The sequence below is a fragment of the Sporosarcina jiandibaonis genome, assembly GCF_013184495.1.
GTDB lineage: Bacteria > Bacillota > Bacilli > Bacillales_A > Planococcaceae > Sporosarcina > Sporosarcina jiandibaonis.
This window is the reverse complement of sequence record NZ_JAAOIY010000001.1, coordinates 230,685-288,355: the sequence shown is the minus strand read 5'-3', so window position 1 is coordinate 288,355 and position 57,671 is coordinate 230,685. Positions and strand designations below refer to the sequence as shown.

Sequence of the window (57,671 nt, the reverse complement as noted above, 5' to 3'; positions counted from 1 at the left end):
TTAGCTGTGGTGATTTTAAGATTTGATCCATCATCCAAGTCTTGTGGTGATTGAACAGTTCCTTTGCCAAATGTAGTGACTCCCACAAGCGGAATACCTGCAGACTCGCTTAATGCACCCGCAAGAATTTCAGAAGCAGATGCACTGCCGTCGTCAATCAGAACTGTAACGGGAACTTTAACTTTACGTCCGTTGGTCGCCTGATAAACCTCGGCAATTTCACCTTTTTCTTTCGATTGCAATAAATTCTTTCCTTTTTCAACAAATAAATCAGAAATTTCCAATGCGCCATTAAGTATGCCGCCTGGATTTTGACGAACATCGACGACTAAACCAGCCATACCGTCTTTTTCCATGCTGTCTAGAGCTGTCAATAATTCTTTATACGTCCCCATTGAAAAGCTTGTGATACGTACATATCCTATTTTATTGGCATCCATTTCGTAATAAACCGTTTCAATCGGGATGACATCGCGAATAATTTTAACATCAATTGGTTCATCTGTTCCCGCTCTCATGATCGTGAGCGTAACCGGAGTCCCTTTTTCACCTCGTATGAGAAGCACTGCTTCTGAGGAAGACATACCTTGAATGCTTTTACCATCAACTGCAGTAATCTTATCTTTAGGTAATAATCCAGCCCGTTCTGCCGGCGAATTTTTTATTGGAGAAACAACAGCTATAAATCCGTCCTGTTCCTGGATTTCAGCCCCAATCCCTTCAAAACTTGATGAAATGCTCTCATTCAATTGACGCGCTTCATCTTCATTCAAATAATCCGAGTAGGGATCACCCAACGCGTCGATCATCCCGTTAATCGCGCCATCAATTATCGCCGCATCATCTATATCCTGAAAGTAATTATTTTTCAAGTTGTCGTAGGCTTCATATAATTTGTTGAATTCTTGTCTATCGACGGCTTGTTGCGGCGGTTTTACAACCTCGACAACCTTATCTTCACCCGCAGTCAAAATGAAAAAGGTGATACCAGCAGTCATAAGAATCAGGCCGAAAATTAGCATAACGAAGGAAAATGGTTTTAATTGAATCGAACGAGTTCCCGGCTTGTCAGGAACAGGTGTAAAATCGGAACCATTTTCATCTTCAATATGGTTTTCATACTCTCTCTTTTTATCGTCCATCCTATTCCCCACTTTCCCTAAAAGTGAAATACATATAAGTGAAAAAGACCGCAATATGTCTAGCCTCAGCAGCCAAACTCTTGGGTCATAAGCTGAATCAGCAGGGAAGGATGGCATTATATCCTTCCTGGACAGAGGTCGTCACTGCACTGCTCCATCTTTTGCCTGTCGAGTCTTGACGGCTGCTTCGGCATTTCACTTATAGCGGCCTTTTTTCTACTTATTTTTGTATAGCAGCTTCTAATGCAACAACGATCATATCATTAAATGTTAGTTGACGTTCTTCAGCAGTAGTAACTTCACCCGTCAAAATATGATCACTCACTGTAAGAATCGTAAGCGCTTTTCGTCCGAATTTAGCAGCTAGCGTATATAGTGCTGATGCTTCCATTTCTACAGCCAGAACTCCATATTGTGCTAGTTGTTCGTGATTAGAAAACTCGTTATAAAAAAGATCTTCCGTGAATACATTACCGACACGTAAATTCAATCCTTTTTCAACACCCGCATTGTAAGCTTTCGTTAAAAGGCCAAAGTCGGCAATCGGAGCGAATTTAATCTTATCGAAAATAATATCATTCATGTTAGAGTTCGATGTAGCTCCTTGTGCAATGATGACATCACGGAGTTTCACATCTTTTTGAATGGCTCCGCAAGTCCCGACACGTATGAGGTTTTGCACATTGTATTCTTGCATGAGTTCTGTCACATAAATGGAGATGGAAGGTACACCCATTCCAGTTCCCTGAACAGAAATTCGTTCACCTTTATAGGTTCCCGTGTAGCCGAACATATTACGAACATCATTATATTGTGTTACATCTTCCAAAAACGTCTCCGCGATGTATTTGGCACGAAGGGGATCTCCAGGTAATAATACAGTTTCGGCAATTGCGCCTTTTTCAGCATTGATATGTATACTCATTAATTTTTCCCTCTCTTTCAAAATCTCTTGTTTAATCATACATTTATTGGGCGCTAGATGCAAAGAAGAATTGTTATTCATTCTTCCTTGCTAGCTTGCACTTAATTTGAAGGATTAACCCGCTCTGAGTAAATGTTGTATAACTCATCAAAGACGACTGGACGCATTTCTTCATCGGCTTTTTCTTCTATATAACGTGATAATGGATCGTACTTGGTTTCTTCTTTAGGAAAGCTGAGGTCATTAAACATGCCTTCAGCAAAAACAGCTTTTTCATCATTTTTCCCGCCGCCGCGATACGATAATACAAACTGATAAAAGGTTCGATTCATGTCTTTAACTCCTTAGAATTAAGGTCGGAAAAGTTTTTTATACTCTCCGTAACCTTCTTTATCAAAATCAGTTACTGGAACGAAACGCAGTGCTGCAGAATTAATACAATAACGTAGTCCGTCCGGTCCCGGTCCATCAGGAAAAACATGTCCTAAATGGGAATCAGCCGTTTTGCTTCTTACCTCAGTACGTCGCATTCCATGACTATCGTCAAAGTGCTCGGTCACTTCTTGCTCTTCTATCGGTTTTGTAAAGCTTGGCCATCCACAACCCGCATCATATTTATCTTTTGAGCTGAACAAGGGTTTTCCGGATACAATGTCAACATAAATTCCTTCTTCAAAATGACTATCGTAAACGTTCTGAAAAGGAGGTTCTGTCCCATTTTCTTGTGTGACATGATATTGAATATCAGTTAATTTTTTCTTTAAATCCTCGCTCATTTATCTTCACTCCAATGATCACTTTTGAATTGCTCTCTACCTGATCCAATTGAATACCTTCTATAATGTTCCGGATTTTTCAAATAGTAATTCTGGTGGCCTTCCTCAGCAGGATAGAAAGTCTTAGCCGGCAATATTTTTGTAGCAATCGGCTTGTCAAACTTACCTGATGCTTCAAGTTTCTTTTTAGATTCCTCAGCAAGAAGCCTTTGTTCTTCGGAATGAGTGAAAATCACTGTCTCATATGATTCGCCACGATCGAAAAATTGTCCACCAGAATCAGTCGGATCGATTTGGCGCCAAAAAATAGCTAGTAATTCTTCATAAGATATAATATCATCATCGAACGTAATTTGGACGGCTTCCCGATGACCGGTTGTATTTGTACAAACGAGTTCATAGGATGGGTTCTCCACATCCCCGCCTGTATAGCCGGAAATTACTGATTCGACTCCTTCATAACGGTCAAAAGGTTTAACCATGCACCAAAAACAGCCGCCGGCAAATGTAGCAAGAGATTTGGACATACAATTACCTCCCCTTATTTTGGAATCGTTATTTCTAGAATAATTTCATCATTGTCTAAATTGAATTCTTTCGCTCGTACCTGTAGGTCACCTGAAATAGGTATGGCTCTTAAATCGATAAATACTTCTTCTTCTTTCGGACGAACAATCATCCACGGCGGCAAATCGACGGAGTCTTTTAAAATTTTCAATACCGTTGCAGGTTGTATCTTTAACTTCCCGATTTCAAGCTTAGACTGTTTCAGTGTTAAATTACCGTCCTCGCGAACAACCGGATCAAAATGCATAATGACAGGAAGCGTGTAGGAGAAAACAGTAAGCTCCGATAGCAGTATGATATCATCCTCAACCATCATCGTTACCGGAAGAGGTTCCTTATTTATCGCTTTTCGTATATACGTATTAGCAATACCCTCAAAGTCTTTCTTCGAAGCCCTTACCGTTAAGTAATTCGCTGCTTGAATTGTATCATCCGCCTTTGGAATAGGCGCGGATTCATCCTGGTGCCCAAGTAGTATAAATAAATATACAATTGCAGCAGCGACAATACCTGCGAGTCCAAAAAATGCGATTTTCCAAAGATTCATTATATCAGCCCCCTACATGTCCAATTCCCCATCCGATAGTTGGAATAACCCGCATTCAGCGATTTTTTCGAGATAACGATTTGCCATTTCCTCGTATCCTTTTGCATTCGGATGGAAGAAATCGGTATGGTAAACCATATTCGAATTAGAATTGAACAAATCAGTTACAGGGACAAAGCATGATTTTTCATCCAACTCAGTCTGAACTTCAATTGCATCGTTCCAATCGCTCAGTATTTCCTCAAACCCTGTTTCTTCGTCCGTCACTAATGTAAATGGATTATACAACCCGCCTACAATAATAATTGCATCCGAATTCAACGTTCTAATAATCGTGAATATTTCATTTAAACGACTGGTAAACTGTTCGAGTTCATCGTAGAAAGCTTGCTTTTTTAAATTGAATAAATCTCTTTTCACAACTTTCATTATGTCATTGCCGCCAATTGTAAATATCACAAAATCCGCATTTTTTATATAGTTTCGCGTTTTTGCCTCTTCAAGTTGCTGTAAAAGCCGATCGCTTCTTCGGCCGCTTACCGCCAAATTTGTTACTTCCACTTCTTCTACGCCTTGCCATTCGGTCATTGCATTTGTTAATCGTGTAAAATAACCGCCTCTTTTGAATTCATCTCCAAGACCTACTGTCAGAGAATCTCCCAGTCCTACAATATAAATGTCTTTTAGTATGAATGTACCGGGAATGTTCCATTCGTCAAACTCGGTATCCATTCTTCCAGCGAGGGGTTCGGTCGAGTTGAACAACGGCGATTTACAACCGGATAGAAATAATGAGAAGACCAATGACAGTATAATAATCCTTCTCATGCGTATAGTTCCCCATTTCTTATATAAAGAGTCACTTCTTAATCATAATAATACATAAACCCGATTGTGCCTTCACCAGTATGTGTGCTGATGACTGGAGTTGTAAATGTTAGCCTCACGTCTTTAATTCCAGTATCTTCAATCAGTTTTTTCAAAGGTTCTGCCATTACCAAACCGTTGGCATGTGAAATTCCGACACTCCGAATTATTTTACCCGCTGTTTCTTCTCTAAATACTTTAAACAAATGCGAAATCACTTGACGATGACTTCGTACTTGCGCAACAGGCGTATACACGCCATTTTGCAAGGTCGCGATTGGTTTGATTTTTAATAACGAACCAATTAAACCTTTGCCTCGGCCTATGCGACCGCCTTTTACTAAATTGTCTAATTTATCTACAACGACAAAGAGCGTTGTTTGTTTTCGAATCTGGTCGATCCTCTTCCCGATTTCCTGAACACTTTTCCCTTCAGCAGCCATTTTTGCGGCTTCTAATACTTGAAATGACAAGGCGTGTGAAATGTACATTGAGTCAATGACAGTGACTTTAGATGCTGACATTTCAGCGGCTGCTTCCGCTGATCTTACCGTCCCGCTCATGCCGCCTGTCATGTGAATGGATATTATTTCGCTCCCATCTTCCCCGAGATGGTCGTAGAGCTCTTTAAAAACTCCAGCGGCTGGTTGTGAACTCTTTGGGAGCTCTTTTGCGCTTTCCATCAATTCCATAAACTCCTCAGGTTTTAAATCGACTCCATCAATATATGATTCATTATCAATTTGTATCGATAACGGTACGACATGGATTCCATAGTTAATAATCTCATCTTCTGTTAAATCAGCGGTAGAGTCCGTCACAATATGAATTTTCTTCAATATAAGGCCTCTTTCTCAATAGTAATAGTTTGATTAAGTCACAGTGTCATTTTTGATGCATGTCAACTGTTATAAAACAATGACATATGAATATTATTTATTTCTTATGTTTACGTGCTTTTCTTGTTTATTTTTTATCGTAAATTTGGTAAACAAATGACGTTCCGTTCTTTGATATGATTTCTTCGGAAGTGGATTTTAATACCCACTCATCTTCATAAGCCGGAAAAAAGGTATCGCCTTCAAATTCCGATTGAATCAAAGTGATATAAAGTCGGTCTGCAATATCCATTACCAAATTAAATATTTCGGCTCCGCCAATAATCATGACTTCCGGGGCATATTCTTTAGCCTTTTCAATTCCTTCATCCAAACTATTGACTATGACAACGCCTTCAGCTGAATAGTCCGGATCTCTTGTAACAACGATGCTTAATCTTCCTGGTAACGGTCTTCCAATGGACTCGTAAGTTTTTCTGCCCATAACCATCGCTTTACCCATCGTCATCCTTTTAAAATACGCCAAGTCTTCCGGTAAATGCCAAGGCAATTCATTATTTTTTCCAATCACCCGGTTTGGATCATGCGCTACGATTAACGAAATCATATTAATTTCTCCTCCCTTAAACTGCAATTGGAGCTTTTATTCTCGGATGCGGGTCATAATTCTCAATTTCAATATCTGCTGTTTCCAGTTCGAATATCGATTTATCTTTTGCATTTAATTTTAAAGTTGGAAGTTCTTTCGGCTCGCGTGTTAGTTGTTCCTTAACTTGTTCAACATGATTGGAATAGATATGAGCATCGCCAAGCGTGTGTATAAATTCGCCAACACCAAGGCCGCATTCTTTCGCAATTAAATGAACGAGCAATGCATAGGAAGCAATATTGAATGGCACACCTAAGAAGATATCCGCACTGCGTTGATATAGCTGGCACGAAAGTTTCCCATCAGAAACATAAAATTGGAAAAGTGCATGACATGGCGGCAAAGCCATATCTTCTACTTCAGATGGGTTCCAAGCAGTCACTATGTGGCGACGGGAATCCGGATTGTTTTTCAACCCTTCAATTAGATTCGCGATTTGGTCGATAGAACCCTTTCCTGTAGACCAAGAACGCCATTGTTTCCCGTAAACCGGCCCAAGATCGCCGTATTTTGTCGCGAATTCAACATCTTCTGCTACACGTTTTTTAAATGCATTCATTTCTTCTTTATAAACTTCTGCAAACTCGGAATCATTTGTTGCCCTAAGTCCGAAATTTGTCATATCCGGTCCTGCATACTCTTCACTTTTCACCCATTGTTCAAACGCCCACTCGTCCCAAATAGGATTCTTTTCATTAATAAGCGTCCGTACATTCGTATCGCCTTTTAAAAACCATAATAATTCCGAAGTGATTAATCGGAACGCGGTTCTTTTGGTCGTCAAAAGCGGAAATCCTTCGTTCAAATCAAACCTCATTTGATAGCCAAAAGTGCTATAAGTACCTGTTCCTGTGCGATCTTCTTTTTTAGTTCCATTTGATAATACATATTCACAAAGCTCTAAATATTGTTTCATATTGCATCCTCCTAACAGTCAAACCTAGTATACCAATAACGACAGTTACACACCAAAAAAACACACCGCCTTAACGGTTTATGATAACCATTTTCGGTGTGGCTTTTGACCATCCTAAAATACCGCCTTGCTGCTGGTTTTGAACAGCCGTCATATTATCAAGATTAATTGACATACCTAACAACCCTTTCTAGTTTTGTATTTTAGATAAATAAAAAACGCATTTATACCTAGCAATTGCTAAGTAAATGCGTTTTAAAATATCTCGATTTGTTCTAGTTTAAAAGAGATAATCTTTCCTAATATATTTATGTAATTCATCGTTTCCCTTTATTATGTTGCAACAGGACCGATTGGCGCAGCCAAGGACACCCCTAAAAGATATAGGTAGCGATTGAATTCATGAAATTGCCCCCCTTAAAATGATGTCTATGAATCCTATTCAAAGGGAGTGACCCTTACAACTATAGTAGGGAGATATTCTACTTAAAAAATGGCTTTGCTCATATTCTCCTCCTGATTTAAAAAAGGTATTTCAAGAATCAAAATAATTCTTGCATGCGTTGCATATATTAGGTATGAATACGATCAGGGGATGTGGTTACCTTCATAGAAAGGGCACTGATTTTTATCATTATGTTAAGAGTAATTTCAGGAAGTATAGAAATAACAGCTGCCGCATTAATGTTTAAGTTCAACGATTTAGAAAAAGCCTTTTATATTAATTCGCTACTTGCCTTAGTAGGTCCCTTTATTTTAATTGTTACGACTGGAATAGCCTTACATGGTCTGACTGAAAAAATCTCATTAACGAGAATGATTTGTCTTTTTGCTGGAATTTCCCTTATTCTTTTTAGTTTGAAATCAAATTAAAGGCTTCATTATTTACATATCTGCATTATGAAAAGGACCCAACAGCTCACAATTGCTGTTAGGTCCTTATTTTTTATCCCGCAGTAACGGGCAGTAAAATCTTCACTGATTGAAGGTTCTCTTTATGTTTCTTCATTCGATTCAATTTCATCGACATTAATGAATTTAAAAACAATGAACGTTACGATAGCTCCCAGTACACCTGCGATAATATAACTGCCTTTGAGAAAATCTTTCATGGCTAGTGACATAATAGGGGGACCTGCTGCAACACCGATAAATCTTGCTGAGCTATAAAAGGAGGTAACTGTACCTCTTAATTCCTTTTTTATATTTTCTGTAATAATTGCGTCAAGCGCAGGCAATAGAGCGCCAATTGCGATGCCCACTGCACTAGTTACGACTAACAGAAGAATCAGTTTTTTGCTTGTAAATCCAACGAAGATGATGCTAGCGGACATTGCGGTTAAGCAAACAATCATTACTTTTTTGATGGTCGTTAGATTCCCCTTAATTTTTCGACCGGAAACAAAAGAAGCAATACAAAAAAACAAAAGCGGAATTGCCAGGACGAAACCTTTCTTAATCCCCTTTATATCATGGACTTTTTCAAGATTTTCCGATAAGAAAAATAACATACTGAATAAAATCAGCATCACAAGAACCCCATTAAGAAATACGGTATACAACCATTTACCTTCTGTTTTAAATATTTTTTTTGTGTTATCTAAAAACTTCTTAAACTTTACCCGCTCATCTTTTTCTTTTGGGACTTTAACAAAGAAAAAGATGAGTACAATTGAAATTAAACTGAGTGCTGAAATAGAGAAGAACGGCAGGAACCATAATATAGCGGCAAATACTGAACCTAAGATGGGGGCTAACACTTTTCCAAACGCGTTCGACGTTTCAATAATGCCTAAAACAGAACTCATTTTTTCACCATCGTCTTTAAAGAGATCTCCTACGAGTGGCAATACAATTGGCATGGCTCCAGCAACCCCTGCACCCTGTAAAACCCGGCCAATAATAATAACCGTGTAAGGGTCTTCCATCTTCCATGAAGCAAAACCAGCTACCAGACCTCCGATTAAAGCAAGGACTAAACTAGGTAATATCACCATTTTTCGCCCAAAGCGATCTGATAAATAACCCGCTATTGGTATAAGGAAAATAGCCGCAACTGAATAGCTCGTAATGATCATACTCGATTGAAATGATGTAATTCCAACCTTGTCTTCCAATATAGGAAGCACGGGAATCAGCATGGAATTTCCTAGCGTCATGATGAGAGGAATTGAAGCCAAACTTACAATGTACCACACACTCACTTTATCAACACTTTTTTCCAATACCACACCTCGTCCAATCCTAATTTTACTGATTAAAGGTATGGTTTCCTTACGTGTTCATTTTATGCGCACCTCTAAAGCAGAAAATGCAACCCCAAACATCATTAGAATTACCTCTTTAAATATTCCTATAAGTCATTGCCTTTGAAAATTGCAAGGACAACATTTTTATGGGGGGTATTTTATGAATTCAATATTTATATACCTCATCCTAGGCGCATCTTTAATCCCTTCCCCAAATCAAATCAATAATCACTCTTTTTCTCGGCACGCGTACATTGTATAACCATCTAACAATTGTCGTGGATACCCATTGGCAAATCAATGCTTGAATAATGATTTCCCATACAATAACGTAACCAGTTATAACAAAGATGACGCCATTGATCCAAAATAGTGACTTTCCTGGATTGATTTTCTTATACTTGGCAATGATCAACGCGATGACTCCTACGCCACCGTTTGATACGCCCTGTCTAAGAAGAACAGCAATTCCAATGCCCAAAAAAATAGATCCGAATAATATGTCGAGCGAAACAGTTGAGAATGGGGAATCCAAAGACACTTCAAATAGATTAACGGAGATTGAGGTGACGGTAATCCCAAAGAGGGTGCCAATTGTACTTTTGCCGCCGAGATAATGCAAGGCAAATAATAACATGGAAGCGTTCATGATCCAAAGAGCCAGACTTAACGGAATTCCGAACCAATAGTTCAGCAATACAGTAAGGCCGCCTGCTCCACCTGAAGGGATATAGTTTGGAAATAAAAACACACCCATGGCAAAGCCTTGGATAATGGCCCCTATTGTCACAAGTATGTATTTTCTTAAGAAGCTGCGCATATTTTTTGCGGATTGTCTACGCTCTCTTCTTTTCACTCAGCATCATCCTAATTAGATATAGCACATTGGATTGTGCTGCTCTAAGTCTATGCTTTGAAAAAAGTAGGCATTCCATTATTTTGCCGGGGTGTTCGTCTATCGAATGCCCCGGCAACTTCTTATAAAACCGCTTTAGGTATTGGATTGAGCTGATAACCAATCTCTTCCGACTTGTCTGGTACGCTTTGATTCGGCTCATCAAGAATCTGCTTCAAGATTTGTTTCACAGTAGAAGTGAAGATGGCGTGATCTCGTTGTCTCGGCCTCGGAAGCGGAATCGCTAAATCCTGTGCAATCGTTCCGTCTTGGAGCAGGATGACTCGGTCTGCCACAGCAACCGCTTCTTCCACATCATGTGTAACAAGTAACGCCGTAAACCCGTGTTTCTGCCATATGTTTTCGATTAGGCTCTGCATCTCCAGACGGGTGAACGCATCGAGTGCTCCGAGCGGTTCATCGAGCAGCAACAGACTCGGCTTATGGATGAGTGCCCTCGCTAATGCAACCCGCTGTTTTTGACCTCCAGATAGTTTAGCAGGCCATTCTTGGATTCGATGTTCGAGACCGACTTGTTTCAATACTGTCATAGCCTCTTTCCGGAGAGATCCTTTCAATCCTAACTCAACATTCTCCAAAACCCTCTTCCAAGGCAGTAGGCGTCCATCTTGGAACATCATGCATGATTGTCGATTGATGGACATCAATTGTTCTTGTTCAATCAAGATCTGTCCGTCCGAGGGTTTCTCCAAACCGGAGAGTAGCCGAAGCAACGTGCTTTTCCCGCAGCCGCTCTTTCCAACAATCGCGACAAATTCCCCTTTACGTATGTTCAGGGATAATTGATCAAGTACTTTCGTGCCATTATATGATTTCTTCAAACTCTTCAGCTGTATGTGAAATTGTTCTTCTTCTTTCATGCTTTTCCCCCATCCCTAAGGTTGTTTCGCATAGCTTGGATGCCATTTTAGCCATCTTTGTTCGAGGAAGCGTGCAATTATGTCAGATAGTTTTCCGAGGAAGGCATAAAGTAAGATACTCAGGATAATGACATCCATTTGCATGAATTCCCGTGCATTCATCGCCATATAGCCGATTCCGGCTGTGGAGGAGATGGTTTCAGCTACAATTAGGGTAATCCACATCATTCCGAGAGAAAAGCGGATTCCGACTAAGATGGAGGAGAGGGCTCCCGGGAAAATCACATTGAAAAATAGGGAGACTTTATTCAAGCCATAAATCTTTCCCATCTCGATTAGCCCTGAGTCGACAGATTTAATGCCGTGGTACGTATTAATGTAGATTGGGAAGAGTACCCCTAATGCAACGAGGAAGATTTTTGCTTCTTCCCCGATCCCGAACCAAAGAATGACGAGTGGAATTAGCGCCAGATGTGGAATGTTCCGTAGCATCTGTACTGATGTATCAATTAACATTTCAGATGTACGGAATAATCCGTTCACTATTCCTAAAATGAACCCGATACTACCTCCGATCATGAAGCCGTTTACAGCCCTCCCAAGGCTCACCCAAACGTGATGGAACAGCTCGCCGGATTGCGTCAGCTCAACTGCTGCAATGAGGACATCCGATGGTGCAGGCAGGGTTTGGGCTGACAGGATTCCCATCTTACTTGTTAGTTGCCAAATGAAGAGAAGCAGGAAGGGTACGACCCAAGGGAGTATTTCGTAAAGGGTCTTCGTAATGGTGGGTCTCATTTTCCTCCTTCCTTTTCAAATGAAAATACCCGTTCCTTTACGTTGATTTTTGTCGGGATGATTCCTAATTCATAGAAAGTGTCTGCGATGGACTGCTGTTCAGTTATGATTTCTTCGGAAATCTCTTTCTCTACTCCATGTACCCGTCTATCTACTGCTAACTTCATGGAAGCTTCATCGATCCCTAAAATATCTGAGAGCATCTTCGTAAGTTCTTCAGGATTTTCATTGGCCCAGTTACTTGAGTTCTGGATTTCTTCGATTACTTCTTTTATGATGTCGCTATGTTCAGCGGCAAAGTCTGACGATGAGAGAAAGAAATCACGGTCCGTAGTTAACCCTTCACCGTTTACTAAAAGTCGTGCACCTGTTGATACTTCTGTGTCGGCCGTATATGGATCCCATACCACCCAAGCATCGATGTCCCCTTGTTCGAACGCAACGCGAGCATCTCCCGGCGATAAAAATGCCGGTGTAATATCCTCATACTTCAGGCTTGCTTTCTCCAAAGCTTTCACGAGTAAAAAGTGGGAGCTTGAACCCTTAGCAAAACCGATTGTTTTTCCTTTTAAATCCTCAAGTTTTTGGATAGGTGAGTCATTCTTCACCAAAATCCCTGAACCTTTGAACTTCGAGAATGCCGCAGCTATATATTGCAGTGAAGAACCCGAGGCCTGTGCAAAGACCGGAGGAGAATTACCCGTTCTTCCGAAATCGACACTTCCCGCATTTAAAGCTTCAAGAAGAGCTGGACCTGCTTGAAATTCATGCCACTCAACTTTATATCCGAGCGGTTCTAACCGTTTCTCTAACGTTCCCAAGTTCTTTAATATGAACAAAGGTCCATTTTTCTGATAACCGATCCGAATTTTTTGGTCTGTAGTGTTTTCTGGTTTTGCATCTTCAGCGGTGTCACAAGCACTCAAGACCAATCCCACAACTAAAAGCAGGCTTCCCAATAATGCTAACGGACGGTTGAATCTCTTTGATATCAACAGTGGTATACATCCCTTCCATATTTCAGCCATTTGATGGTAGTTGGGCAAATAGCTGGTTCAATACAAAGTATGCATCGAGGTCAATAAGGGCTTAGGCGGGATCTTAGTGAAAGTGACCGGATAGTAAATAATCATACCGAACATTTTTCATGATGAGAACAAGTATTCGCCCGGCTTCTTTTTGCATGGACAGCCCGCAAGTTCGATTGTACGCGTGGGCTGTAGGGCTCTCATTCCAGCTTTCATCTAGCTCCTTTAGTTCAATTAACCATTCATTCTTTTTAATTGGAAGGATGGAAATATAAATTGGGAAATGAAGAAATGAAGGAAACAAGCGATATTTTAGAATCGACATTTGGTTAATGGAGTGGTCCACACACGCTTTATCATAATATCACTTTTACAAGTAGGCTTTGGATTGTTGAACTGATTCCTGTTCAATTACGATTTAGATGCCTTGCAATTTCTGATACTGTCATAAATTGTCCAGTTCCTCTATCGGTAATTCTATTCGAATTCAACTGCACCAACGGCATAAATGAAAAAAGAAAACCTAACTCTGCATTCGTCCGGAACTCTTTCCTGATAAGCACATCGAGGTTTTCTTAAATTGTTTGAACAAACAATGCCTTGTTTTTATCTTTCAATTTGTAAAGGGCGTAACCTTGCTCATTTGCTTTCTGTTCTTCGATTGCTACAGCAGCTACATCAACTAACTTTTCAACAACATCGAATTAATAAAATAAAAATCACCTTTTATCGCTATCGATAAGAAGTGATTTAACTTGATTAACCCTATGAGCATTACTTATGATTTGGTTTTCCTGTGCTTGTTTAAATACTTTTGTAAGAGCCACAGTTGGTATTCTTGACTAATCATATCACTTAAAACGTTCCCTGGGCTATCCGATGGCAATTGATCCGTGTCTCCTGCAAAAATCGACATTTCGTCAACAACTAACAAATCACATAAACCTTCCTAAAGAAAAAACACTCGTTATTTCAACGAGTATTTTAACAATTTCAAGACAACCATTTTGGCGGTGTGTCTTTTGACCAGTAAATATCTCCAATTGTGTGATGCGTATTGAAACCATCTTCAACAACGTGATAATGAAAGTTAAAGAAATAACCATCTTGCGGACGCTTGTCTGTTCTTACATGAAAACGGATAAGATCTTTTTGACTATCTTTGTCGTAGACGTTAAAAATTTTTTCGGAGTAGTTACCTCCAGGCCTTTCGCTAATGGACAGTCTTCGATATTCATTTTCCGTATCATTGTTTAATGTCATTCGAATCGCTTCATCAATTTTCGGAAAAATCACTTGATCAAATTCATCCGAGATGACTGGGCCGATTTTTGTGCCAAACTTTTCATAAGCTAATGTCTTAGCGGAATCGATAAAAGTATCTTCAATCGATTCAACAACTTCAATATGCGGGTCTGCCAAGCCGATTTGATAATCAGATTCATTGGAAGATCCTTCTTCATGTTTTGAATCACTTTTCTCTTGAAAGTTACTCCAAATATCATGAGCTGGCGTGATTACACCGAATGTTAGGAGAGCAACAGCGATAATAAGTGATTTTTGCAACCATTTCATCAACGTCTTCACCTACAATTGTGTCTGTTTTTTTAAATCTTCTTCCATAACACTAGACGAAACTTTAATGTAAAGGTTTCTTCTTTCTCTCTTTCATTGTACAATAGAACCAGAGAAATGTAAGCCCTTTTTTTGAAGGAGGTTTTTACTGATGAATGTTGAGCTACTTATGGGAATCGGAATGCTCGGGTTAGTGCTTTACCTAAGCTCCCTGAACTTCACACACTAATAAAAAGGTCCCGCTATGCAAAGTCAATCGCATAGCGGGACCTTTTTTAATCTTTTTGCAGGAAACCAAAATGGAACTTCGTATTTAATCGAATTTGTCGATTCAATTTAAACCGCTCAAATACTTCCGACTTAAAATGATCCTTTACGACAACTCGCCGTTTACAAACCCGTTTCGCTTGATCCATCCATTCCTCGGTTAGACTACTTTGCCAACCGACTTGACGTAATGGTGTAAAATTAGACGATTCATTAATCGGCGTGCTAAACATGGGGTCAATATAGACGACATCCCAACTTCTATCGGGTTGGTTACGTAAAAAAGTAATTGCATCTTGCGAAATGACATGAATGCGCTTCATAGCCGTTGTTAATTGTTCAGATTCAGATGCATATGTCCTTAAACCTTCCGATGTAATAAAAGCAATATCAGAATCCCCTTCAACTCCGAGAACTTTGCCGGCATCTTTTGTGATGTGAGATGCAATAATGCTATCTGAAGCCAAACCGAGCGTGCAGTCAAGAAAAGTATCGCCAGGATGCAAGTCTGCGGCCCCTAGAAAGGGGTCCATTTCACCTTTTAACAAACGTTTAAGTCGAAATGCAGCTGTATTCGGATGAAAGAAAAACGGTTTGTCCATTCCGATCCGATATAATTCATATCGATTGGCACTGGCGACTAGCACAGCGCTGCCATGCTCTTCTTGCAGGCGACCTATTGAACGTTTGCCTCTTTCCACAAATTCATAGCCTAATCGATTCACCGCATAAGAAGCATTCGCAAATGATTTTTCATTCGGTCTTCCATTTGTCGTTATGATGGTTTTCATTGCGCGATGAATTGTTCAAGCACTTCGGTTAGATGAGTTTTAATCGTCTCCATTTGTGAAATCTCAATTTGCTCCCGTGGAATGAAGTACGCGAGTGCACCATCTTTCCAAAGCGCGATTGAAGGTGAACTTGGTGGTACTTCCGGAAAATATTCTCTCATCTTTTCGGTAGCTTCTTTATCTTGTCCAGCGAATACCGTGAATAAGTGATCAGGTTTGAACTGTACTTCGTTCAATGCTTCCTTGACCGCTGGACGAGCTTGTCCCGCTGCACAACCGCAGACTGAGTTTATGACAATAAGAGCTGTCCCTTCGAGTTTATCCATCGTTTCTGTAACATCTTCTGAAGTCGTTAATTCTTTAAAACCAACTTGTACCAGGTCTTCTCGCATCTGCCTATAAATACTTTGCATATGTTGATCGTAAGCGTTCATGTTGATGTCCCCCTTTGTTTTTCTAATTTGGTAAATAAAATCTATATTTCATTCTACCTTGTAATAAGATTTTTTTCATTTATATGCGTTTTCAGGCGTACACTTTTTGAACTTCAATCTTTTTCTCGCCGTTGTTTACTGCTTTTTCAATTTCAGCAGTGATATTAACAGTGTTTCGATAAGTCCCAATCTGTTTTCCATTTATGATAATTCGATAAAGCGCATCTTTACCTCCAAGATATTCCAGCATTTTAGATTGTGTTGATGGACCGACATGACCATCTATTGCCAGTCCGTGCTTTTTTTGAAAGTCTTTAACTGCTGCTAATACGGCCGGTCCGAAACTATTATCGACAATGAGCTTGTACCCGAGCCTGTTAAAGTCTTTCTGTAAGGTTCCTATTGCAGAACCGATATCTCCATATTTATAAACTTTCTGATGAGGTGAACCGCCTTTTTTTGGTCTCAAGTTAAAATAGTCAGCGAGTCCTTGCGCGATGGCTGCACCTTGTTTTTTTAATTTCTGTTTATCGAGTAGTACGTTAATGTCAGTTATCGAATCCATGAAGCCACCTTCTACCAGAATCGCAGGCATTTTAGATTCGCGAAGCATGTGCAAATTCAACGTTTTATTCCCCCGATCCCGTAACCCCATTGCTTTTACCACGAGTGGGTGAACAAGAGCCGCAATATCGCGGGATTGTTTACTTGCTCCGGGCAAGGTGTATGTTTCAATTCCTCCGTGGGGGCCCCATTTACCCAAATAAGCATTATGATGGATTGATATAAGAACATCTGCTTTCCACGCATTAGCTCGGTCTGTTCTCGTCTTTAGCGGAACATCGGTCATTCCGGTTGGGTCATCTAATCGAAGGAGTTGAACATTTTGATATGCATTAAGTTTGGCGATTGAAGAAAGTGCGACTTCATTATTAAATGACCATTCACGTTCTCCCGAAGGAGCGCGCTTTCCGGGGGTATTGAATCCATGACCTGCATCAATTGCAATTTTTATCAAATTCCTCATCTCCTATATTATTTGGAGTACCTTTTTCAAGTACTCTTTACAATATATATAGAATGCCACCACTGAATAGTGGACTAGATGTTATGTTCAGGCACAAAAAACGGTTAACTGCTTAACCATCGATGGAGGACTACATACAATAAACCAATTGCATCAGAATCAGCAAGACTGCCATCTTGAATATTTTTCAGCCATTTTTCCGGGATGATCCCTTTCCTATCTGATTCAAGATGTCGCAAAATAGTTGTGGCTGCTGAAACAAATTCTCTAGATGTCAATTTTTGCGAATCAACTTTACTTTTCATATGGCTTGGCAGCAGATTTATATATGCGGCAAGTCCTTCAGCGATCGCCTCCCCTTCCGATCTCAAATAATTTTGGTTACATATTTTTATTATGTCAACTACTGAATTCGAAAATCCCGCACCTGTAAAAATTGCAGGAAACTTAGTGTCACGCAACACATGAAAACTTGTTTGTTTTAAGCCCCCCTCCCTATCCCCCATAGCTTTCACAATTCTGGGTGTAAAAGCGGCGGTAATATCTTTCGTTTTCAAATTTGCACCATGATGAATCGATACATATACGTCAGCATTCCATTCATTTGCCATCCTGGCGCGTTCCTTCAAGGAAACTATAGACTTACCGGATGGATCATCGACACGTAATACTTCAACACCTTTATAAGTTTTTAATTTTTTGATCGCTGTTCGAACGACCATATCATTACAATTCCAATCATCATCAGTTTCCGATGTGCTTTTCAAGCCAAGGCCTGCGTCGATCACAATTTTAACCATAAAAAAACCCCTTTTTCGCGAATGAAAACATACATGCCTTCGATCACTTTTATATCTATGTTATTCAAAGTTTTCATCGCGATAAAGGCACTTGCCAGTTTTCACTGGAATAATGATTAGAAAATAGAAAAGAACCGTTATTTGAAATGAAGTTTCATCATCAAATAACGGTTCGCATATTCTGTAGTATTTTTATTCAGAACCTAAGCGAGCTTCTGTCATTTGTCTCCAAACAGAGCCTTGTGCTTCTTCTCCTTCGGCAATTCGCGCAATTGCCATCCGAATTTGAAGTTTCACTTCGAATTCAGGGTCGTTCTCCGCCTCTTTCAATGCCGGGAGCGCCTTATCAGTACCCGTTTCATAGAGGAACATAGCAGCACGCCAACGGACAAGTTTATTGCGATCTTTGAGAAGCCGAATCGCAGCATCTTCAAAGCCTTCAAACCCAAGATCGCTCATGCAGTCCCCCGCAGTTCGTCTTACCGCCCAGCTTTTATCTCTTAATGCTTTTTCGACATATGGAATGACAGCTGTATCTTCAATCATTCCCAGGTAAACTGTAGCAAGTCTGCGAATGGACATTTTTTCATCATCAAGTGCAAAGTTGAGCAGCGGTGCGTCAGACATATCCGGGTCCGGCATTTGATCAAGCAACTGGAAACGTTTTTCCCATTCATCAACATTAAATTCCTCAAGGGTGACTTTTCTGCCGCGTTGGATAACGTCTTCTTGTCCTTCTTTAGATTGACGGATAATTTCTTCTAAACGTTCGTCTGGATAAGCAGCCTCGACTTCTTGCAAAACATTTTCCCCTATTTCAGACTTTTCACCGTAACGAATGCCGTAGTCTGCCCATTTTCTCAGTAAAATGTAATTCTCTACTTCAGCACCATGCACTTCATCCATCGCTTTAAGGAAACGTTCGCTTAATCCGAAACGCTCTTCAGATTCGCTATCGAAAACTTTCACTTGGAGAGGTATATCTTTATACGTTTGCACGTGAACATACACTTCGCCGTAGCTGTCATCCGCTTTTTCTTCTACCGATGTTTCATTTTCGTTAGATTCTTCATTGATAACCTTTTGAATATCAGAAAGAATAGCTTCCCACGCAACGTTTCCTGCACGTTCTACCGCCATAAAGTTCATCACATGGTATATGCCGCGAACTCCGTTAATAGCTAGCAAAGCGGACATTGGATAGGGTGCTGTTTTTGCATCTCTTTTTTTATAATCGAAGCTAGTGCCTGCAGGTAATTCCGTATTTAGCACTATTTTCATTGAATTAGGACTGGGTGTCGGTTCAACCGTAACAATCTTCAATTTTCTGGCCTCCTTATTTTTTCGGAATGATCGCTTCAACCTCGGCAAGAATCGCTTCCCATTCGATACTAGGGTCTTTTTCGATTGCCATGAAGTTCATAACGTGGTAAATCCCGTTGATCCCGTCCACTTTTAATAATGAAGCTACAGGTTCGGACGCTGTCTCCGCATCGCTTTTTCTATAATTATGACTAGTCCCGTCAGGTAGTTGAGTGTCGAAAACCACTCTCATCGAGTTTGGATTTGGTGTTCTATCGATTGAAATAATGTTCATTGTAATTGCCCCCTACTTATTGTTATATTTCCTGTAATTCTTGCAAATATGACCATCGCTCGAATAATTTTTCATATTTCGCATTCAATTCCTCGAGTATTTCGGTCAGCTCTTTTAGTTTATCGTAATCGGATCCTGCAGACTCCATTTCAGTTTCTGTAGCTTCGATATCTGATTCGATTTTTTCAATATCATCTTCAATTGTTTCCCAATCTTTTCTTTCAGCATAAGACATTCGCTTCTTTTTCTCGCGTGGTTCTCTTTTCGGCGTTTCAATTGCCGGCTTTTCTTTCACTTCTTCTACAGCAACATGCGATTCAAGATAATCAGAATAAATGCCTAGCCAGGTATCCACTTTCCCGCTGCCGTCCAACACCCATAGTTTTTTGGACGTTCGGTCCAAGAAAAAGCGATCATGGGAAATTGTTATGACGACTCCTGGAAATGTTTCTATAAAATCTTCTAAAATCGCTAACGTTTCAAGATCTAAATCATTCGTCGGTTCGTCTAAAAGAAGAATATTCGGTTGTTCCATCAGTAGTTTTAATAGATGAAGTCTTTTACGTTCACCGCCCGACAATTTACCGATGAGCGTTCCGTGAGCGCGAGTCGGGAATAAAAACCGTTCAAGCATTTGGGAAGCTGATATGCGATTGCCGTCTGCATCTTCAATATCATTTGAAGTTTCACGGATGTACTCGATAATTCGTTTATTGTCATCCATCGCCGGTATATGTTGATGGAAATGCGCGATTTTCACCGTAGACCCTTTTTCGATTACACCGGCATCCGGCATGATCTCCTCTGAAAACAAATTAAGCAATGTCGTTTTTCCGACCCCGTTCGGTCCGACAACCGCGATTCGATCTCCAGACTGAAGCAGACATGAAAAGTCCTCAATAACCGTTTTGTTTCCAAATGATTTAGAAACGCCGATTGCTTCGATTACTTTTCTCCCTAAGCGTGTCGTTTTTAATCCGACTTCCATTTCATCGCTTGTATTGTCTTTCTTGACTTGTTCTGCAAGTTCTTCAAAACGGCCGATTCGAGCTTTTTGTTTCGTCGATCTAGCTCTTGCGCCCCGTTTTATCCACTTAAGTTCAGAACGGTATCGATTGCGCAGCTTATCATCTGTGGCAGCTTGCATTTCATCGCGCAATGCTTTCGATTCTAAATAGTCGCCGTAACTCCCTGTATGCGAATATAGTTGGGCATCGGCGAGCTCGTAAATGTGCGTGGAAACCGCGTCTAGAAAATAGCGGTCGTGCGTAACGAAAATAACTGCGCCTTGTTCATTTATCAAATAATCCTGCAGCCATGTAATCGAGTTGACATCTAAATGGTTTGTCGGCTCGTCAAGCAAAAGTAAATCTGCTGGCTCAATAAGTACTTTTGCGAGTGCTACCCGTTTTTGTTGCCCGCCTGAAAGTTCACCCATTTTTTTATCGAATGTCTCAATGCCGAGTCTAGTTAGAATCGTTCTCGCCTTGGCGTTTAAATCCCATCCGGACATTGCATCCATTTCGTTTTGAATTTCAGCAAATCGTTCTTGATTTTCTGCGGATTCAGGATTTGTAGTCAAGGCATTCAGTGCGTGTTCATATTCCAAGTTCATGCGGATAATTGGCGCATCACTCATAAACACCGTTTCCATCACCGAAATATCCGGATTGACTTCAGGCTCTTGCGGCAAATAAGCAATTCGGTAATTATTCGGATGGTCCATGGTAATCGAGTCAGCATCGCCGACCCCAGCAATAATCGATAGAAGCGTAGATTTCCCTGTTCCATTTATGCCAATGAGGCCCACTTTTTCTCCGCTAGATATCGTAAATGCAATATTATCAAATAGCGTTTTTGCTCCCACTGTATTCGTTAAGTTCTCAACGATTAACTGGCTCATTTATTCACTTCCGTTTCTAAAACTGTACATATCTCTATCATAGCTGATTTTCAATGGTTTTTGAAACACTTCGGATTAATAATGTCGATAGTCTCGTCTATTAACAGCATTTTTCTGCAAAAGCAACTTAGCTATGAAAAAATGCAACTTACTATAAGTGCTATTGTCTGTAATTACAGCGAGTGGTACGATTCAGATAACTTGATTCGGTACTACTATTTCTTTAAAGGATGTGATGAACATCGATATCAAAATTGACCAATGCGAGGATTATAAGAAAATCGAAATTTTAATCAAATGTCCAAAACTTGACGACAGGCTTTTACGCTTGATCGAAAAAATCAAAGAAAATAAAATCGTTATAACCGGCAAAAAAGATGGTCGAACGTACTCTCTGATTGCCGAAGATTTGTATTATATAGAATCTGTCGACAATAAATCATTTCTTTATGACAAAAAAGAAATTTATGAAAGTGATTTGAAGCTATACGAGTTTGAAAGATTAGTAGAGGGAACAAATTTCATCCGAATCAGCAAAAATCTAATAGCTAATACGACTTATATTGAAAGTGTTCGCGCTCTATTCAACGGCAGATTCGAAGCTACATTAATGAACAAAGAAAAAGTAATCGTCAATCGGCATTATGTCAAATCTTTCAAAGAAAAATTTCTAACATGAGGAGGGTCAAACATGAAAGAGCTAATGCGGTACATCGCTGCAAGTTGCATTTCATTCACGTTTAGCACGATTTTTTATCTATTCTTTAGTTTTCACAATGTTTTCCCTTCACTGACTGAACAAATAGTTGTCAATATGTTGGTTATTTCAATCGCGATTATAGTTTTGATTTATCTGGTGCACTTATCGCCTCTTGATAATTTATACCTTTTACGTCTATTGGAGCTTACTTCAGTTCTCTTTGTCCTAGTTTTTGCCGGAAGGTTTTTCACTATATATCCTTTCACCCCCTATTACACTTTCTTCGTCGTTGTCATTGGAATACTGACATATATCGTTGTAATTATTGTGATTTTCATAGGGGAACAAGCGAGTGCCAGCCGAATTAATAAGGTTATACAAAAACGTAAAATGGAGGGGGTTAATGAATAAAATAATCGAAGTGACCGGCTTGTCAAAGTCATTTGGGAAAGTGCATGCAGTGAAAGATATCAGTTTCTACGTGAAAGAGGGATCGCTATTCTCATTTTTAGGAACAAACGGGGCTGGAAAATCAACGACCATTTCGATATTATTAACCCTTTTGAAACAAAATAAAGGCGAAGTAAAAGTGAAAGGATACACGATCGGAAAACAAGACGAAAAAATTCGTCGAGAAATCGGAGTCGTTTTCCAAGACAGCATACTAGATCCTTTACTGACGGTCGAGGAAAACTTGAAAATTCGAGGATCGTTTTATGGCATGACGAAAATTGATAAAAATAATGCAATCGAGCGAGTAACAGCTTTGACTGACTTAAAGTCTTTCCTGAAACGTCCTTATGGAAAGTTGTCAGGCGGCGAAAGGAGAAGAACAGATATCGCTCGTGCACTCATTCATGGCCCATCGATATTAATAATGGATGAACCGACAACCGGACTTGATGCCCAAAGTAGAAAAAACATTTGGAATACGGTCTTGCAACTTCAAAAGGAAACAAAAATGACCGTTTTTCTTACGACGCATTATATTGAAGAGGCGGCTAACTCTGATTACGTAGTTGTGATGAAAAACGGAGAAATCGTAGCAAAAGGAACCCCTGATGACTTAAAAAATAATTACGCATCTGATAGTTTACTACTGACACCAAGTGATGACGTAGTGATGAGGAAAGTTCTTGCTTCAGAAAAAATTGAATTTAAAGAAGAGAAATCCATCTTTTATCTTCCACTTAAAGAAACAAAGTCTGCAATCCCGTTATTAGCGAAATATGCTGAATCCATTTCTTCTTTCGAAGTGAGAAAATCCAGTTTGGATGATGTATTCATTGCCATAAACGGAAAGGATGCGGAAAATGATGATTGCCTTCACTAAAAGAAATATTATATTGTATTTCCGTGATAAATCGGCTGTTTTCTTCTCCCTCCTTGCGGTATTCATTCTTATCGCTTTATACGTTCTGTTTCTAGGAGATTTAACAGCGAAAGGACTTCCTGATTTCTCTTCAAAAAAGCCGTTGATTACATCATGGTTTATCGCTGGGGTTTTGGCTGTTACCTCAATGACCACCACTTTAGCTTCTCTCGGAATTTTAGTCGAGGATCGAGCAAATAATCGAGTTCTGGATTTTTATGCCTCTCCTATTTCACGGGTCAAGTTAGTTGGAGGCTATATATCAAGCGCATTATTTATTGGTTTTACCATGTGCACGTTTACATTCATTGTTGCGGAGATTTATCTATTATTGTCCGGTGAGGCTCTGCTTTCGTTCGATAAAACAATAATGATTGGAGGTGTAATTCTATTATCAGTCGTTTCAAGCGGTTCAATGGTTCTTCTAGCCGTCTCCTTCATTAAAACATCAAATGCGTTTGCTGCAGCGAGTACCATTATAGGTACGCTTCTCGGATTTTTAGCGGGAATTTATATTCCGATTGGCACGTTGCCTGACTATCTGCAAACTATCGTGAAGTTTTTTCCGGTCTCCCATTCGGCCGCCTTGTTTCGGCAAATCTTAATGGAGATTTCAATTATGGATGCATTTTCGAATGCACCTATTGCACTGAAAGAAACATTCCTTTTCGACATGGGCGTTAATTATAAAATTAATGGTGTAAAAGCGACTAAACTATTTAGTGTTTTTTATCTGATCGGCACGACGATTCTATTTTTCACACTTTCACTTCTAGTACTGAGCCGAAAAAGATAATAGTAAAGCAGGTGCCTGACGATTCGGGTCCCTGCTTCTTTCTGACGAATAAATGAGTCCGCTTCTGAATAGATAGGACAAACTTTAATTTCACTCATATTAGACTATTTAATTATTTCAAAATACTATTTTCCTTTTATTCAAAAACACAGAAATTAACTCAAAACCTTTAATAATCAGTATTGATAGACATTGATTAAAGGTGAAATTTAATTTTGACATTTGAAAACTATTAGATGTATTATTAATAAATAATAATATGAGGAGGTTTATCGTGTCTAAGTTAACGAAACAAGAAATTGTCGACAGTGTCCCCCAAAAAGGATTTTTTGGACACCCGAAAGGTTTATTTACATTATTCTTTACTGAGTTCTGGGAGCGCTTCTCTTATTACGGGATGAGGGCTATCCTCGTTTTCTACATGTACTATGAAGTCTCTAATGGCGGACTTGGATTAGATAAAACGGTTGCTTTGTCAATCATGTCTATATACGGTTCACTCGTTTACATGTCCGGAATTATCGGAGGTTGGCTTGCTGACCGGATATTTGGTACATCGAAAGCTGTATTCTACGGCGGTATTTTTATTATGTTCGGCCATTTAGTACTTGCAATTCCCGGTAATCTTACGATGTTTTTCATCTCGATGATACTGATCGTAATTGGAACAGGTCTATTAAAACCGAACGTCTCTAGTGTTGTCGGAGACATCTATTCTGAAACTGACAACCGCCGCGATGCAGGATTCAGCATTTTTTATATGGGTATCAATATGGGTGGTTTCCTAGCACCACTTATCGTCGGTAGTTTAATGAAAACGAGTTTCCACCTCGGTTTCGGTGTTGCAGCATTAGGTATGTTTTTGGGTCTAATTATGTTTGTCATGACTAAGAAAAAGAATCTAGGATTAGCTGGAACACAAGTTGCAAATCCTTTGGCGCCGGATGAGAAGAAAAAAGTATATACCACATTTGCTATTTCAGCAATTATTCTTGCGGCTCTAATTGCAATATCAATCCCCCTAGGTTGGTTAACTTTCAACTCCTTCATAGGAATTGTCGGAATTCTCGGATTTTTAATACCAACAGCTTATTTTGTTGTTATGTATAGAAGTCCTAAAACGAATGACGTTGAACGTTCTAGAATAATCGCATTCATTCCGCTCTTCATGGCATCTGTCATGTTTTGGGCAATTGCGGAGCAAGGTTCTACAATTCTTGCGCTTTATGCTGACACACGAACGAACCTTAACTTCTTGGGATTCAAAATGTCCCCTGCTTGGTTCCAATCGTTTAACCCGCTATTCATTATTACGCTAGCGCCATTTTTTGCATGGTTATGGGTAAGACTTGGTGATAGACAACCTTCAATTCCGCAGAAGTTCTCGTTAGGTCTTCTGTTTGCTGGTTTATCATTTATCGTAATCTTGCTGCCTGGTTATTTAGGTGGATCTGAAGCACTCGTTAGTCCAATCTGGCTCATTCTAAGCATCTTCATGGTTGTGTTAGGTGAATTATGCTTGTCACCTGTCGGATTGTCTGCAACAACGAAACTTGCACCGGCTGCTTTCTCTGCCCAGACTATGAGTCTATGGTTTTTATCAAACGCTGCTGCGCAAGGTTTAAACGCGCAACTTGTAAAATTCTATTCGCCAGAAACTGAAATGTTATATTTTGGGATTATCGGCGGAATTGCAATCGCACTAAGTGTGTTGTTATTCTTTATTTCGCCATTGATCCAGCGTTACATGAAAGGCGTGCGTTAAATTCAAAAACAGCTATTCCATTATGGATAGCTGTTTTTTTGTATGGAAATGAACAAAAAAAACCTACTTGAATAGACTAAAAAGAATGTAAAAAACCGAAAGGGGAATTGTATGACGAACAATTACTGGAATCAGCCATACAATCGTTATAGCAGAATTTCTATTGAGGATGCCATGAGTATCGCTAGGTCACAAATACTTGGCGAAATCACGAAAATAGAATTGGATACTGAAAATGGCCGACTCGTATATGATGTAGAAATTACTACCCGACAAGGTATCGAGTACGAAATGGAAATTGACGCTCAGACAGGTCGAATCACTAAATTAAGACGGGATTAATAAATGCAAACAGGTCAGTTTTTCATGGGAAAATTGCCTCCTGACTGACCTCTTATATTATTTCACAAAGAATATCTTTGAAGTTATTCCTCTTTTTCCATTACCGCTTTTCCGCCTGAATACATTCCGCTTGCGGACAAGCCCATGAGCACTCCAATCAGAATGCCCTCTTTGACATCATGCGGATGAACATAAATCACACCGGCTAACACGCCGAATAGCAACGATGCAAGCGGTAAAAACCACTTTTTCCTAAAACCAAAATACTTCAGCACCTGAACTAATCCGATAATTAGCGGAATAAGAGCGACATCGTAAATTTGCACAAGACCTTCCCTTCCTGTTTTATATAAAAAATTCAATCTTTTCGTCAATTAATGTAATTTATTCATTGGAACTGCTGCCATGAATCTCTCTTCCCTCGTTTCAATCGAAGATAATATCCCTCGTATTATTATATTCAAGTTGACAAGTTTCGCCCGTTTTCCATATCCATAATTCATGTTTAATTATCGGCATTGAGTGGAACTTTATAGATATGATGGAAATGTGTATACTTGAATTATCATGGAGGTGTGCTTAATGGATTTTTTATTGTACGCAAGTGCTCTTATCGCGGCTCTTTCTCTATTATTAATCGCAATTTTTGTTGTTATTACTTTGAAAAGCGCTAAGAAAACGATGGGTGAAGTTTCTGAAACATTAAAACGAGTAGAAAATAAAATTGGCGGAATTACTAAACAGTCAGAACAACTACTCGAAAAGACCAACCATATCGCACAAGATGCAGAACTCAAAATGCAAAACTTTGATAGCTTATCGAAGTCGGCAAAAGATTTTAGTAAAACCGCAAATCATATGGACCAATCGTTTAAACAAATTTCGGACAAGGTTGCAAATCCTCCAAAAAAGTATTCAGAACTAATGCAACAAACGACTGCAATAACGGAAGTAGCAGCACGCATGTATTATGGATTTAAACGCGAAAAAGAAAAGAGGCGATAACGATGGTCTTGTTGGAAATTGGTGTACTTCTTATTGGTATAGCATTCGCGTTCCTTGTGCTATTTCTCATAAAACCGATCAAAAAACTGACCGATGTACTGGAAAATTTGAAATTGACGACAGAAAAGTTACCAGAGTCTTTCGTTAAGATAACCGAACAAACTACAACCGTTCTGCAAGAAGGAAACAAAACAATTGAAAATGTTAATGATCAAGTTAAAGAATTAAGACCAATCTTTGAAATTGTTGGAGATGTCGGTGAAGCTTCACAAAAGTTCACAGACAGCACTCTACAAAAAGCAATTGCATTAAAACAAAGAACATCCGAGGCTGTTGAATTTTCCAATAGCAAACAATATGAAGGTTTATTCGGATTACTATCAATGATTTATTATTTGTCACAAAAAAGAAAATCTTAAAAGAAACAATTACAAAAACATAAAAATAACGTGTAGAGGATGGTGATCCTACTACACGTTATTTTTTGTGTTCTCTAATCTGGATTGAACTTTTATTTGTTCGATTTCCAATGCTTTTCTTTCACCTGCATCATATAATTTCCGCAGGGATTTTGGAGCAATCTCCCGCTTTAAATCATTTCTTCTTTGAAACAGATAATAACCAAGAGCAGCAGTGCCGTATACCCCGCCTAATCGTTTGTTTTGGGTCGCTGGATCTATCTTGTCCATTTTCCTTTTCGCTGATTTCGTGGCATCTACGATTGACGAGGACAATGTGCGCGTTGATTCGCCTACATCTCCTACAATCTGAAAATAAGGTGTTAGCGTTTCTAGCTTCTCGTTAACGTCAGCTAATGTTTCGTTGCTATTCTGAAGTAAATTACCGCTTTCGTTAAATATTTTGTCAAGTTGATTTGGAAGTTGTTCAACTGTCTTATCGACACCGTTAATAACACTGGCCAGATTATTCAATATGCGTACAAAGTAGATGGCTAATATTAAAAAAGAAATTCCGATCAATAATACACCGATTCCAACTAAATCCATTCAAATCCCTCATTTCAAGTTTGTCGTTATAATGATGCTTGCTTCCCTTTTTTCCAAGAGCGAACGAGTTCAAAACTAAACTCTCCAAATTGAATTGCGCGAATGAACGGCCTAGTGCCGGCTAAGGATTCATCTGTTACATACTGGTCAGTCCAAGATTCCGATACCCCGCTAACAGTCGAAGTTGTATCCCCGATATCTTTTATCGCCATAAACAATCCATTCGTTGAAGCAAGTTTATGTTCAACATCTATTGCCGTCGAATTCATTTCGACAATTGTTGCTTCCATTTCGGTAATCATTTTATCTAATTTTCCTTCAACATCTGAGACTGTTGAACCGAGTGTTGAAATAATCGCAGATGTTCGGAGCAGAAGTTTTGCAACATAAATTGCAACGAGGAGAAATGCAATTGCAATCAGAAACACGCCTATATTAACAAGCATAATATACAACATCCTTTCAGATAACCCTTATATTCCAATGTAATCATTGTAAAGTTATCCTTGTAATTGAGCAAATATATAGGTGTTAGTATTACAATTGCCTTCTCATGCAAAAATGAAACGTATCAAACGTTATTTTCATCTTACATTTATATACGATATAATAAATCAGAGGTGATAATAATGGACAGTGAACTGTATTTAAAAAGATTTCATGCGCATTCCTTTAAAGAAGTCTCACTTCAAAATTTAGAACAACTTCAAAATCTACATTTAGAGCATATTCCATTCGAAAATCTAGACGTGATTCGAAATATACCAATCTATTTAAATCTGAAAACGATTTACGAAAAAATTGTGATGCAACATCGCGGCGGGTTTTGTTATGAAGTGAACGGTTTATTCCACGCATTATTATGCGAATTGGGATATGATGCGCATCTCGTTTCCGCTACTGTTTTACGGCAAACAGGAAAATGGGCAAAACCCGATACCCATGCAGCCATTCTCGTTCATCTTGATGAAGCTTATTTAGTTGATGTTGGATTCGGCGCAGCCTGTCCCCGACTGCCAGTCCCACTTAACGGTGATAAAAAAATGGATGTTAGCGCAATGTATTCAATTACCAAGTTTAATGATCGATTATTTGATTTGGTCTATGATACGCGCAACGAGAAGAGAACATTATATAGATTTAACACTGAACCTAAAAATCTGCTTGACTTCCATGAGGGGTGCGTATTTAACCAAGTCTCAAAAGATTCTTCTTTTACTCACCATGACATCGTTACAATAGCGACGACAAACGGAAGAGTTACATTGACAGATCAAACTTTAACGATAATCGAAAATGATCTACGGAACAAAGTGAATCTGACGGAATCTGAAAAACTGCAAACCTTAAAAGAATCATTTGCAATCCAATTATAATTACGATAAACGCTAGAATATGCTGTCTAGCGTTTTTTTACGTTTTATTCACTTTTAAAACTTCAAAATGTTCTACTAAGAATGAATTTTTTCTGGTAAACTATAGGTGAATCGTAATTGAGGGGGAAAAGTAATGTGGGTTTGGCTCACTGTTGTTCTATGTGGGGGGTATTTACTAGGATGTTTGCATGGAGCCCGCATTGCGCAGATTATTTCTGGAGTTAATCTAAAAACAGAAGGCGTTAAAAATTTCGGCGCATCGAATGCAACAATTGTACTCGGAAAAAAGTTTGGCGCACTAGTAGCGGCAGTTGATATTGGAAAAGGCGTACTAGCAGTCGTTCTCGCTAGTATGTTTGCAGTTCAAACAAACCTATCGGATGAAAATAGTGCACTTATTATCTTTGCCGCGGGAGCTGCGGTCGTTATTGGTCATACATTCCCCTTCTATATGAAATTTACTGGAGGAAAAGGAACTGCGACTGTAATTGGAATCTTATTCGGGATTGATTGGCTATTTGGATTACTCGCTTTTATAGTATTCGTTGTCGTCGCTCTAGTAACAGATTATCTCGTATTCGGTGTACTAATGCTTTATATTTCATTATTTATTTTTGCGATAGGGTTTTCATCTGGAATATGGTCCCCTGTTATCACCTTCGTTTTATTCGTAATTGCAATTCTTAAACATTTTGAGAATATACAACGAATGAAGAAAGGCGATGAAAGTCGAATCTCGGCTGTTTTTAAAAAAAGGCAGAAATAATAACTAGGAGAATCATGACAATGTGTTTGATTAACTTCCATCTCCAAGATCATCCAAACTACAAATTGATTGTCACGGCCAATCGCGATGAATTTTATGAGCGTCCTACTCGTCCTGCACATTTTTGGGAAGACGAACCCAATCTGTTAGCGGGTCGCGATTTAATACAAATGGGTACATGGTTAGGCATTACAAAGAGCGGTCGAGTTGCAGCTTTAACAAATTATCGCGATCCCGCTCAATTTGGCGTAGTTAAAGAGTCGCGCGGCGAGATTATTAAGAACTTTTTAGTCAAGGATACTTCCCCGTTAGACTTCATTAATGAGCTAAACGAAAAAAAGGATTATTATAATGGATTCAACATTATGATTGGAAACGCTGAGCAACTGTATTATTACAATAATATCAACGAACAAATAATTGAAATACCAAAAGGTACGCATGGTATAAGTAACCACTTTCTCAATACTCCTTGGCCCAAAGTAATAAAAGGAAAAATGATGTTACATGAATATGTCATGAACAATAGAGTACTAGATACAGATGAACTCTTTTATATTTTAATGAATGCGGAACTGGCTGAAGATGCAGTCTTACCAAAAACGGGCATCGACTTAGAACTGGAACGACAATTGTCCCCTATCTTCATTCGAACACCCAATTACGGCACTCGCTGCTCTACGGTCTTACTAATCGATAATGATAATAACGTAACTTTCATTGAACGAACTTATGAATTAGGGCTTTTTAAGTTCGAAAACAACTACTCTTTTCAAATCACGCAACAAAATATTTAAAGAATACAGATAATATTGATATTTTCCAATCTTTTTATTGGTACAGTCCTTTCTTATTTGTTATCTTTATTATGTAAGTAACATTATAATCTAGGGAGTGAGACTGAATGAGTAATAAAGAAAATCAGAAAAAATTCACTACGGCTGCCGGTGCTCCGGTTGTTGACAACCAGAACTCAATGACTGCGGGTCCAAGAGGGCCTATGCTGCTCCAAGATGTATGGTTTCTAGAAAAGATGGCTCATTTTGATCGAGAGGTTATCCCAGAGCGCCGTATGCACGCGAAAGGTTCTGGTGCTCATGGAACGTTCACAGTCACCCACGATATCACTAAATATACTAGCGCAAAAATTTTTTCGGAAGTAGGCAAGAAAACAGATATCTTCGCTCGTTTCTCGACAGTTGCCGGCGAACGCGGCGCGGCTGACGCTGAACGTGATATTCGCGGATTTTCACTTAGATTTTATACAGAACAAGGCAACTGGGATGTTGTAGGAAATAATACTCCTGTATTCTTTTTCCGGGATCCTCTACAATTCCCTGACTTAAACCATGCTGTTAAACGTGATCCGCGCACAAATATGAGAAGTGCGAATAATAACTGGGATTTCTGGACTTCATTACCTGAAGCACTTCACCAAGTAACAATTGTAATGAGTGATCGCGGCATTCCAAAATCATATCGACATATGCATGGATTCGGAAGTCATACATTCAGTATGATTAACGCAGAAAACGAACGTGTTTGGGTTAAATTTCACTTCCGTACGCAACAAGGAATCGAAAATCTAACTGACAAAGATGCTGTCGAGCTTATCGGCATCGACCGTGAAAGTCATCAACGCGACCTTTATGAATCTATCGAAAACGGTGATTTCCCAAAATGGAAAATGTACATCCAAGTGATGACGGAAGAAGAAGCAGCCAACATGCCCTACAATCCATTTGATTTAACAAAAGTATGGTATAAAAAAGATTTCCCGCTTATTGAAGTAGGCGAATTTGAACTGAATCGAAACCCTGATAACTATTTTGCGGAAGTAGAACAACTTGCAGTTACGCCGGCAAACGTTGTTCCGGGAATTAGCTTCTCCCCAGACAAAATGTTGCAAGGTCGCCTATTCTCATACGGCGATGCGCAGCGTTATCGTTTGGGCGTTAATCATCATCAAATCCCGATTAACCAACCTAGATGCCCGGTGCATAGCTTCCACCGCGACGGTGCGATGAGAGTTGACGGAAACTTGGGAAGTACTTTGCATTATGAACCGAACAGCTACGGCGAATGGCAAGAGCAACCGCAATATAAAGAGCCTGCTCTTGATATTCATGGAGCTGCGGATCGTTGGGACTTCAGAGAAGATGATGATAACTACTTTGAACAACCAGGTAAATTATTTAACTTGATGAACGATGAGCAAAAACAAGAACTATTTTTAAACACGGCGGCTAATATGAGCGGTGTCGATAAACATATACAGCTCCGACACATTTCACACTGCTATAAAGCGGATCCTGCATATGGTGAAGGCGTAGCAGAGGCACTTGGCATTCCATGGAATGAAGTCGAAGCTGCAGCAGCTGCATCATTCGAACCAAAATAATGAATAAAAAGAGTAGCGATTTTGATCGCTACTCTTTTTCATATATATCAAATTAATTTCGTTGTTAAAACCGCTTTTCCATCTGCCACATTAAGCTCGGCAAAAGCACCATTGACAAATGTCATTTGCGGTGGAACATGTCCAATATCTGCGTCATAAATGACAGGTACATCTGCTATTTTTGAAATTCTTTCTAAGGCTTCGATATAAGTAAAGTCCTCTTTTGCATCTCCCGCATCAGTTCGACCAAATACAATTCCTGAAGCATGATCAAACCATCCGGCGTGATAAAATTGTAAAAGTGAACGATAAAAATCAGGAGCATCCATGTCACAATTTTCGAGTACCCAAATGACTTTCTCGTTCGGTATGAAATTATCTCGAAAAGAATGAATATCTCCGAAAGGCGTTCCAATAAGGTGTCGAATCGTATCGATGCAACCGGACAAAATTCTGCCTTCTACTTGAATAGGATTATCCCCGATCGTTTTCCATTTAGTTGGTGCGTCTAATTTAAAAACGTATGGCTCGGGAGGAGCAAAATGTTGCCACTCAGTTTGGTACTTTTCAGATGAATATTGCGTAATAGTATCCCCTTTTGCGGCGGATAAGAAATCTATAAATTTGGCAGTGACTGGGTCCCATTCATCGCTTCTCAAGTCGACGAAATTTGTCCCATGAACAGTAGCAATGCCGGTTAATAAGGTAATTGGCAAAAGAAGCGTGCTAGTATCTGAGTAACCAACGATCCACTTCGGTTGTAGTTCTTCAAATTCGAGAAGTGGAAGTGTTTCGGAAAGTAATTCGCCGCCCCAAGGTGGAATTATTGCACCTACTTCATCATCCATCATCATTTCGGTAAATTCTAAAACTCGAATTTCTGGTGATGCAGATGTAAGTTTTTCATTCGACCAAGCGGTGTCTCCCAGTTCCACGGAATATCCTCTTTGTTCAAATTGATGTGCCGCTTTCCTTAAAAGATGATGAAGTTCACTGTCAACACCAGATGACATAGCGGTAACGCCTATTGTCTGCCCTTTTACTAAAGGACTTGGATATTGAATCATGCACACACTTCCCTTCTACTATCAATTTTACATTCATCTAAATCTTACCATACTAGGAAACTAATTCCCCCAAAAAGAAAATGGAAAACAGTTTATTGGCGCATTACTCATCTGTTTTCCATTATAAAATGTATCAAGGTAAAAATAATAGTGTCGAAGAGATGGCATCAATATGGTTTTTATCTGCCCACAAAATAATATAATTATACAAATTACCATCGAGTTCTATTGGTTCTGGATACTTTACAATATAAGCCGCCTGCTCATTCATTTCTCTTGGTTGATCGGAGGATGGTAATATCGTGCAAGCTTCGATGTATTGATTTTCGGATGGTATGATTTTAGGAGTCGATCCATATGGCTTTAGCTTTTGGAAGGCTTCATCATGGCATATTTCATCAATATTCTCAGAACCATAAATCGCTGATATTTGAAAGAAACCGTCGTCTCCGACATATCTTACATCATTCACTTTTTCCCAATCTGCAGGATATTGAAAATTAACATCAAATGCCTCATTTGTATAATCTTTTTTAGCTAAATCTAAAACCGGTTTCGGAGACCAATTCAATGACGTTATTGTAAACCCGTCAAGGAGCTTAATTGGCGCAGGATGTGTCAAGTCAATCATCCACATCTCTTTTGCGAATTCTGTTTCAGAACAACCCGATAAATAAGCCAATTTTGATCCGTCCGGTGACCAGGTAACCGGAGTCGAGAAGCAATTTGAGATGGCCCAAATTTGATCGTTGGATCCTTTTCGATTTACGGTTCTTATTTGCGAGAAATATGAATTATTCGCGAAGTCAGTTGCACTATAGGCAATATTTAAAGAATCCGGCGACCAGTCGGGATAATAGTTTTTTGACTGCGGCCCTCCTTTTATTTCATACACTTGCCCAGTCGCCAAGTCAATCGTGTGTATTATAGAAATACTTGCGCCTGGCGTGGTGTATAAAACGAAAGAACCATCCGGTGATAATTGAACATTTTGCAATAGACCATTTTCGTTATGCGTAATTTGTTCTTTTGCAGTTCCGATTAGTCCAGACTTGTATAGTTGACTTACTCCCGAAGCATCCAACGCTTGAAACAATAATTCCTCCCCACTTGGAAACCAGCTAACTTCTGATGCGCCTGGTTGTTCAACTATCGTCCCTTCATGCAATGTCGTATTATACACTTGAATGTTTCCTCGAGCAACATAAGCTAAATGGACACTATCTGGTGACCAATCTAAACCGAAATCCTCGCCATCGGTTAACTGATCAATGGCACCAATTGAACCGGATGTTACATAAATAACATAAATTATTCTATTCTTCCCTACAAATGCTATTCTGCTACTATCCGGGGACCAAATCGGGATTGAAAATAAATCGCCCAGACCACTCGTCAATTGGTTATTTTCCCCATTCCGAAGATTATATGTCCAAATATCAAATTGCCCCCCGCGGTTAGAAGTATAAGCAATAAAACCTGAATTACCAGGTGGAACGTATGGAATGTTCAATTTCATGCCCGGAGAAATTGTAGTGTTCTGCAACTTATTCAGTTTTTGAATAGCATCAATATCACTTCTTTTTCCCGTTAAAACATTATAACGTCGAGCGATTTTATCCAATGAATCCCCTTCTTCGACCACATAAAAAGGTACACCCGGCGGAATCTTAAGTACTTGGTTTTCATATAGCAGGTACGGTGGGGTTAACTTGTTGGCTTCGACTATTATAGAAATCGGCAACCCATATAATTGCGCGATACGGTAAACAGAATCGCCGGTTCGCACATGGTATTCTTTAACACCGGCGGGAATGGATAATTGCTCACCAACAGATATTGTATGGGGGGCCTTTAAGTTATTTGAGGCTATTATAGAAGTGACGGGCACTTGCCATCGTTTTGCGATGTCTTTCAATGTCTCCTTGTGACGGACGGTATGAAAATACTGCAAAAAAACACTTCCCTTCTATTTATGAACAGTATTCTACCCATAGCTAGGTTATTCGTCCATGGGCAAAAAAGTTCGATACTAAATAGAAATGAAGTGTGAGCTAGTTCTAGTTTAAACAGTTTGCAAGAGATATTCTTGTGCATCTAGATATAGACTTGCCATTCCACCGTATAGACAGTGAAAAAAAGCATCTGGCGCATTTAATGAAAAGGAGTTATAATTTTTCGGATCGATTTCCAGCATCGTTTCAAATAACTTGGCACTGTTATCAAAGGCATAGAAACAGTAATAGATATAATTGAATTTTGGCATCTGCTCATAAATTATAATGATTTCTCTTGCATATTTTTCAATGTTTTTAGTAGCTTTTTGGACCATAGATACCGCATCTTCTAGAGTCAACTCGATATTCACAGTTTTTTTTCATCGATTATGTTGACTTTCGCCATTGTCAACACCCCTTCTTTATTTCAGTTTTGTGATTTTCACTTGAAATGTAGTCGGTCCTCGCTCAATATAGTCCCAATCGTATTTTCCTTCATGCATTGATTCTAATTGGAACCTGAGCGGAATCGGATCATGATCATTAACGATTAACATTGATTCGGTCGGTTGTAGATTTTCGTATGTTTCGAAGATAGTTTTGTGCTTTAGATGCGGCGGATACTCTGTCACCTTAATTACTGAAGTATAGTTTGTCATCGTTTTTTCCTCCTTTTATTGTTCTTACCTAATTCAAAGTATAAGCTTGATTCGTAATTAATGCTGTGATTCTAGTCACATTATAGTAATTCTAATATAAAAACCCGCATTTACAAATGTTGCTGTAAATGCGGGGTGAAATTCTGACCTTTTTATAGATGAAAGTATATATTTAGCTATCCAGATATAGTGTATAAATGATTTGTTAATTTCGCTACATAGAGGCAGCAACTTATCTACTGAAAACCGGAAGAGCAATAAATATCATCATGAAGAAAATGATTGTTAAATAATTTACGGAATAAAGAAAAATTACGCGAGCCCATTTGACATCGTTATTAGTGTAAAATCCAGCAATGCTTAACCCTAAAAAAATCATGTTTAAAACTGTTGCGATAATGATAAAAGTAATACCAAGGGCCGGTAATAAGAATGGCAGCGGAAGTAAACAAGCAACATAAACCGCAATTTGTCTTTTTGTAATGGCGAAGCCGCGAACTACGGGCAACATCGCAACACCTGCAGCCTTATATTCATCACATCGTCTAATTCCGATAGCAAAAGTATGTGGAATCTGCCAAATGAACAAAAGAAGAGCTAAAACGATTGGAACGATATGATAACTAGGTGCAATAGCAGCCCAACCAATTAATGGAGTGACGGCTCCCGAAATACTGCCTATAGCTGTATTTAATGTGTATTTTCTCTTAGACCAAAAAGTATAAAAAACAACATATGTAACCCAGCCGATAAATGCATAAACAAGCGCTTCAAACGTCGTGAAAAACAAAATAAAAAAACCGACTGCCGATAGTATAATGCCAATTAAGAGAACAGTCTTCATTGAAAAGTTTCCCGTAACGGTCGGTCTTTTTTGGGTTCTAGCCATCTCCCTGTCAAGATCGACCTCATACCAGTTATTAAGTGTAAGCGCGCCAGCAACAACCAATGTACTTCCGATGATTGTAATTAAAAACAACTGCCAGTGTTCGCCAAAAGAAGCATTCGTAAAATACAATGCCAAACAAAAGCCTGTTAATACAGGAAGTATATTCGTTACTAATACAAGACCTTTAAACAAAGAGATTAAATCAAGAAAAATCATAGAGATTTTATTTTCTTTTCTTAGATCTTTAGTTTTAAAGTTTTGCATTGTTGTAATTTCAACTTTTTCCATCCAGTGTCTCTCCTTAAATCAACGATTGATCATCAAAACGTTCATAACTTCATATAGTATTTAATTTTACTACCCCTTTCGTAGTAAAACAATGAATATGTCATATTTCATGATAAGCGAAAGGTTCTGAATTCTCACTAGTGCCTAATGAGGATTCATTGTTTAAGTTTCTGGAATTTATTTATTCCACCTAATTGCTATTCATGATATAGTAATCTGTGGAGAAAAGGAGGGGTCCCTTACATGATTGTACTCGAGAATGTCGAGAAAACATTCGAAAATGTGAAAGCAGTATATCCCTTATCCTTAACAATCGATAAAGGTGAAATCCATGGCATTGTCGGAACGAGCGGTGCTGGGAAATCAACGTTAATAAGGATGATGAATTTATTGGAGAGACCCGATAATGGAACCGTTCGAGTAGGAGAACAGTTACTAACAAGTCTTTCCGACAAAGAATTACGAAAAGCAAGACAGAATATCGGTATGATTTTCCAACAATTTCAGTTGATTCTAAATCGAACAGTCGCTGAAAATGTTGAAATGCCACTTGAATTGGTTGGAATGCAAAAAAAGGAACGAGCAAAACGCATCGAGGAATGTCTTCGTTTTGTAGGTATTTACGACAAGAAAGATGCCTACCCTGCCCAACTGAGCGGCGGACAAAAACAACGCGTCGCGATTGCAAGAGCATTGGCAAATAATCCCGCAGTTCTATTATGCGATGAACCAACATCTTCGCTTGATCCGAAAACAACAACTGAAGTTTTGCAAGTTTTACGTCATATTAATGAAACATTGGGCGTTACTATCGTCATTGTCACACACGAGATGGATGTTGTGAAAAGCATTTGCAAACATGTTTCAATCATGAAAGACGGACAGCTTGTCGATAGTTTTGAAATCGAACCGCAAGGCCTAAATGATGCTGAAGATCATTACATAGAAGATTTAAAGAGAATTGCGGTGGCAAAATCGAATGGATAAAATCATTGAGTATCAATCAGAAATTTGGTTATCCATCGGACAAACTTTTGTAATGGTCGGGATTTCTATTCTGGCTGCTATCCTAGTTGGATTACCTTTAGGTACATATCTTTATCTAAGCAGACAAGGAAACTTATATGAAAATAAAATATTATTTTCTATCTTAGATACATTCGTGAATATCGTACGTTCATTTCCATTTTTGCTGCTTGTCGTATTTTTAATTCCATTTACTCGTTATATTATCGGAACGGCGATTGGAACAATGGCTGCAACGGTTCCGTTGTCCATTATTTCTATTGCTTATTACGCGCGGCTGGTTGAACAATCACTGCTGGATGTTCCTAAAGGTATTATCGAAGCAGCGATTTCTATGGGTGCTTCCAAAGCGCAAGTGATTTTTAAATTCCTTTACGTTGAGGCTAGATCCGGTCTCATTTTCGGATTAACAACAGCAACAATTAGTTTTATTTCATATTCCACTGTTATGGGGATAGTCGGCGGCGGCGGAGTCGGCGACTTTGCGATTCGCTACGGTTATCAACGTTTTGAAACCGAACTCATGACTTTTACGATCATAATCATGATCATTCTCGTTCAAGCTATTCAAATTACCGGTACCAAATTATCAAAAAAACTAGATAAAAGATCGTAAAAAGGAGATTTTAATTGATGAAAAAATTAATAGCAATTCTATTCGCGGCTGTTCTCGCGCTTGCTGCCTGCGGAACAGCTAAGGAAACAAAGGAAAATTCAACTGACCAAACGAAAAAAGAAACGAAAATTCGTGTTGCATCCCTTATTCCGCCAATGACCGATATGTTGGAAATCGCAAAACCATTACTTAAAGAGGACGGCATTGACATGAAAATTGTTGTTCTATCTGATAATGTACAGCCGAATAGCGCTTTAGCAAATAAAGAAGTCGATGCAAACTTTTTCCAGCACCCTCCTTATATGGAACAATTCAATGAAGCAAACGATTCAAATTTAGTCGTTATCCAGCACGTTTATCATGCGATTTTAGGTGCCTATTCAAATAAATACGACAGTGTAGACGATTTGCCGGACGGTGCGAAAGTTGCCATTCCGAATGATTCCTCGAATATGGCTCGTTCCTTGCAATTGATTGAAAAAGGCGGATTAATTAAATTAAAAGAGGGCGTCGGGCTTGAAGCAAGAGTTAAAGACATCGTTGAAAATCCAAAAAACCTTAATTTCGTCGAAGTTGACCTGTTAATGCTAGCAAGATCAATCGATGATGTCGACCTGGTGACGATGCTCCCTGCATATGCAGAACCACTCGGATTGACACCAGTGAATGATTCGCTAATTGACGAAGGCGAATCAGCTTTTCCGATTTCACTAGTTGCCCGCGAGGATAATAAAGATTCAGAAGCAATCAAAAAATTAGCAAAACATCTATCAGGCCCTGAAGTGCGAGCATTTTTAGAAGAAAACTTCTCAGACATCGCATTCCCAGCATTTTAAAGTAACTATTGAATATTAGCTTCATAAAATAGATTAAGTACAGGAGGAATTCATGAAATTTTCCTTCTGTGCTTTTTTGTTTATAGAAAATAGTTGGTAGAGTCCCTAAAGGCATAAAGTGCAAATCCCTATTGTGAAAGTTCACTTTCCCCCTTTCAGCTTTGGCGCCTATGCCTAGGCGAGGCACTAATTAACTCTCTTTATTTAGTGGAAGCAGATGATTGGAAGCGTCCGCCCGGAATGGAAATCAACGGGTCCTTTAAAAAGCGAATCCTCTAATAATGAATTGTTTAAGTACTTTCTTTTATCACGATACCTCTTTCCCTCACATATTGTGTATGGAAAAGGAGTGATGAAATTTGATGAGTTTACAACCTGTGACTATTGAAGGTCAAGTATTTCTAGCCATTTCGGTTGTTTTGCCGAAAACTAACTTGCTCGTTGTAACAAATGACAATGGATATATTATGTGCGGGGCTCTAGATGTTGCTCTCTTAAATGAAAAATTAGCTGATCGAAAAGTGATTGCCGGTCGTGCTGTCGGGGTAAAAACAATTGATCAACTTCTTGACGCACCACTTGAATCGGTCACCTATGAGGCTGAAAATCTGGGAATAAGTAAAGGAATGATTGGAAGAGAAGCACTTTTAAAAATGGTGAAATAAAATTAAAATGCCAAGCTTCTTTTCTGAATGCAAGGAAAAGCAGCTTGGTATTTCTTTTAATTTACTCTGTTTCCGTCATCATCGTTTCAATCGGACCGCCCACAGTTTTGAGCGCTACGGCAATGAGAACATAGGATGCGTTTTCATCCGCATTAACCTTATTGAACGCCTCAACTTAAAAATCCTCATCTTCAGTTATGACAATTCCATTATAAGCTAGATATTTTAATCCCTTAACCACAATTCCCTATTCCTGTTTTAAAAAACAACAGTAAAAACTATAATATGCCAGCTTGATGCTCTCTCTAAGAGCCTCGAGCTGGCTTTTCTTCACTGGTAATTTAATGAATAGCTCAGAAAACCCATTTGCCCTAATGCCCTGACACTCAAAAAAGGGGTTGTACATATATTGAGTATAAAGGAGGTGTTTGAATTGCCTGACAACTACAGTAAAGGAAATGCGTCTATTTACTTTTTTTGCATCCTAGCGGCATATGCTATTTTAGGCCTCTTGGTTTTTGTACCGAATCTACTACTACCCGGTAATCCTTCTACATTAGTGTTAATCGGGATCATTCTCGTTGTTATTGTTGTTCTACTCTTTGCAGCAGCAATAATATTTAGAGGGTTAGCTAAGCTTTTTCACAAATTCTAGAATGTGACTTGTTTGACTTGGAATAGCTTTTTTCAAGCAAGTTATTAACATCCCCGTATATATTAAATATGGGGATTTTTTTAGTACTTAGTTGCTTTGTTTAATTCGTAGAGCTTGAGGGAAGTTAAGGACTAAAACAGTTGAATTTCATTTTGTGAAAGGATTAGAGCCTATGACAGAAAAAGTAATAACGTCGCCACTGACTATCAATCAGTCACATCTTTCCTTCATTCTGCCTTTAGGCTATGACACTAAAAGGAAATCTGAATTTGCTCGAGCACTTGAAAGTAACGGATTTTCATTTTTTCAACTTGAGAATAATACAGTGGATGACAATATTTATGGAGATAATATTCGTGTTGATCACGAAGAGCTTGAACAATACTTTCTTCCATACGTAGAACATAATCTTTTTCCAACTTCTTTGGAGGATAAAGGGTTTCATCGATTTACAACATCTGTTATGAAATCCTTTAATTTCAACATACGAAATAATACGACCCCTTTTACTATTCGAAGCCTGGATATTATATTAAGCCCCTTCGGCATAGTATTATTTACAATGAGGGTCGATTTGAATCAAAAGAAATTGGATTTATCTGATGTTCTCGATTTCATGCATCATTTTAGAACGATTGAATCTAAATTGGAGGAAGAACGCGGAGCGGAGGTCGTTTGTCCTGCCACCGGGAAATCCATGTCTATGCATGGTTTGTTATTTGAAGAGCTTTGTCCATTCCTGGAAAAGTTCATTTTGCATGATGAAAAGCTAAGCGGTTATTTTGGATCTTTACCTTATTACAAAGATGAGAGAATGTACGCTTCTGCCTTCCTTTTCTGTGAAGAAGGATCAGCTGTTACAAATGAGCAATTATACCGTATGGGGTCCGTAGATGGAAAATTACCGAATGAATCGATTTTCATCTCCGCAAATAACCCTGATTATATTAAGCGAAATTTAAAACAAACTTTACATGACAGATGGGCGCCTCATGAATATACCGTGGTAACGGATCATGCGTTTATTACTGTAACGAATAAACCGCCTAAAAGTATGGAAAGAGAACTTTCGCAATACATGGGGACACATTACTATAATTTGCTTCTTCATTATTTCTATAAAATCATTTTGCTTCGAGTGTCTTTTGAATATAGTAAAATCAATTGGGACAAAGATGAAGAATATGTCAAATTGCTTATTAAGCTAATTACATTGTTTTCATCGCTATATTATTATCAGGAAGTGAGCACCCGTTCTGAAGGCAATGAGCTATCGCAGCTGATTCGCCGTTCCTTTAATATAGAAACTCTTTTCAAAGAAGTAAACAATACTTTAAATGAATTATATAAAAGCCAAGAAAACAACGCATCAGATAGAATGAATATGCTTCTATTTATTTTAACCGTTTTTACGGTTGTATCAGGAATTTACGGAATGAATCTTGTTATTAAAGACTGGGAATCCCCTACTGGCTGGAAAGCATTTTCTTCCTATACAATTTTTGAATGGGTTTCATTAATCACAGCAGTAAGCGGAATTGTCCTTTCAGGTTTTTTAATCTTTTCCACTGTACGTAAATTTGTTGTAAATAAAATACGCAGAATGAAATCCGACAATCATTTTGAGTGAACGCTATATATATGAAAAACGCCTTTCCTCTTAAGGGGAAGGCGTTTTTCTTGGCAGAGATCAATACTACTCATGATAGTTTTCATAAAACTTTGTTGCTTCCACTTTCATTTGATTTACCAAAGTTTCAGGGTGAATCACTTTCACGCGATGGCCAAAACGCATTAGCCATTGAATAAGCCCTTCGCTCATAATGGCTCGCGTTTTCAAAACAAAAGAATCAGAATCCTGCGCTTGAATATTGGCGTCTGTTCCAAATCGATCAATCACTACATTAATTAGTTCATTCGAAAAAACCGCTTCGAGTGAAAGTGGATCGCCGCCGAACATATGAAACATTTTCGAAACGTGATTTTTAAGATTAAAGTCTTTAATCTGGCACAAAATTATCATCCGTTACTTGAACTGAACGCATTCGATCAACACGGTATTGTCGAATATCATTTTCAGCGTATTCCGCTATTAAATAATAACGATCACTATTCCATACTAATCCGTATGGTTTGACCAAATAATTATCCCCATTATTGCTCAAATGGAATTGCAAGTCCGTCCCGTAACGTCCATATTTGAAAGCAATAATTTTCCGGTCTTGAATCCCCGTGTGTAATAGTTCAACGACTTTTGTGACTTCTACTAAATCATGTTTAGCGTCATTTACAACGTAAAGTTCATTGTTCAATTGTTTTGCCAAGCGTCGACTTGTTAATTTTCTAATTTTCATTAAAAGTTTATTCGTTTCCGATTGCGGGATGAATTTGGCTGCGCTTATTGCTTCCATCAGAAGCCGCAGTTCATGAATTTCAAACAATCTTCCGTCGAAGTGGTAATGCTTTTGCATGCCATTTTTTTCTTGAACCCCTGTTACAGGAAATATAAAAGATTCTTCGAGAACGAGTAAATCTTCTCTGACTGTTCCGACTGCCACATTGGAATGTTCGGGTAGCATTGCATGAATTTCATGAAGCGTTTTCATATTTTCTTCATCTGTATTCTGTTCAAGGATTGAGATGACTTCAAGTAGCCTTTCCCGTGCGCTTATTGGTTTCATCATCGTCTACATCCCTTCCGATAACACTTTTTTGTTCATCTAGATAAGATGCGCGCCATTTTATTCGTTCTTTTTCATTCAATTGAGATTCAATCATTTCATCCCAACGCCCTAATAGCGTGTTCCAAACACGTGCATAGATTGTATCTTCTTCTTTATTATATAAGCGAAATTCAATACAATACACTGACATGTTTTTCACTACGGATGTAGACTCGATAGCAGTTACAACTGTTTGGACATCTTCATTACTCGATTCAATCCCCGCATCTTTTATCGCTTCTAACATTTCGGCTTCTTCAAGGTAAGCGACTTCCCACTCGGGAAAATCATCCTTATAACGATAACTGTTTTTCTCGGAAAAACGATAGTCAATTTCCCCTTTCAGAAGAGACTGATGACATGGATTATAAATTAGCTCGGCTGCATTTGTTTCGGGTTCATGCTCATAAATGCCTGTTTCAAGTTGTTGAACGCCTAATTCGGTTAATGTGAACCCATTTCCAATTTCCTCTATCATATGTGCTCTACGCATTTTTCCAATCAAATCTCGAAGAAATAATGGTTCGACAAGCAGGATTTCACCTAGATCATCGATGGTAGAACTCTTAGTCTTTTGGAAAGTGAGTAACATCATTTTCATTAGAATATCCATTTTCGTTCGAGAGACTGTTTGAAAGTTAATTGAGATGAGTTGAACTGGAAGTGCCCATGAAACGGAATCCAAAACTTTCACATTAAAATCCTGTTGCAGTTCTTTTGTTAAGCGATTCTTCAGCTCTTCCACACTGCTGCCTCCTCTTCATGGTTTCTAAATCCGTTTTTCTTTTTAATTTCTTCTACTAATCGACTATACATTTTTCTAGCTTTCACATCTTTCGTTCGCACAGCAAACATTTCAGCGCTTCCGACAATGATTAATAATTCCCTAGCTCGCGATAACGCTACATTCAATCGTCTATAATCACGAGCAAAACCAATAGCCCCGCTTTTATCTTGATGATTTCGAACAAAACTCAAAATGATAATATCCATTTCCATGCCTTGAAACTTATCAACCGAACCCGTTCTGCAATGTAAATGCGACGGCATTAATTCTTGTTGAATTAACCTGTCGATACGCTTGACTTGTTCACCATAAAAGCTGATCACCCCGACACTTTTTCTGAACTCTTGATTCATATCTATAACGTCTTTCATATTGCCGACGGACTTGTCCAAATCTATCAACAACTTTTTAATGAGATTTAGCTCAGATTGATTATACCGGCTCGTTCCGCCTGTCACTTTATCTTCAAAATAGTTCGGTTCATTCGGCATATCGAACCATAATAGATGATCGTTTCTTTTTATATAATGCGATTCAATCCCGTGGTCGCGCTCAATGTCAGAATCGGCGATACCGCATTGCAAGCGATAGTCTCCGTCTTCATAGAAAGGAGCAATCGTTTCCATGATTGATTCATGCATGCGGTATTGGATGCCCAACATTGTCTTGTTTTGTTTTGGCAACGTTCTAAAAAGACGCTCAAAAAGCGATTCTTCTAGCAGCTTTTTCAATTCATTTTTTTCGTGCTGATCATCAATTTCTTCTAGAAATTCTTCAAGGGTTTCTTGACCTACTAAAGGCGGTAACTGATGATGGTCGCCCACTAGAATGATTTTCTTGCCTTTCAACATTGGAAGAAGTAATTCTGGCGGGGTCGCTTTCGATACTTCATCAATAATAACGACATCGAAGACTGGATACTCTTCCATGAAATCGCGCCTAGCTGAAGCCACGCATGTTGTTCCGATCACATTTGCATGTTGTACATATAGTTTCCGAATTTCATTTAAGTCATGTTTATTTGCATTTTCCAAGAGTGCTAACCACTCTTGTTGAAGGGCGTTTGTCACCGGAAGACGCTCTTTCTCTTTTTGCATTTTTTTTATTTCCTTTGATAACTTAGCCATCGCTATCAGATTATTGTCATATTGTTCTTTTGGATTTTGATCGACTATTTCCTTCAATGTGAGGACTTGTTTTTCTAGTTCGACACATTTTTTATCATTCGTTTCTACTAACTCGTTATTTCGTTGGAGTTCCTGAGAATTCTTCTCTAAATTATGAACTTCAGTTTCCATAGTATTCTTGCTATGTGTTAAGTCTTGCTTATGTTGTTGATGGTCGGATTTTGCTTTTTCAAGTTCGCTATAGGTCGTTTCCAATTGCCCCAGTTTTTCTGTCATTGTTATGATTGAAATTGTTTCGTCAACTGTTCCAAGCTGAATCATTAATTGGGAACTTCTCTCACGAAGTTGAGTTATCTCGGTTTCATAACTACTTTTCCTCTTTTTTGATCCATCAATTTCTAGCGTCATGGTTGAAATAGCCTGCTTCACATTTCCAATGACTTCAATTTTGATTGATTCGAATAGACTTTTTGCTTTCTCTATATTTTCGATTTGCGAATATGCATATTGCCGTCTTCTAGAAAGCACGTCGAAAGCAACACCCAATTTTTCTAAGTATTCATATCTCTCGGCGGAATAGTGCCTAGTCTGAAGAGCTTGTTTCACGGATGGATGAATTAAAAAACGGCCAACTTTATCAATTTGACTATGTATATCCTTGACTGAACAAGGCTTGCTAATTCCATGGCGATTTAGCGACTGTTTTAGAAAGCCATTCTCGGATAATTTTTTCTCGACCATCTCGATTGCTTTATCGAGCCGGCTAATGAGCTCCGTCCAGTCTTGATAGGTGCCGCCGGCCAAGTTCGATGCGATCGCACGAATAACTTCTTCGAGTTCAGCAATTTTTTCGTTAATCTTATCTGATTGGATAAATTCGACATCTCTCATGCTTTCTTGCAGCACATTCAATTTAGTGATGGAGCTTGCTTCATCCAAAAACATCTGCAAGCTTTTTAATGAAGTTTCTTGCTTTCTCTGTTCATCTTGAATCTCTGCAAGTGCTCTTGTCGTTTCATTTATCTGTTGAAGTATATGTTGATAACTGATGTAATCCTTATAATTTTTAATTTGTCGTTCGATGTTTTCCATTTGTTCGTTTTGTTCAGTTTCATTATAAGTGGCTAGAATTTCTTCAATATAAGAAATATCTTTGGATAGCTCATCAATAGTCTTATGCAAAACTTCTTGTGCTTGTTCTAGTTCTCTTCGTTCAGTTAGTAAATCTTCTTTTTCCAAAATGCACTTTTTAAGTTCAGTGTTCTGTATCGCAAGATCGGCTACTGCTATTTCTCTTAAACGGATTTGTTCTTCCAATGAAGATAATTCTTTTTCATATTCATGCATTTTCTCTTGACCATTTTGTAAATCCTTCTCCAGTTGGAACTTGATTTTTGATCGATCTCTTAATTGTTCCGAAACGGCCTTTTCAGTCTGCTCTTTCCAATTGAGTGCGACATTTTCCTCGATGAACTTTTTGCCTTCTTCTTCAATGCTTTCCGTCCTGCCATAACGCAAGATTCGAATATCTTGATGTGATAATAATCGGCCAAGTGCATTATCGACTGCAAGATTCGCTTGAGATGCAACAAGAGTACGCAAGCCTGCCTTTACATTTTGGTGGCAAATTTCAGAAATAACCGTCGTTTTACCCGTTCCGGGGGGGCCTTGAATGACGTATAAATCATTCGATGTCATTGCCCCTGTAACTGCTTCTCGTTGAAATTCATTGAGTCGATTATGAAATACTAAGTCTAGCTGTTGTTTTGAAATCCTCACGACGGGACGTTCTTCGAATAGAACTTTTTCCAAATTTGCATTAGCTGCAAGACCGTCTTGTAAATCTTTAAATCCTTTACGCAATCTCTTAACTTGACTGAGTTCGGAAAAGTTACTGAATATGACATCCTTAAAAGACCAAGGTTGCCATTCATTCTTTCTAGCTAGTTCTTGATATTTTCGATTTAATTCAATTTCGACGGTTTTTTTGGAACGATTTGTGTTTATAACTGTTCCGATATCATTTTGAGTCCCTTTTAGTTTGACAGTGAAATTGCCGATTGCATTCCACGTATTATTTTTCAATCCAGCACAGCGTATTTGAAGTTTGCTAAAATCAGCATTAAAGCTTGCACCTGAAAAAACAGACGTAATATCTGCTACATCGGCGTTTTTTTCTTGGATTGCCAAATAGCCTTCCCAGCTGGAAATTCTTTTACGAACATATTCAGAACGTTCTTCCGCGATAGGCAATTCACGAAGACGCGTATACAATTCGATTGGCATCGGAGCACCCAACCGCTGATTAACGAGAAATTTTAGACGAACGGGCAAGCGTCGATTTGTTCGGACAGGCTCTCTCCTGCCCCTTACATGAAAACCCGTTGCTAGAAAACCTTCATTTTTATAGACACATTCCATAACAGCCACACGATTATCGAGTTTTTCGGCTAACACAGGATTTGTTTCATTATCAAAGAAAATGGAAAACGACATATTGCCATGTTTATTTTCCGGTCTTTTTTCAATATAAATATTAAAGGCTTCTTCCATTGAAAAAAAAGCTTGTTCATTTTTCACGAATTTCATCATTCTGTTACGTGCATTATTTGTAATCCCTAAATTGCACTGCATTGTTTGTAGGGTCGGTTCTTGATTCATTTGCATCCTACTTTCTAAAAAACCGATAAAAGTCAGTATCCCGAGTCGGGATCACTGACTTTTATATGATCTAATTTAATTATAGTGTACTTTTTCAATGTTGTTAAGCTTATTAGCAATATGTTATGTCATTCTGATATAATAAAGAAATAGACAGTAATATTGAAACTTTCTACGAACTCGATCTGCATTGGAGTTTGGAAAAATTGAGAGGGGTTGTCGGAATTGAATACTGACGTAAAATTACAAAACGAAGCCATGCATGTTTTAAAGTTAACGAGTAGAACCTTCTATATTCCGATTAAATTATTGAATCCAACATTGCGTAAAATTGTCGGGTCTGCTTATTTATGCATGCGAGCTATTGATGAAATTGAAGATCACGAAGCTTTGCATCCCGAAACCAAACAACTTCTGTTACGCACTACTAGCGAATTATTGAAAACAAAATTTGACGATCATGCTTACAAACAACTTTTGCAACCATATGAAAACCTTTTACCCGAAGTTACATTAAGACTTGGCGATTGGCTTTCAATTTGTCCAACAGTCTTTCTTGAAAAAGTTCAGGAATCGACAAGCATCATGGCAGACGGAATGGCCAAGTGGGTAGAAAAAGACTGGCTTGTAAAAAATAAGGAAGATTTGGATGAGTATACATACTACGTTGCTGGATTAGTAGGTGTCATGCTATCTGATATTTGGCAACTTTATGACGGGACGAAAACAGACCGTGAGTTGGCGATTGCTTATGGACGCGGTCTGCAAGTCGTCAATATGTTACGAAATCAAGATGAGGATGCTGATCGAGGCGTTCATTATATTCCCGATGGTTGGACGCGTGCGGATATGTTCAAATACGCTGAATTGAATTTAAACAGAGCTGAAGAATATATTGATTCGATTACGACAAAAAACATTTTACTGTTTTGTAAAATCCCGCATTCCTTAGCTAAAAAAACACTCAAATCTTTATCGGGGGGAAAAGAAAAAATGGAGCGTTCCGAAGTTGAAACGACAGTGGATGAAATAGTAAATAGCCTGTAGATAGTTTGCGTCACTCATAAATAATAAAAAATAATAGTTACTATCTTATTTTTTAAAATGATTTAGTGCTCCGTCGTTCGCTTTCCTGCGGGCGAGCGCCAAGCCGCTTCCTTCGCTACGCTCAGTCCAGGGTCTTGGCTGTCTCGCTTTCCCGCGGGAGTCTCACGACTGCGCACTAAATCAAAGAGTTGTATTAATAAAAGATTATTTAGGTACTAATTGGACAGTCTCCTGCACTGCAAGGGATCTATCCAATTAACTCCATAAGATAAGTAACAAATATTCCCAGAATGATCCCAGCCACGACGGCGATTCCAAAGATTGCTATCCGCTTCAATTCCCCATCCTTTCGAATTTGGTTGCTAGTACTAGTCTATTGACAAGCCATCAAACCTATTCGGAAGATGAAAGAAACGCGTTACATCCGACCAGATCGAAAGATTGAAAATATCAGGAATATAAACATGAGCGTAGCTATGATCGACCCTGCTTCAATTATTGGAAATCTCCAGAGTAAATTTGTCTGTCCGGCAATTGCGGACCCTATAATTAGACCGACCATCAAGATGCTGAATGCGAGTAAGATGATACTAAATGATAATCGATTACTGATTCTGTCCAATCTGCCTAATATTGTTTGCAACTGTTGCACATTTATATCTAACTTAAGCTTTCCTTTTCCCACAGTCGACGTCAGCTTTTTGAAATCCTTTGGCAAATGCAAAAGAATTTCTATGTTTTCAACAACATCTCTCCAGGAGTTTTGAATAATATTCATTGGATGATAACGCTCTAGCAGCAACTTCTTTCCAAAAGGTTCCACTGCACTCATAACACTAAACGTCGGATCTAAAAGACTGACTGTGCTCTCCAAAGTTAGAATCGCTTTACTGAGAATCGTAATTTCCGTTGGTATTTGCATTTTGTGTTGAAATGCAACCTCGAGCAATTCATTAATAATACCCCCAAGACTTACCTCTTCTAATGAAACATCATAATACGTCGCAATAAGATCTTCGAGGTCTCGTTGAAAAGCAGACGTATTTGCATCTTCATTTAGCAGGCCCATGTCCGAGAAAATTTTCATCATGCCTTTTGTATCGCCTTGTTGCAAATTAATGATGAGAGAAGCAAAGTGGAATTTCAATCTATCATTGATGCGCCCCATCATGCCGAAATCTAAAAAACATATGCGGTTATCTGGCAAAATGTAAATATTCCCGGGATGAGGATCCCCATGGAAGAAACCTTTCTCAAGTACTTGGTAAAACATTGCGTCTACAACACGATCAGCAATAAGTTTCCTGTCGTATCCCGCTTCATCCAATCCATCTATATCATTAACACGTATGCCTTGAACCATTTCCATCGTAAGTATTTTCTGTGTTGAAAAATCCCAATAAATTTTCGGTATTCGAATATGCGTTTGTTTTATAAACTGTTTTGCAACACGCTCAGCGCTTCTGCCTTCCACTTTATAATCCAATTCATCTCGGAATGATTCGGAAAACTCCCGAATCATATCTTTTATGCGGTATGACTTTGCCCATACAGTATTTTCCTCTAAAAAACTTGCCAATTCATGTAATATTTCCAAGTCTGTTTCAACCGTTTGTTTAATATTTGGCCGTTGGACTTTAACTGCTACTCGTTCTCCGCTTGGAAGTTCTGCAAGATGTACTTGTCCAATTGATGCAGCGGCTAAAGGTTCTTCCTTAAAAGAATTGAAAATATTTTCAATGGTATCCTCTAGTTCAGTCTCAACAATCATTCGTATTATACTAAATGGGACTGTTTCTACATGTTCCTGCAACTTCTCAAGTTCATGTATAATTTCTGCGGGAACTAAATCTCTCCGTGAACTTGCGATTTGACCCAATTTAACGAATGTCGGCCCCAACTCTTGAAGCGCATGTCGTAACCTTTTTCCAACATCTTGGTCATTGGTGCTCCAACCTTCTTCTTCTTCTCCTCTCTTCGTCTCACGATCAGTAAGCCCCAAACGAAAAAGGAAATGACTAAATCCATTTTTTAAAAACGCATTTATGATTTCTTGAAAACGCCGCGTATGCCGTATTCTTTTTTTAAGCAAAACGTTTCCTCCCTTAAAGCCTATTTGGTATAGACCTCCCTTTTCTTTACCCGTTTCGTCTAAATTCATTCCAATAACATCGGATTTACAGCTCATAAAAAGCCTTGGCAAATGAATAACAAATTCTTTGCCAAGACCTAGAGATAATAAATTAATTACCATAAATTCAAAAATTGCTCAGTTCGCTTACGACCAATGTCCATCAGAGCTCTTTTCGACTCTTCATCTAGATCAAATTGAGTTGAGCTATAATTATCAACTGGGATAAAAACAATATTTTTTTCGTGTTTTCTTGAAATATATTTTTCATCATGAGCATTTTTCATTGTAGAAAATAATGCTTCAAATAGATTGATTGCATTTTTAATATCCCGGCCTTTCATTTCTTCCTTGCTTCTACTTAATTTCAATCCGAGCACTGGCCGTTCTTTTTTACCTACATCATTATCAAAAATCCACAATGGAAAATTGCTTAATACGCCCCCGTCTACGACAATTGTATCTCCCGAACCAATTTTCAATCTGACCGGTTCAAAGAAAAAAGGAATTCCGCAGCTCATGCGGACCGCACGTGCAACTGGAAAGGTCTCTTGAACAATTCCATAGCGCTCTAAATCATCAGGAAGAACAATCATCTTGCCGTTCGTTAAATCCGATGCCACAAGTTTTAAAGACCCTTCCGGTAAATCGGAGAATGAATATACGCCCTTGTCGGCTAACTTTTCTAAAAACCATTTCTCTAATTCCTTCCCTTGATAGAGACCTAATCGCCAGTAAATATGGAGCCATTTTAATATTGGAATGGGAAGCACCGTGAGTCGCGAATCCAACAGTGAAGTTAAGTCTAAATCATCGAATAGAAGTTCAATTTCTTTAGCTGTATACCCAGCTGCTATGAAGCTTGCTAAAATAGCTCCGGCACTTGTTCCGGCTACGCGCTTGAATTGATAACCTTTCACTTCCAAAACTTCATACGCGCCCAATAAAGCAAACCCTTTCAAACCTCCACCTGAAAACACCCCGTCGATTAACAAAGACTACCTCTCCTTTTTGTGGTGGTAGTCTAATGTAAGTGTCATTTGATTATTGTAGAACCAAGGACTAGTTTCATGAAAGTAATATAAATAACGGACCAACTGCCGAGCCGGCAATCGCACTTAACGTCATTGAGATAGATGCCATCGAAAGTGATAGTTCACCGTACTCCGTTGATTTTGCTACACCAAGTGCATGCGAAGCGCTGCCAAGGGCTAATCCTTTACTGAGAGGGCTATGAATACGTGCATATTTCATGACCAACGGGCCTAAAATGACTCCGCTAAAACCTGCGATCATGACAAATACCGCAGTTAATGATGGTATGCCTTCCAAGGATGAACTTAGTTGGATAGCAACGGGAGTCGTTATTGATTTGGGAATGATCGAATGGAAAATATCTTCTTCAAGTTGAAATATTTTAGCGAACAAAAGAATGCTGCCCATTGCAGTTAGTAAGCCTGACGAAATTCCGAGCACAATCGCATTTCGATACTTCATCACAAAAGTTCGCTGATTATAAAGCGGATACGCAAGAGCCACGACAGATGGACCTAAAAACAATTCAATCCATTTTCCTCCTATCATAAAACGCTCATACGAAACGTTAAACAAAAGGAGGGTCAGAACGATGATTACAGTCGACGTCAATACAGGATGCAAAATAGCTATAGAAAAACGCGCATACAGATAACGCATAGTTAGAAAAAGAATGACGGTACCAATGACAACTATCAATAACAATAAGACATCACTCATTCGTTTGCTTCACCCTCTCCATCATTTTCTTCTCAACTATTTGGCTACTATATCCAGAAACAATCAGCGTCATAAATGTGCTCACCATGACAATCCCAATCAAGATTGCGCCCTGACCTGATAGTAAATTTGGAAACTGAATAATACCAACCGTGGCTGGGATAAAAAATAACGGTAAAATTACAAGTATAAAGCCCGCACCATCTTTTATATATTTTTCCGGAACGATTTTAAAATATAAACAAATGAACAATAACAGCAAACCGACAATACTTCCTGGAATAGGCAATTTCAACAATAAAGAAATCCAATCACCTATATATGAAAACATAAAAAGTCCAATTACTTGCACGAGTATAGTTGTTAATCTTCGTACAGAATATTTCTTCATTACTCTTCACCCCTCCCCCGCACAATTTATTATCATTGCTTTACTTTACCAACAATGGAACATTACGTCTAGAGAACTTCTCTTCTCAGAAAATAAATTACAGAGAATATTCAGTTTCGTTGCAACCGTAAACATTTTGCATACATATCTGGGATGATTCCGCCCGGAAAGGGAATCAACGAACCAAATAAAAAAAACGAATACCCGAATAATTTTTCAGGTACTCGCTAAAAGTAATTTTATTCCGTTAAACCTTTATCTGGATCAATCTTATCTGCTTTATCTTCAGAAGAACTATCTCCATTATCTTCTATCAAACTAGCCAACACATGGACTCTTAAAATGATGCCTTTAATAATTCCCGCTTCATCCACGACAACAATAGGATATTTCGATTCCAACACTTTAGGAATGATATCTTGTACATAATCCTCTGGCGACACTGTATTTACATCACGTTGAATTACTTCCTCAATTGTTTTCCGCTGTTTTAAACCTTCAATTGCATCGTCAATAGTTACAATACCTTGAAGATGTCGCCTTCGATCAGTCACGAAAACACTAGAAAGACCATTTTCTTGCATCGTTTTTATTGCCACGTTCAAACCATCTTTAAGTGACAATAATCCATGCGGTCGAATCATAATATGTTCAGCTTGCAAGATTTTCGAACGATCAATATCACGAATAAACTCGCTAATATATTGATTTGCAGGTTTTTCCAATATTTCTTCAGGCGTTCCCACTTGTTCAACTTTTCCGTCCTTCATGACCGCTACACGGTCTCCTATTTTAAAGGCCTCATTCACATCATGAGTAATAAAGACAATTGTTTTTTGTAAGCGGTTCTGCAGGTCAATTAATTCCAGTTGCATTTCTCGTCTTATCAATGGATCAAGTGCACTAAATGGCTCATCCATCAACAATATATCTGGATCATTTGCTAACGCTCTAGCAATTCCTACACGCTGCTGCATTCCACCGGATAATTCATCGGGGTATTTATCTTCCCAACCTTTTAAACCGACTAATTCTAAATGATGTTGAGCAATTTTACGACGTTCCTCTTTTTCGATGCCTTTAATTTCAAGTCCATATTCGATATTGCTTAGAATCGTTCGATGACTAAATAGACCAAAATGTTGAAAGACCATCGCAATCTTTTCTTGACGGTATTTCTTTAATTGTTGCGAGTTGTATTTCGTAATGTCTTCGCCGTCTACATAAATTGCACCTGCCGTCGGTCGATTAAGCATATTTAGACATCGAATAAGTGTTGACTTTCCGCTCCCGGAAAGACCCATTATAACAAAAGTTTCGCCTTCCATAATGTCCATTGAAGCATTATATACCCCTACGGTATGACCAGTTTTTTCCAGAATATCTGTTTTCGACTCGCCTTTTTCAACCATCGGAATGATACGCTTTGCTCGGGGGCCGAATATTTTAGATATGTTTTCAACCTTCATTTTAATTGTCATGATGCATTCCCCCTATGTTTCTGAAGACGGTCAGCAATCCCGCCGGTAATCCGGTCAATAATTATCGCTAAAAATACGATACTGATACCCGCTTCAAATCCTAATGAAATGTCGATACGGTTGATTGCATAAAGGACACGTTCGCCAAGACCTTGTGCACCAACCATAGAACCTACTACCGCCATTGCGAGTGCCATCATTGTTGTTTGGTTAACGCCAGCCATGATTGTTGGAAGCGCTTGCGGCAATTGTACTTTTGTCAGCATTTGCATAGTTGATGATCCGAATGATTGAGCAGACTCAACAACTTCTTTATCTACATTTCGGATTGCTAATTCAGTCAATCGCATAACAGGAGGCATTGCATATATTATCGTCGCAATTACTGCAGGTACGTTACCTAGCGGGAAAAAGAAGATAACAGGAATTAAATAAACGAAAGTTGGCATTGTTTGCATTGCATCAAGTATCGGGCGCATGATGACTGATAAAATATTATTGAAAGCCATCAATACACCAAATGGAATTCCAATTGCTAAAGAGAGTATTACGGAGATTAATACGATGGAAATAGTTGTCATCGTTTCTGGCCATAAATCAAAAGAACCAACTAAAAACATGAACAACCCGAAGAGTATTCCACCCGACAAACTTGTAAAATACCAGCCTAATATAACAACTACAATGATTAGCACCCACCACGGAATTGCTAGTAAAGCTGACTCTAATCCTTTAATAGACGAAGATGTAATGACGAATATAAAATCAAATAGCGCTTGAAAATTTGCTGCTAAAAAATCGATGAAACTTTCTACTCCGTCACCTATTGGTATACGTAAATCCGGAAATTCTTTCATAACTATGGACTGCAAATTGCAGTCGCTTTCTCACCCCACGTAATAAATAGATGGTAAAGTGAGCAGGTTTCACTCACTTTACCATAATTTATTTTATTTTAATGCTGCTTTCACTTTTTCTGCTACTTCATCTGAAACCCATGTTGTCCAGATATCTTCATTCTCTTTCATCCACCATGTGGCAGTATCATCCGCATCGGCTTCTGTTTCTTCCATATATTCGAGCATGTCTTCTGTCAGCGCATTACTCGTTTTGTAGTTCTTTAAAAATTCAACGACATCTTTTGCTTGTGTTTCCATATCTTTATTTACTGCAACTACGACATCGTTCGGAGCAAATTCTGTTCCTTTGTTTTCAATCCACACATCTTCATCGTATGGATTGTCTTCTAGAAGTGTTAAATCATATTTCGCAGTGACCCAAGTTGGTGACCAATAGTATCCTACCCAAGGCTCACCTTTTGAATAAGCGCCTGCCAATGATGCGACAATCGAAGAATCTGATCCTGGCGCTAAATAGTTGTATGTTTTATCTAATCCATATGTTTCAACTTTAGTAGCTAAATGTTCACTAACAGCCCAGCTCGAAGGTGCACCAACAATTCGACCTTTACTTTTATCTTCAGGATCCTGGAATAGTTCCGGGTATTTCGCTAAATCCTCGACTGTCTTCAAATCTGGTGCGACAGCTTCAATTCCTCTTTCTTCATCACCTTCGATTACATACGTCGGGACGTAAAGACCTTGTGAATTATCATCAAAATTTGTTGAAAGTTTAACGATTGATCCTTTTTCAATTGCTTTTTCATAAACCTCTTTAACATTATCTGTCCAAATTTCCATATAAACATTAATGTCGCCTTTTTCTAATGCTTGTAGAGTTGCGGCAGTTGTACCGTTTGTAACATCGGTTTTATAACCGTACCCTTCTTCTATAATAAATTGTGCAATGCTATTATGAACACGAATACTATCCCACCCTGCATCCGCAAATTTAATAACATCAATGC

General features: G+C 38.7%; 62 protein-coding genes (2 of these 62 cut by a window edge). 20 read left to right on the top strand and 42 right to left on the bottom strand.

Annotated features, from left to right (window positions below; translation table 11 throughout):
• The 10 genes from G8782_RS01415 to G8782_RS01370 all read right to left on the bottom strand — a co-directional run.
• Window positions 1–1,142: the 5' portion of a lmo1851 family serine protease gene (locus G8782_RS01415; RefSeq protein WP_172369127.1), read on the bottom strand. The gene continues 382 nt to the left of window position 1, outside the view; 1,142 of the gene's 1,524 nt are visible here — the first part of the coding sequence; the start codon lies at window positions 1,140–1,142; its stop codon lies off the left edge, out of view.
• 220 nt (window positions 1,143–1,362) lie between these two features.
• Window positions 1,363–2,067, bottom strand: coding sequence for a purine-nucleoside phosphorylase (gene deoD, locus G8782_RS01410; RefSeq protein WP_172369126.1), 705 nt, complete (start codon window positions 2,065–2,067; stop codon window positions 1,363–1,365).
• 101 nt (window positions 2,068–2,168) lie between these two features.
• Window positions 2,169–2,399 (bottom strand): YozE family protein, encoded by a 231-nt coding sequence (locus tag G8782_RS01405; RefSeq protein ID WP_172369125.1) that lies wholly within the window; start codon window positions 2,397–2,399, stop codon window positions 2,169–2,171.
• Window positions 2,400–2,417: 18 nt separating this feature from the next.
• Window positions 2,418–2,843, bottom strand: a complete 426-nt coding sequence (msrB, locus tag G8782_RS01400; protein ID WP_172369124.1) for a peptide-methionine (R)-S-oxide reductase MsrB — start codon at window positions 2,841–2,843, stop codon at window positions 2,418–2,420.
• Window positions 2,840–3,370 carry a peptide-methionine (S)-S-oxide reductase MsrA gene (gene msrA, locus G8782_RS01395; RefSeq protein ID WP_172369123.1) on the bottom strand — a complete coding sequence of 177 codons (531 nt, stop codon included), beginning with the start codon at window positions 3,368–3,370 and terminating at the stop codon, window positions 2,840–2,842. Before msrA ends, msrB begins: the two co-directional genes overlap by 4 nt.
• A 14-nt stretch (window positions 3,371–3,384) precedes the next feature.
• Window positions 3,385–3,957, bottom strand: coding sequence for a YpmS family protein (locus G8782_RS01390; RefSeq protein WP_172369122.1), 573 nt, complete (start codon window positions 3,955–3,957; stop codon window positions 3,385–3,387).
• A 12-nt stretch (window positions 3,958–3,969) separates the two neighbouring features.
• Window positions 3,970–4,785: a GDSL-type esterase/lipase family protein gene (locus G8782_RS01385; RefSeq protein ID WP_172369121.1), complete on the bottom strand. Its 816-nt coding sequence runs from the start codon at window positions 4,783–4,785 to the stop codon at window positions 3,970–3,972.
• Window positions 4,786–4,823: 38 nt separating this feature from the next.
• Entirely contained in the window at window positions 4,824–5,663 is an 840-nt protein-coding gene (locus tag G8782_RS01380; RefSeq protein ID WP_172369120.1) for a DegV family protein, read from the bottom strand.
• 127 nt (window positions 5,664–5,790) lie between these two features.
• Window positions 5,791–6,270, bottom strand: coding sequence for a dihydrofolate reductase (locus tag G8782_RS01375; RefSeq protein ID WP_172369119.1), 480 nt, complete (start codon window positions 6,268–6,270; stop codon window positions 5,791–5,793).
• A 16-nt stretch (window positions 6,271–6,286) separates the two neighbouring features.
• The gene (locus G8782_RS01370; RefSeq protein ID WP_172369118.1) at window positions 6,287–7,228 is read right to left on the bottom strand and encodes a thymidylate synthase; all 942 of its coding nucleotides are present in this window, start codon (window positions 7,226–7,228) and stop codon (window positions 6,287–6,289) included.
• Window positions 7,229–7,864: 636 nt separating this feature from the next.
• Between G8782_RS01370 and G8782_RS01365 the strand changes: the two genes are divergently transcribed.
• Entirely contained in the window at window positions 7,865–8,101 is a 237-nt protein-coding gene (locus G8782_RS01365; protein ID WP_172369117.1) for a YqhV family protein, read from the top strand.
• Between the two features lie 122 nt (window positions 8,102–8,223).
• On the opposite strand, the gene G8782_RS01360 is transcribed toward G8782_RS01365, so the two are convergent.
• From G8782_RS01360 to G8782_RS01300, 13 genes are all read right to left on the bottom strand, one after another.
• Window positions 8,224–9,453, bottom strand: a complete 1,230-nt coding sequence (locus G8782_RS01360; RefSeq protein WP_172369116.1) for an MFS transporter — start codon at window positions 9,451–9,453, stop codon at window positions 8,224–8,226.
• 223 nt (window positions 9,454–9,676) lie between these two features.
• Window positions 9,677–10,333, bottom strand: coding sequence for a YitT family protein (locus G8782_RS01355; RefSeq protein WP_343034910.1), 657 nt, complete (start codon window positions 10,331–10,333; stop codon window positions 9,677–9,679).
• A 122-nt stretch (window positions 10,334–10,455) separates the two neighbouring features.
• Window positions 10,456–11,253, bottom strand: a complete 798-nt coding sequence (locus G8782_RS01350) for an ATP-binding cassette domain-containing protein (protein ID WP_172369115.1) — start codon at window positions 11,251–11,253, stop codon at window positions 10,456–10,458.
• Window positions 11,254–11,268: 15 nt separating this feature from the next.
• Window positions 11,269–12,051 carry an aliphatic sulfonate ABC transporter permease SsuC gene (ssuC, locus tag G8782_RS01345; protein ID WP_172369114.1) on the bottom strand — a complete coding sequence of 261 codons (783 nt, stop codon included), beginning with the start codon at window positions 12,049–12,051 and terminating at the stop codon, window positions 11,269–11,271.
• Window positions 12,048–13,046: a sulfonate ABC transporter substrate-binding protein gene (locus G8782_RS01340; RefSeq protein ID WP_246231516.1), complete on the bottom strand. Its 999-nt coding sequence runs from the start codon at window positions 13,044–13,046 to the stop codon at window positions 12,048–12,050. Before G8782_RS01340 ends, ssuC begins: the two co-directional genes overlap by 4 nt.
• Window positions 13,047–14,072: 1,026 nt before the next feature.
• Window positions 14,073–14,654, bottom strand: coding sequence for a YpjP family protein (locus G8782_RS01335; protein ID WP_343034909.1), 582 nt, complete (start codon window positions 14,652–14,654; stop codon window positions 14,073–14,075).
• Window positions 14,655–14,929: 275 nt separating this feature from the next.
• On the bottom strand, window positions 14,930–15,712 hold the full coding sequence (locus G8782_RS01330; RefSeq protein WP_172369111.1) for a class I SAM-dependent methyltransferase: 783 nt from the start codon (window positions 15,710–15,712) through the stop codon (window positions 14,930–14,932).
• Window positions 15,709–16,146 carry a BrxA/BrxB family bacilliredoxin gene (locus tag G8782_RS01325; RefSeq protein ID WP_216667738.1) on the bottom strand — a complete coding sequence of 146 codons (438 nt, stop codon included), beginning with the start codon at window positions 16,144–16,146 and terminating at the stop codon, window positions 15,709–15,711. Before G8782_RS01325 ends, G8782_RS01330 begins: the two co-directional genes overlap by 4 nt.
• Window positions 16,147–16,237: 91 nt before the next feature.
• Complete coding sequence (locus G8782_RS01320) at window positions 16,238–17,164, bottom strand: N-acetylmuramoyl-L-alanine amidase (RefSeq protein WP_172369110.1); 927 nt, start codon at window positions 17,162–17,164, stop codon at window positions 16,238–16,240.
• Window positions 17,165–17,277: 113 nt separating this feature from the next.
• The gene (locus G8782_RS01315) at window positions 17,278–17,973 is read right to left on the bottom strand and encodes an N-acetylmuramoyl-L-alanine amidase family protein (RefSeq protein WP_172369109.1); all 696 of its coding nucleotides are present in this window, start codon (window positions 17,971–17,973) and stop codon (window positions 17,278–17,280) included.
• A gap of 192 nt (window positions 17,974–18,165) precedes the next feature.
• A complete protein-coding gene (locus tag G8782_RS01310; protein ID WP_172369108.1) occupies window positions 18,166–19,296 on the bottom strand; it encodes a conserved virulence factor C family protein in 1,131 nt (376 codons plus the stop codon).
• A 13-nt stretch (window positions 19,297–19,309) separates the two neighbouring features.
• Window positions 19,310–19,570 carry a NifU N-terminal domain-containing protein gene (locus G8782_RS01305; protein WP_172369107.1) on the bottom strand — a complete coding sequence of 87 codons (261 nt, stop codon included), beginning with the start codon at window positions 19,568–19,570 and terminating at the stop codon, window positions 19,310–19,312.
• A gap of 22 nt (window positions 19,571–19,592) precedes the next feature.
• Window positions 19,593–21,473: an ABC-F family ATP-binding cassette domain-containing protein gene (locus G8782_RS01300; RefSeq protein ID WP_172369106.1), complete on the bottom strand. Its 1,881-nt coding sequence runs from the start codon at window positions 21,471–21,473 to the stop codon at window positions 19,593–19,595.
• Window positions 21,474–21,708: 235 nt separating this feature from the next.
• Between G8782_RS01300 and G8782_RS01295 the strand changes: the two genes are divergently transcribed.
• The 6 genes from G8782_RS01295 (at window position 21,709) to G8782_RS01270 (ending at window position 26,448) form a co-directional block, all read left to right on the top strand.
• Window positions 21,709–22,152: a LytTR family DNA-binding domain-containing protein gene (locus G8782_RS01295; RefSeq protein WP_172369105.1), complete on the top strand. Its 444-nt coding sequence runs from the start codon at window positions 21,709–21,711 to the stop codon at window positions 22,150–22,152.
• A 12-nt stretch (window positions 22,153–22,164) separates the two neighbouring features.
• On the top strand, window positions 22,165–22,584 hold the full coding sequence (locus G8782_RS01290; protein ID WP_172369104.1) for a hypothetical protein: 420 nt from the start codon (window positions 22,165–22,167) through the stop codon (window positions 22,582–22,584).
• Window positions 22,577–23,506, top strand: a complete 930-nt coding sequence (locus G8782_RS01285) for an ABC transporter ATP-binding protein (protein WP_172369103.1) — start codon at window positions 22,577–22,579, stop codon at window positions 23,504–23,506. The genes G8782_RS01290 and G8782_RS01285 overlap by 8 nt, the downstream gene beginning before the upstream one ends.
• The gene (locus G8782_RS01280; RefSeq protein ID WP_246231515.1) at window positions 23,487–24,341 is read left to right on the top strand and encodes an ABC transporter permease; all 855 of its coding nucleotides are present in this window, start codon (window positions 23,487–23,489) and stop codon (window positions 24,339–24,341) included. The genes G8782_RS01285 and G8782_RS01280 overlap by 20 nt, the downstream gene beginning before the upstream one ends.
• A 274-nt stretch (window positions 24,342–24,615) precedes the next feature.
• Window positions 24,616–26,106: an oligopeptide:H+ symporter gene (locus G8782_RS01275; RefSeq protein ID WP_172369102.1), complete on the top strand. Its 1,491-nt coding sequence runs from the start codon at window positions 24,616–24,618 to the stop codon at window positions 26,104–26,106.
• A gap of 111 nt (window positions 26,107–26,217) precedes the next feature.
• Complete coding sequence (locus G8782_RS01270; protein ID WP_172369101.1) at window positions 26,218–26,448, top strand: PepSY domain-containing protein; 231 nt, start codon at window positions 26,218–26,220, stop codon at window positions 26,446–26,448.
• 83 nt (window positions 26,449–26,531) lie between these two features.
• Here G8782_RS01270 and G8782_RS01265 read toward each other — a convergent pair whose 3' ends face one another.
• The gene (locus G8782_RS01265; RefSeq protein WP_172369100.1) at window positions 26,532–26,774 is read right to left on the bottom strand and encodes a hypothetical protein; all 243 of its coding nucleotides are present in this window, start codon (window positions 26,772–26,774) and stop codon (window positions 26,532–26,534) included.
• 256 nt (window positions 26,775–27,030) lie between these two features.
• On the opposite strand from G8782_RS01265, the gene G8782_RS01260 reads away from it, so the two are divergent.
• Together G8782_RS01260 and G8782_RS01255 are read left to right on the top strand one after the other, a co-directional pair.
• Entirely contained in the window at window positions 27,031–27,453 is a 423-nt protein-coding gene (locus tag G8782_RS01260) for a DUF948 domain-containing protein (protein WP_172369099.1), read from the top strand.
• Between the two features lie 2 nt (window positions 27,454–27,455).
• The gene (locus tag G8782_RS01255) at window positions 27,456–27,872 is read left to right on the top strand and encodes a DUF948 domain-containing protein (protein WP_172369098.1); all 417 of its coding nucleotides are present in this window, start codon (window positions 27,456–27,458) and stop codon (window positions 27,870–27,872) included.
• 51 nt (window positions 27,873–27,923) lie between these two features.
• On the opposite strand, the gene G8782_RS01250 is transcribed toward G8782_RS01255, so the two are convergent.
• Both G8782_RS01250 and G8782_RS01245 read right to left on the bottom strand, forming a co-directional pair.
• On the bottom strand, window positions 27,924–28,460 hold the full coding sequence (locus G8782_RS01250; protein WP_172369097.1) for a DUF948 domain-containing protein: 537 nt from the start codon (window positions 28,458–28,460) through the stop codon (window positions 27,924–27,926).
• Window positions 28,461–28,486: 26 nt separating this feature from the next.
• Window positions 28,487–28,906, bottom strand: coding sequence for a DUF948 domain-containing protein (locus tag G8782_RS01245; RefSeq protein WP_172369096.1), 420 nt, complete (start codon window positions 28,904–28,906; stop codon window positions 28,487–28,489).
• Between the two features lie 183 nt (window positions 28,907–29,089).
• Between G8782_RS01245 and G8782_RS01240 the strand changes: the two genes are divergently transcribed.
• The 4 genes from G8782_RS01240 (at window position 29,090) to G8782_RS01225 (ending at window position 33,003) form a co-directional block, all read left to right on the top strand.
• On the top strand, window positions 29,090–29,836 hold the full coding sequence (locus G8782_RS01240) for an arylamine N-acetyltransferase family protein (protein WP_172369095.1): 747 nt from the start codon (window positions 29,090–29,092) through the stop codon (window positions 29,834–29,836).
• 133 nt (window positions 29,837–29,969) lie between these two features.
• Complete coding sequence (locus G8782_RS01235; RefSeq protein WP_172369094.1) at window positions 29,970–30,602, top strand: glycerol-3-phosphate acyltransferase; 633 nt, start codon at window positions 29,970–29,972, stop codon at window positions 30,600–30,602.
• Window positions 30,603–30,622: 20 nt separating this feature from the next.
• A complete protein-coding gene (locus G8782_RS01230; protein ID WP_172369093.1) occupies window positions 30,623–31,399 on the top strand; it encodes an NRDE family protein in 777 nt (258 codons plus the stop codon).
• A gap of 107 nt (window positions 31,400–31,506) precedes the next feature.
• Entirely contained in the window at window positions 31,507–33,003 is a 1,497-nt protein-coding gene (locus tag G8782_RS01225; RefSeq protein WP_172369092.1) for a catalase, read from the top strand.
• Between the two features lie 47 nt (window positions 33,004–33,050).
• Here the strand turns inward: G8782_RS01225 and G8782_RS01220 are convergent, their stop codons facing one another.
• From G8782_RS01220 to cyoE, 5 genes are all read right to left on the bottom strand, one after another.
• Window positions 33,051–34,070, bottom strand: coding sequence for a S66 family peptidase (locus G8782_RS01220; RefSeq protein ID WP_172369091.1), 1,020 nt, complete (start codon window positions 34,068–34,070; stop codon window positions 33,051–33,053).
• Between the two features lie 133 nt (window positions 34,071–34,203).
• Window positions 34,204–36,024: a LysM peptidoglycan-binding domain-containing protein gene (locus tag G8782_RS01215; protein ID WP_172369090.1), complete on the bottom strand. Its 1,821-nt coding sequence runs from the start codon at window positions 36,022–36,024 to the stop codon at window positions 34,204–34,206.
• A 111-nt stretch (window positions 36,025–36,135) separates the two neighbouring features.
• The gene (locus G8782_RS01210) at window positions 36,136–36,438 is read right to left on the bottom strand and encodes a hypothetical protein (RefSeq protein ID WP_246231514.1); all 303 of its coding nucleotides are present in this window, start codon (window positions 36,436–36,438) and stop codon (window positions 36,136–36,138) included.
• A gap of 51 nt (window positions 36,439–36,489) precedes the next feature.
• Entirely contained in the window at window positions 36,490–36,726 is a 237-nt protein-coding gene (locus tag G8782_RS01205) for a DUF2249 domain-containing protein (RefSeq protein WP_172369089.1), read from the bottom strand.
• A 232-nt stretch (window positions 36,727–36,958) separates the two neighbouring features.
• Window positions 36,959–37,903, bottom strand: a complete 945-nt coding sequence (gene cyoE / locus G8782_RS01200) for a heme o synthase (RefSeq protein ID WP_172369088.1) — start codon at window positions 37,901–37,903, stop codon at window positions 36,959–36,961.
• 243 nt (window positions 37,904–38,146) lie between these two features.
• Between cyoE and G8782_RS01195 the strand changes: the two genes are divergently transcribed.
• The 6 genes from G8782_RS01195 (at window position 38,147) to G8782_RS01170 (ending at window position 43,331) form a co-directional block, all read left to right on the top strand.
• Window positions 38,147–38,890 (top strand): methionine ABC transporter ATP-binding protein, encoded by a 744-nt coding sequence (locus G8782_RS01195; RefSeq protein WP_172369087.1) that lies wholly within the window; start codon window positions 38,147–38,149, stop codon window positions 38,888–38,890.
• The gene (locus tag G8782_RS01190; RefSeq protein WP_172369086.1) at window positions 38,883–39,545 is read left to right on the top strand and encodes a methionine ABC transporter permease; all 663 of its coding nucleotides are present in this window, start codon (window positions 38,883–38,885) and stop codon (window positions 39,543–39,545) included. Before G8782_RS01195 ends, G8782_RS01190 begins: the two co-directional genes overlap by 8 nt.
• A 17-nt stretch (window positions 39,546–39,562) precedes the next feature.
• Window positions 39,563–40,381 (top strand): MetQ/NlpA family ABC transporter substrate-binding protein, encoded by an 819-nt coding sequence (locus G8782_RS01185; protein ID WP_172369085.1) that lies wholly within the window; start codon window positions 39,563–39,565, stop codon window positions 40,379–40,381.
• Between the two features lie 362 nt (window positions 40,382–40,743).
• Window positions 40,744–41,046, top strand: a complete 303-nt coding sequence (locus G8782_RS01180) for a YunC family protein (protein ID WP_425505473.1) — start codon at window positions 40,744–40,746, stop codon at window positions 41,044–41,046.
• Window positions 41,047–41,479: 433 nt separating this feature from the next.
• Window positions 41,480–41,701 (top strand): hypothetical protein, encoded by a 222-nt coding sequence (locus G8782_RS01175; RefSeq protein WP_172369083.1) that lies wholly within the window; start codon window positions 41,480–41,482, stop codon window positions 41,699–41,701.
• A 172-nt stretch (window positions 41,702–41,873) separates the two neighbouring features.
• The gene (locus G8782_RS01170; RefSeq protein ID WP_172369082.1) at window positions 41,874–43,331 is read left to right on the top strand and encodes a magnesium transporter CorA family protein; all 1,458 of its coding nucleotides are present in this window, start codon (window positions 41,874–41,876) and stop codon (window positions 43,329–43,331) included.
• A gap of 66 nt (window positions 43,332–43,397) precedes the next feature.
• Here G8782_RS01170 and G8782_RS01165 read toward each other — a convergent pair whose 3' ends face one another.
• Genes G8782_RS01165 through G8782_RS01150 form a run of 4 tightly spaced genes read right to left on the bottom strand, consistent with a single transcriptional unit; the run spans window position 43,398 to window position 48,999 of the window.
• Window positions 43,398–43,715 carry a WYL domain-containing protein gene (locus G8782_RS01165; protein ID WP_172369081.1) on the bottom strand — a complete coding sequence of 106 codons (318 nt, stop codon included), beginning with the start codon at window positions 43,713–43,715 and terminating at the stop codon, window positions 43,398–43,400.
• Complete coding sequence (locus G8782_RS01160) at window positions 43,702–44,385, bottom strand: helix-turn-helix transcriptional regulator (RefSeq protein WP_172369080.1); 684 nt, start codon at window positions 44,383–44,385, stop codon at window positions 43,702–43,704. The genes G8782_RS01165 and G8782_RS01160 overlap by 14 nt, the downstream gene beginning before the upstream one ends.
• On the bottom strand, window positions 44,348–45,169 hold the full coding sequence (locus G8782_RS01155; protein WP_172369079.1) for a hypothetical protein: 822 nt from the start codon (window positions 45,167–45,169) through the stop codon (window positions 44,348–44,350). Before G8782_RS01155 ends, G8782_RS01160 begins: the two co-directional genes overlap by 38 nt.
• Window positions 45,157–48,999, bottom strand: a complete 3,843-nt coding sequence (locus G8782_RS01150) for a DEAD/DEAH box helicase (RefSeq protein ID WP_172369078.1) — start codon at window positions 48,997–48,999, stop codon at window positions 45,157–45,159. Before G8782_RS01150 ends, G8782_RS01155 begins: the two co-directional genes overlap by 13 nt.
• Window positions 49,000–49,224: 225 nt before the next feature.
• Here G8782_RS01150 and G8782_RS01145 point away from each other — a divergent pair, with 225 nt between their 5' ends.
• A complete protein-coding gene (locus tag G8782_RS01145) occupies window positions 49,225–50,046 on the top strand; it encodes a squalene/phytoene synthase family protein (RefSeq protein ID WP_246231513.1) in 822 nt (273 codons plus the stop codon).
• 418 nt (window positions 50,047–50,464) lie between these two features.
• On the opposite strand, the gene G8782_RS01140 is transcribed toward G8782_RS01145, so the two are convergent.
• From G8782_RS01140 to G8782_RS01110, 7 genes are all read right to left on the bottom strand, one after another.
• Window positions 50,465–52,138, bottom strand: coding sequence for an ABC1 kinase family protein (locus G8782_RS01140; RefSeq protein WP_172369077.1), 1,674 nt, complete (start codon window positions 52,136–52,138; stop codon window positions 50,465–50,467).
• Between the two features lie 155 nt (window positions 52,139–52,293).
• A complete protein-coding gene (locus G8782_RS01135) occupies window positions 52,294–53,172 on the bottom strand; it encodes a patatin-like phospholipase family protein (protein ID WP_172369076.1) in 879 nt (292 codons plus the stop codon).
• 73 nt (window positions 53,173–53,245) lie between these two features.
• Window positions 53,246–53,932 (bottom strand): LrgB family protein, encoded by a 687-nt coding sequence (locus tag G8782_RS01130; protein ID WP_172369075.1) that lies wholly within the window; start codon window positions 53,930–53,932, stop codon window positions 53,246–53,248.
• Complete coding sequence (locus tag G8782_RS01125) at window positions 53,925–54,323, bottom strand: CidA/LrgA family protein (RefSeq protein WP_172369074.1); 399 nt, start codon at window positions 54,321–54,323, stop codon at window positions 53,925–53,927. The genes G8782_RS01130 and G8782_RS01125 overlap by 8 nt, the downstream gene beginning before the upstream one ends.
• Window positions 54,324–54,562: 239 nt before the next feature.
• Window positions 54,563–55,804 (bottom strand): quaternary amine ABC transporter ATP-binding protein, encoded by a 1,242-nt coding sequence (locus G8782_RS01120; protein ID WP_216667735.1) that lies wholly within the window; start codon window positions 55,802–55,804, stop codon window positions 54,563–54,565.
• Entirely contained in the window at window positions 55,801–56,661 is an 861-nt protein-coding gene (locus tag G8782_RS01115) for an ABC transporter permease (protein WP_172369073.1), read from the bottom strand. The genes G8782_RS01120 and G8782_RS01115 overlap by 4 nt, the downstream gene beginning before the upstream one ends.
• A 93-nt stretch (window positions 56,662–56,754) precedes the next feature.
• Window positions 56,755–57,671, bottom strand: the 3' portion of a protein-coding gene (locus G8782_RS01110) for an ABC transporter substrate-binding protein (protein WP_172369072.1). Its footprint extends 79 nt past the window's final position; 917 of the gene's 996 nt are visible here — the last part of the coding sequence; its start codon lies beyond the right edge, outside the window — the gene reads right to left on this strand; its stop codon occupies window positions 56,755–56,757.

Excerpts from the sequence above, each read along its gene's own strand:
- deoD (WP_172369126.1), bottom strand. The coding sequence starts at position 2,067 with ATGAGTATACATATCAATGCTGAAAAAGGCGCAATTGCCGAAACTGTA.
- G8782_RS01405 (WP_172369125.1), bottom strand. The coding sequence starts at position 2,399 with ATGAATCGAACCTTTTATCAGTTTGTATTATCGTATCGCGGCGGCGGG.
- msrB (WP_172369124.1), bottom strand. The coding sequence starts at position 2,843 with ATGAGCGAGGATTTAAAGAAAAAATTAACTGATATTCAATATCATGTC.
- msrA (WP_172369123.1), bottom strand. The coding sequence starts at position 3,370 with ATGTCCAAATCTCTTGCTACATTTGCCGGCGGCTGTTTTTGGTGCATG.
- G8782_RS01390 (WP_172369122.1), bottom strand. The coding sequence starts at position 3,957 with ATGAATCTTTGGAAAATCGCATTTTTTGGACTCGCAGGTATTGTCGCT.
- G8782_RS01385 (WP_172369121.1), bottom strand. The coding sequence starts at position 4,785 with ATGAGAAGGATTATTATACTGTCATTGGTCTTCTCATTATTTCTATCC.
- G8782_RS01375 (WP_172369119.1), bottom strand. The coding sequence starts at position 6,270 with ATGATTTCGTTAATCGTAGCGCATGATCCAAACCGGGTGATTGGAAAA.
- G8782_RS01370 (WP_172369118.1), bottom strand. The coding sequence starts at position 7,228 with ATGAAACAATATTTAGAGCTTTGTGAATATGTATTATCAAATGGAACT.
- G8782_RS01365 (WP_172369117.1), top strand. The coding sequence starts at position 7,865 with ATGTTAAGAGTAATTTCAGGAAGTATAGAAATAACAGCTGCCGCATTA.
- G8782_RS01350 (WP_172369115.1), bottom strand. The coding sequence starts at position 11,253 with ATGAAAGAAGAAGAACAATTTCACATACAGCTGAAGAGTTTGAAGAAA.
- ssuC (WP_172369114.1), bottom strand. The coding sequence starts at position 12,051 with ATGAGACCCACCATTACGAAGACCCTTTACGAAATACTCCCTTGGGTC.
- G8782_RS01335 (WP_343034909.1), bottom strand. The coding sequence starts at position 14,654 with ATGAAATGGTTGCAAAAATCACTTATTATCGCTGTTGCTCTCCTAACA.
- G8782_RS01330 (WP_172369111.1), bottom strand. The coding sequence starts at position 15,712 with ATGAAAACCATCATAACGACAAATGGAAGACCGAATGAAAAATCATTT.
- G8782_RS01325 (WP_216667738.1), bottom strand. The coding sequence starts at position 16,146 with ATGAACGCTTACGATCAACATATGCAAAGTATTTATAGGCAGATGCGA.
- G8782_RS01315 (WP_172369109.1), bottom strand. The coding sequence starts at position 17,973 with ATGGTTAAAATTGTGATCGACGCAGGCCTTGGCTTGAAAAGCACATCG.
- G8782_RS01305 (WP_172369107.1), bottom strand. The coding sequence starts at position 19,570 with ATGAACATTATTTCAATCGATAGAACACCAAATCCAAACTCGATGAGA.
- G8782_RS01300 (WP_172369106.1), bottom strand. The coding sequence starts at position 21,473 with ATGAGCCAGTTAATCGTTGAGAACTTAACGAATACAGTGGGAGCAAAA.
- G8782_RS01295 (WP_172369105.1), top strand. The coding sequence starts at position 21,709 with ATGAACATCGATATCAAAATTGACCAATGCGAGGATTATAAGAAAATC.
- G8782_RS01290 (WP_172369104.1), top strand. The coding sequence starts at position 22,165 with ATGAAAGAGCTAATGCGGTACATCGCTGCAAGTTGCATTTCATTCACG.
- G8782_RS01285 (WP_172369103.1), top strand. The coding sequence starts at position 22,577 with ATGAATAAAATAATCGAAGTGACCGGCTTGTCAAAGTCATTTGGGAAA.
- G8782_RS01280 (WP_246231515.1), top strand. The coding sequence starts at position 23,487 with ATGATGATTGCCTTCACTAAAAGAAATATTATATTGTATTTCCGTGAT.
- G8782_RS01270 (WP_172369101.1), top strand. The coding sequence starts at position 26,218 with ATGACGAACAATTACTGGAATCAGCCATACAATCGTTATAGCAGAATT.
- G8782_RS01260 (WP_172369099.1), top strand. The coding sequence starts at position 27,031 with ATGGATTTTTTATTGTACGCAAGTGCTCTTATCGCGGCTCTTTCTCTA.
- G8782_RS01255 (WP_172369098.1), top strand. The coding sequence starts at position 27,456 with ATGGTCTTGTTGGAAATTGGTGTACTTCTTATTGGTATAGCATTCGCG.
- G8782_RS01250 (WP_172369097.1), bottom strand. The coding sequence starts at position 28,460 with ATGGATTTAGTTGGAATCGGTGTATTATTGATCGGAATTTCTTTTTTA.
- G8782_RS01245 (WP_172369096.1), bottom strand. The coding sequence starts at position 28,906 with ATGCTTGTTAATATAGGCGTGTTTCTGATTGCAATTGCATTTCTCCTC.
- G8782_RS01240 (WP_172369095.1), top strand. The coding sequence starts at position 29,090 with ATGGACAGTGAACTGTATTTAAAAAGATTTCATGCGCATTCCTTTAAA.
- G8782_RS01235 (WP_172369094.1), top strand. The coding sequence starts at position 29,970 with ATGTGGGTTTGGCTCACTGTTGTTCTATGTGGGGGGTATTTACTAGGA.
- G8782_RS01230 (WP_172369093.1), top strand. The coding sequence starts at position 30,623 with ATGTGTTTGATTAACTTCCATCTCCAAGATCATCCAAACTACAAATTG.
- G8782_RS01225 (WP_172369092.1), top strand. The coding sequence starts at position 31,507 with ATGAGTAATAAAGAAAATCAGAAAAAATTCACTACGGCTGCCGGTGCT.
- G8782_RS01220 (WP_172369091.1), bottom strand. The coding sequence starts at position 34,070 with ATGATTCAATATCCAAGTCCTTTAGTAAAAGGGCAGACAATAGGCGTT.
- G8782_RS01205 (WP_172369089.1), bottom strand. The coding sequence starts at position 36,726 with ATGACAAACTATACTTCAGTAATTAAGGTGACAGAGTATCCGCCGCAT.
- cyoE (WP_172369088.1), bottom strand. The coding sequence starts at position 37,903 with ATGGAAAAAGTTGAAATTACAACAATGCAAAACTTTAAAACTAAAGAT.
- G8782_RS01195 (WP_172369087.1), top strand. The coding sequence starts at position 38,147 with ATGATTGTACTCGAGAATGTCGAGAAAACATTCGAAAATGTGAAAGCA.
- G8782_RS01190 (WP_172369086.1), top strand. The coding sequence starts at position 38,883 with ATGGATAAAATCATTGAGTATCAATCAGAAATTTGGTTATCCATCGGA.
- G8782_RS01185 (WP_172369085.1), top strand. The coding sequence starts at position 39,563 with ATGAAAAAATTAATAGCAATTCTATTCGCGGCTGTTCTCGCGCTTGCT.
- G8782_RS01180 (WP_425505473.1), top strand. The coding sequence starts at position 40,744 with ATGAGTTTACAACCTGTGACTATTGAAGGTCAAGTATTTCTAGCCATT.
- G8782_RS01170 (WP_172369082.1), top strand. The coding sequence starts at position 41,874 with ATGACAGAAAAAGTAATAACGTCGCCACTGACTATCAATCAGTCACAT.
- G8782_RS01160 (WP_172369080.1), bottom strand. The coding sequence starts at position 44,385 with ATGATGAAACCAATAAGCGCACGGGAAAGGCTACTTGAAGTCATCTCA.
- G8782_RS01150 (WP_172369078.1), bottom strand. The coding sequence starts at position 48,999 with ATGAATCAAGAACCGACCCTACAAACAATGCAGTGCAATTTAGGGATT.
- G8782_RS01130 (WP_172369075.1), bottom strand. The coding sequence starts at position 53,932 with ATGAGTGATGTCTTATTGTTATTGATAGTTGTCATTGGTACCGTCATT.
- G8782_RS01125 (WP_172369074.1), bottom strand. The coding sequence starts at position 54,323 with ATGAAGAAATATTCTGTACGAAGATTAACAACTATACTCGTGCAAGTA.
- G8782_RS01120 (WP_216667735.1), bottom strand. The coding sequence starts at position 55,804 with ATGACAATTAAAATGAAGGTTGAAAACATATCTAAAATATTCGGCCCC.
- G8782_RS01115 (WP_172369073.1), bottom strand. The coding sequence starts at position 56,661 with ATGAAAGAATTTCCGGATTTACGTATACCAATAGGTGACGGAGTAGAA.